Genomic DNA, 56159 nt, shown 5'->3' with positions numbered 1-56159 from the left:
CGAGAGGTTCGCTCCATGACGCCATACATCCCAGCCGAGGTGCGCAGCACTCCCGCCCAGCAGATCTCCACCCCGACGGCCGCCGTGGACGCCTGCGTCACCGAGGCGAAGGCGGCCTTCACCACCGGCCGCACCCGGTCACTGGACTGGCGCCGCGCTCAGCTGCAGGGCATCCTGCGGCTGCTGGAAGAGCAGGCACCGGTGATCCATGCGGCCATGGCGGCGGACCTGGGGAAGAACGACGTCGACGCTCACCTCACCGAGGTCCTTTCGGTGAAGTCCGAGGTCAAGCAGGCGTTGAAGCACCTTGAACGGTGGACACGGGATCGCAGCACCTCGGTCCCGTTCATCGTGGGCAGCGCTCGGGCGCATGTGCAGCGCCAGCCGCTGGGCACCGTGCTGATCATCGGGCCCTGGAACTACCCGTTCCACCTGCTCCTGATGCCGCTGATCGGCGCACTGGCGGCAGGGAACTCCGTGGTGCTCAAGCCCAGCGAGCTGGCACCGACAGTCTCGGCGACCGTGGCGGAGCTGATTCCGCAGTACCTCGACGCCGAGGCGGTGCAGGTCATCGAGGGCGGAGTCGAGGAGACCACCCGATTGCTGGAGCACCCCTTCGACCACATCTTCTACACCGGCAACGGCACGGTGGCCGCGATCGTGATGGCCGCCGCGGCCAAGCACCTGACCCCGGTGACGCTGGAGCTCGGCGGCAAGTCCCCGGTGTGGATCGACTCTTCGGCCGATCTCACCGCCGCTGCCGAGGCGCTGGTGTGGGGCAAGTTCAGCAACTGCGGCCAGACCTGCGTCGCCCCGGACTACCTGCTGACCACCCCGGAGCTCGCCGAGCCGCTGGCTCAGGAGATCGCCCGGGTCACCCGCCGCGCCTTCGGCAAGGAACCGGCCAGCGCCGAGAACTACGGCCGGATCATCAATGAGCGTCATGCCCAGCGCCTCGCCGGGCTGCTGGACTCCGGACGGGCGATCATCGGCGGCACCGCGGAGGCCTCAGACCGCTACGTCGCACCCACGGTGCTGCTCGACGTCGAACCCGACTCCGCGGTGATGCAGGAGGAGATCTTCGGTCCGATCCTGCCGATCCTCACGGTGGCCGATCACCAGAGCGCCATCGAGTTCATCAATGCACGACCGAAGCCGCTGGCACTCTACGTCTTCACCGAGCGGGACGAGGTGCGCGAGGACTTTCTCGCGCAGACCTCATCCGGTGGCATCACCTTCAACACCGTGATGACGCAGCTTGCGGTGTCCACCCTGCCCTTCGGTGGAGTCGGCGCCAGCGGCATGGGCCGCTACCACGGGGAGTACAGCGTGGCGACCTTCAGCCACGAGCGCGGGGTGCTGCGCAAGCTGCCCGGCTTCGACCCGACCCGGCTGGCGAAGGCCCCGATCTCCTGGGGCATGCGCAAGATCCTGCTCAAGGGCTGAGGCCGGGGCCCGGCGCGCGGCGCCGGCGACCCGCCGTCGACCTTGGCCACCGAGGGCTCAGGCGTGGCGGTAGGTCGGCAGCACCGCGTTGGAAGGCACGATGACCTTGCCCAGCGGCATCAGCGAGACCGGGATCAGCTTCAGGTTCGCGATGCCCAGCGGGATCCCGATGATGCTGACGAACATCGGGATCGCGGTGAGCACGTGGCCGATGGCGATCCAGATCCCTGCCACCAGGACCCAGATCACGTTGCCGATCGTGGTCAACGGCCCCGCACCTCGAGGGCTGCGGTCCACGATCGTGCGGCCAAAGGGCCACAGTGCGTAGACCCCGATTCGGAAGGACGCGATGCCGAAGGGGATCGTGATGATCAGCAGACAGCAGACGATCCCGGCGAGGAAGTAGCCCAGGGCCAGCCACAGGCCGCCGAAGAGAAGCCAGATGACATTGAGAATCGTGGAGATCATAGAGTTCATCTCTCTATTCAATAGCATCCGACGGAACACTCAGAAGGGCAGCTGGACTGGTCCTCTCAAGATCCCGAGGAACGGCACCGAGTCAGGCGCGAGGGTTCTTGCGCCCGCGCAGCACAGCGGTCGCGATCGCGGCGAGCAGTCCGACCACGACGATGCCACCGACGACGACCGCCCAGACCGGCAGACCGGAATCCTGCTGCGTGTCAGCAGCGGTGTCCCCTGCGACCGGCTCCTCCGCCTCATCAGTGTCAGCGGCGCTGGAATCGGGGGTGGAGTCGGCGTCCTCGTCCTCTGCCGGCGCGGCAGATTCGGTCTCGGTCTCAGCCTCCGCTTCAGTCTCCTCCGGATCTGGAGCCTCAGCAGTGGATTCCGGAGAGGCTCCCGGGGTGGGCTCCGCCTCGGATTCAGCGACTTCGAAGCCGAAGGACTGCTCCTCGGCGTGCCCATCGGAGTAGACCACCCGATAGGCCACCGTGTAGTCCCCTCCGGGAAGCTCTTCAGCGAGCTCGGTGGACAGGGTCGCGCCCTCGACCTCGGTCTCGCCCTCCCAGTTCTCACCGCCCTCATCGGTGACCACGATGACATTGGTGATGGAGTCCCCGGTGGTCAGGCCGCCGCCGGAGAACTCCAGAGTGATCTCTTCGGGGCTCTCCTGAAGCACCGCGTCTGCCTCAGGGGAGGAGGCGATGAGTGAATCGTGGGCCCAGGCGGGGGCGGCCATAGTGGTGACCGCCAGGCCGAGGGCGGCCGTGGCGGAGAGCGCGGTGATGCGACCGGCGCGCTGGCGACCGGTCGTGGCGTTGCGGGCTGTGGGTACGCAGGATGACATGAGTTCGGTGCTTTCCGTCGTGAAGTGACTGGTCCCCGGCGTCGTGCCGTGGGGACCACAGGGTGGTCTCAGCTCACGAGGACCGGCGGACCGCGCAGTGTCTGCGCGCCGCCTCCGAGCCAGAGGTCCTGCAGGATGACGGTGGTGAAGGAGTTGTGCGCGCAGATGGCGCGAGGCCCGGTCTGCGCGATCGGGTGCAGGAACAGCAGGAAGATCGGGCGAAGCAGCAGCAGGGCGCTGAGTGCCTGCAGGATCAGTTCGCCGCGGCGGAACACCGCGAAGGTGAAGAGTGCCGCCAGGGCGTGGGCGAGGAGCATCGGCGCGTCGGGCAGCACCTGGGCGGTCGTGCTGGAGTCCGCCACCGCAGTGATGGTGAGGCTGTGATCGTGCGCCGCATGTCCGGTCTGGGCTGCAGCCTCTGCTGCTGGGCCGCTGGGCTCTGCGGCGCCATCGGAAGCGCCGGCGGCCGGGAAAAGAGCGAAGAGCCCGTGCAGCACCGCCTGGCTGAACACGACGGCGGCGCCGAGCCTGACGCGGCTCAGCCGGACCGCCACGAGGGAGGCGCAGACGGGCAGGCTCACCGCGAGCGCGAGGGTCAGCACGATCCAGTGCGGCATGTGATGCCCGGCGGCGGTGTGGGAGACCGCTGCGGAGCCGATGGCCAGCGCGGCGGCCAGCAGGCCTCGGGTCAGCCGCGCGGGGCCGGCCACGCGGCGCGGCGAAGGGTCGAAGTCCGCGGCATTGACCACAGAAGACCCCTTCCCTCGGCTGATGCGGGTGAGTCTACTACAGGGCGTAGAAACGCCGTGGGGTGGGTCGATGCTTGCTGGGGGCCTCCCCCATCCATTGTGCAATTCGTGCAGGTTCTCGGCCCGGATCCGCGCGCAGTGGCGTTCATATTGCACACTCGATAGCGGGGTGGCGGACCGAGGGGCCACGTCAGGGTCGAACATAATGGCGCCATGAAGATCCCTCCAGAAGCGGCAGCGGCCCGCCATTCCTGGCCGGCACGCCTGCGTCGCACGGCGGCATGGTCGGGGTTCGTCGTCCTGGGCACGGCCGGGTCCTGGTTCGGGACCCTCGCCCTGCTGCCCTGGCACTTGGGCTACACCTATGACCCGGCAACCGGGGTGGAACACGGCCCGCCGGTGCCCTGGCAGTTCCTGGTCTGCGGCGTCCTGCTCCTTGGGATCGCGGTGGTGACATCCTGGAACCGGTACTGGCCCACGGTGCTGCTGCTGCCGCCGTCGCTGACTCTGGCGTGGAGCGTGACCGCCAGCAACGAAGACATCACCGGCCTCTGGCTCGTGGGGGCGGGCTTCATGGCCATCGGCAGCGTCATGGGGACGCTCGTGGTCTTGGGCATCACGAGATTCGCCAGGCCGGAGCACGCGCTGCCGAAGTCTCCCTTCGACGGTGGCGCCAGCGTGTCGGGCCTCGACTGACGAGGTCTCGAACATACTGACGCGATGACGACTGCTTCGCCGCCGGGACCCACTGGGCGGCGCCACTCATGGCGAAGCCCGCGCTTCCTGGCCTGGGCGGTCTTCGTGATCCTCGGTTCCGCCGGCGCCTGGTTCGCGTGGATGGGATGGGACCAGGAGTATCAGGTGGACCCGGTGACCGGGCTGGCGTCCGGCCCCTATGAGGCCTGGCAGGTGATCGGCTGCGGCATCACGCTGCTGGCCGTCGCGGTGCCGGCCTCCTGGGGGCGGCACTGGAAGGCGGCGCTGCTGCTGCCGCCGTCGTTCACCCTGGCCTGGAGCGTGACCGCCGCCGCGGAGGACATGACCGGGCTCTGGATGGTCGGCGCAGTCATGGTGCTCATCGGCAGCAGCCTGGGAACGGCAGCGATCCTCGGCGTCACCGGCGCAGTGGAGAGCGTCCTCCGGCGGATCCGGAGACCCGGAGCTCCGCGCGCGGTGGACCCAGATCACCTCTGAGACATCGAGTGTGCAATTCGTGCAGGTTTCTCCTCGGAATCCGGGCGTTGCGGCGCTCAAATTGCACAATGGATGGCCGGCGGATGGGCGGACCGGGGCGACCCGGCGGATGGGCGGGCTGGGGCGACCCGGCGGATGGGCGGGGCGGGCGAGAGAGGGGCGCGGGACCAGCCCTCCGGCTCACCGGTCCAGCGTCGTGGCCAGCGGCTTCTCCTCCACGAAGAGCAGCATCACGGTGGCGATCAGCGCCAGCGGCACCATCCAGAGGAACAAGGGCACCAGCGCCTCGTTATAGGACTCCACGACCACCGTGTAGATCGAATCCGGCAGCCCGCGCACCAGCTCCGGGGTCAGCGAGTTCGCGCCGACTCCTCCGGCGGCGTCGGCGGGCAGCCGATCGGTGAGCATCTCGGTGAGTCGGGTCGCGAAGAGCGAGCCGATCACGGCCGAGCCCAGCGTGGCCCCGACCTGGCGGAAATAGTTCTGCCCCGCCGTCGCGGTCCCCACGTGACGCAGCGCGAAGGAGTTCTGCGCGACCAGGGTCAGCAGCTGCATGGTGCAGCCCAGGCCCAGGCCGAGCACCCCGAGGTAGAGGCACTCCAGGATCACCGGAGAGTCGGCGCTGACCGTGGAGAGCAGTCCCAGGCCCAGCGCGGTGATCACGCTGCCGATCACCATGGTCTTCTTGTATCGTCCGGACTTGCTCACCCGGCGCCCGACGATGATCGAGGCCACCAGCAGAGTGCCCATCATCGGGATCATCAGCATGCCTGCCTGAGCCGGGCTGTAGCCGGTGACCATCTGCAGGTAGGTGGGCATGTAGCCCAGCGCCCCGAACATCGCCACGCCGGTGATCAGCCCGGCGATCATGGTCAGCACGAAGTTGCGGTTCCGGAAGAGCATCAGCGGCAGGATCGGCTCCGGGGTCCGGGACTCGATCCAGGTGAAGAGCAGGCCCGAGACGAGGAGCGCGGCGAGCAGACCGAGGATCATCGGGGAGGTCCAGGCGTATTCGCCGCCGCCCCAGGTCGCCACCAGCACGACGGCGGTGGTCGCCACACCCAGCAGCGCCATCCCCCAGACATCGATGCGACCGCGGGCCTCGGGCTCGCGCGGCGGCAGCTTCAGCAGCCACACGATCCCGATCAGCGCCAGGATGCCCAGCGGCACGTTCATCCACAGCGTCCAGCGCCAGCCGGGGCCATCGGTGAGCCAGCCGCCCAGCAGCGGTCCGGCGACCGAGGAGAACGCGAAGACCCCGCCCATGACTCCCATGTAGCGGCCGCGCTCGCGCGCCGGCACGACGTCGGCGATGGTCGCCTGGGACAGGATCATCAGTCCACCACCACCGATGCCTTGGATCACGCGGGCCCCGACCAGCTGGGCCATGTTGTCCGCGGCGCCGCCGAGCGCGGAGCCGATGACAAAGGCGATGATCGCGAAGATGAACAGCGGCTTGCGCCCGAACATGTCCCCGAGCTTGCCGTAGACCGGCATCATCACGGTCGAGGCGAGGATGAAGGCGGTGATCACCCAAGCCATGTGCTCCACCCCGTCGAGCTCGCCGACGATGGTCGGCAGCGCGGTGGCCAGCACCGTCTGGCCCAGGGAGGCCATCAGCATCGCGAGGATCAGGGCGCTGAAGATCCATCTCAGGTGCCCGGTCTCCGGCTCGGGCGGGGTGCCTGCGTTCGCGGCACTGCCACCGGAGGTGTCAGCACCGGCTGCGGCCTCCCCCTCCGACGGCGGAATGGCCTTGGGCGGCGAAGCGGTCTCTGGGTTGGTCATCGGGTGGTCTCCACGACTTTTCTGAACAGGGCGATGGTCTCGCCGATGAAGGGATCGAGGCTCTCCGCGCCGGACTCGTGATACCGCGAGAAGGCGAACTTGGTGATGCCCCCGGCCAGCGCCAGCAGTGCCTCGAACGCGTGGGCGCCCGCACCTTCGGGCAGCTGCATCCCGCCCTGGTCCGCCTCGGCATGGACCGCGGAGTACACCAGCCGCTCCACCTGCGCGAGCAGCTCGGCCAGACGGGCGCGCAGCTGCGGGTGCTCTGCGATGATCGCGCGGCGCTGGGCCGCGGTCTCCTCCGGCAGACAGGTCCGCACCACCGCGACGAAGAGCTGCACCACACGGGTGAGCTCGTCCTCGGTGGAGGCATGGAAGCGTTCGACGACGACCGGGTCCAGCTCCGCAGCGCGCGTCCCCAGCACGGCGTCCTCCTTCACCGGGAAATAGTTGAAGAAGGTCCTGCGAGAGACTCCCGCCCGGGTGGCGATCTCATCCACGGTGACTGCCCCGGGGCCATCGGCGGAGGCCAGGGCGAAGGCGGCCTGGTGGATCGCGTTCCAGGTGTCACGGTGATTGCGTCGACGCAGCGTCAAATTTTCTTGCACCAGTGCATCTTATGCATCGGTACACATTTGCACAAGTGCACATACGCCCCTGTACGCATCCGGGCGCATGCGCAGGTCACCCCTCGGGCTGACGTGACCCGCGCGGTTCTGCGAAATACTGGAGCAATGCTTGAATCACTCACACTTGCCACAGAGCTCGCCTCCACCGGGGAGGACAACTGGGTCCTCGGCCTGCAGGAGTGGACCCAGGGCATGCCACCGGCGCTTCAGTGGCTTGGGGTCATCCTGGTCTCCGCCATTCCTTTTGTGGAGTCCTTCTTCGGCGCCCCGATCGGGATCCTGGCCGGGATGCACCCGGCCGTGGCGATCCTCGCCGCCGTCATCGGCAACATGCTCTCGCTGATCCTGGTCGTCTACGTGGCCCACTGGGTGCGCACCGCGATCCTGCACAAGCGACCGCAGCAGATGGACCCGGAGAAGTCTTCCAAGCGCGAGAAGGTCAGGAGGATCTTCGATCGCTTCGGCGTGCCGGGGGTCTCGATCCTGGGACCGCTCGCACTGCCCAGCCAGTTCACCGCCCCGCTGATGGTCTCCTTCGGGGCTTCACGGCACGCAGTCATGGCCTGGATGCTGGTCTCGGTGATCCTCTGGGGCGCCGGGTTCGGCCTGCTCGCGATCTGGGGACTCACCTTCCTCGGCTAGCCGGACCAGACCAGCAGGACTCAGCGCTGCTCGGCGTCCTTGGGGTAGCGCTGCAGCTCGCGGGACCCCTGAGTGAGATTCTTCAGGTCCACGCTGTCATCGAAGTTCGCCCCGATGGCGCCGGCGAAGGTGCCCAGCGACGCCGAGAGCCAGGCGATCTCCACATAGTTCATGAACCGGGTGCCCTCCCCCAGGATCTCGGCCATGAACCCCGGCTCGATCAGCAGCAGCCCGACCACCAGGATCGAGCTGAAGAGCACCAGGTAGAGCGCGGTGACGCTGGTCAGCAGGCTCACCACGGTGGAGATGTTGTACATCGCCGCTTCTCGGGCGCCTCCGACGGCGGCGGATCGGTCCCAGAGCCGATTGCTGATGATCAGCCAGGCGCTGACGATGCTCACGGCGGCCACCGAGACGATGGCCAGGCGCCAGTGCGGCAGGAAGTTCGCCATCTCCCAGATCGTGGTGAAGAAGACGCCGAAGGCGCCGGTGGCGGCCGCGGCGGCGAAGACGCCGGAGAGTTTGGGCAGGGACCAGAGCGGCTCGTTGGCCGCGACCATTCCCAGGGTCATCCACAACCGGCCGGGGAAGAGCATCCCCGGGGAGATGAAGAAGGTGTCGTCGCCCTTCTGCTCCTCGACATGCGCGTAGTACCCGCCGTATTGACGCGCGGCGTCCACGGACTCGTTCAGCAGGGCGGTGACGACTCGGTACAGCTCACGGCGCAGCGAGTGCATGATGAAGGTCGGTCCCAGCGCGGGCAGCGAGATGATCGCCAGTCGCTCCGAGAAGTGCAGCTCCGCGGTCTTGGGCCGCTCCCCGGCCATGCGGGGGATCTCGGTGACGATCACCGTCATATCGGCCTCGGATTCCCGGGCCCAGCGCTTGGCCACCACCAGGTCCAGGGTGGCGTCCTCGCGCAGCGGGAGCAGCACCTGCTCCTGGGTGACCTCGGCCCCGCGCGCCCAGCCGGAGTTGCGGCCGCGCTCGGGCCGCTGGAGCATCTTGCGCACCAGCAGCGAGGTTCGTCCCGGATCGGAGTAGACCACGATGCTGCCGTCGCGGACCGGCAGGTCTGTCTCGGAGTACTGATCGACCTGTCCCTGGTTCTGGGTGTCCTGCTGCCCTGGGGCCGTTCCGGTGCCGGGTTCTTCCTGCGCATCCTCATGCGTCTCCTGCGCTGCCATGGAACCACAGTACCGTCCCGTTCCGAGGTGGTGTCCGGACCCTCAGTGGGCCGGGACACCACCTCGGAACGCGCTCAGGACTCGCTGAGCATGTCCAGCACCAGGGGCTTGACCTGGGTGCCGTAGAGCTCCACGGCGCTCATCATGTGCTCGTGGGCCAGGCTGGCGTTGCCGTACTTCATGCCGAAGCGGCTGTTGCCCAGCAGCTTCTGGGTCCGTGCGATCTTCCTGGCCACCGTCTCGGGAGAGCCCACATACAGGGCTCCCTGGTGGACCTCCTGCTCGAACTGCGCCCGGGAAGGGTGGCCGTTGCCCCAGCCGCGCTCGCGGCCGAGCTTCGCCATCGACTCGGCCCAGGACGGGTAGAAGACGTCCAGCGCCTCCGCGTCGGTGGGTGCCACGAATCCGTGGGAGTGCACCGCGATCCGGCGGTTGCCGCTGTGACCAAACTCATCGAGCGCCTTCTGGTAGAGCTGGGCCAGCGGCCTGAAGCGCTCCGGGGCTCCACCGATGATCGCCAGCTCCAGGCCGAGCCCGTGGCGGGCGGCTCGGACCACCGAATTGGGGGTGCCGCCCACGGCGATCCAGGTGGGCAGACCATGTTCGTGATCGGTCTTGGGGTAGATCTCCTGGTTCTTCAGCGAGCCACGGGTCTTGCCCTGCCAGCTGATCGGGCCCTCGGAGCGCAGCCGGTTGAACAGCTCGACCTTCTCCTCGAAGAGCTGCTCGTAGTCGGAGAGGTCGTAGCCGAAGAGCGGGTAGGACTCGATGAACGAGCCGCGGCCCAGGGAGACCTCGGCGCGACCGTTGGTGAGCCCGTCGATGGTGGCGAAGCGCTGGTAGACGCGGACCGGGTCATCGGAGGAGAGCACGGTGACCGCGGAGGTGAGCTTGATCCGCTCCGTGGCCGCGCCGATCGCGGAGAGCACCACATCGGGTGCCGAGATCGCGTAGTCGGGACGGTGATGCTCGCCGATGCCTATCACATCGACCCCCGAGGCGTCGGCCATCTTGGCCTCCGCCAGGACATTGCGCAGCACCTGGGGCTGCGGCACGTCCCGCTCGCCGTCGAGGGTCTTGGTGACGTCCCCGAAGGTGTGCAGGCCGAGTTCGAACTGGTCGCTGTGGCGCTCTGTGCTGATGGTCATGGCTGGTGCAACACCGATGACTCCCACTCCATTCCTCAAAATTTGAAGGACTTAGAGATTTCCTCGCCTCCGCCTTCCCGCTCAGCGCATCCGCGCGGCAGCCCGGCGCACCGCCGCGCTCAGCCGGTCCATCGCGGAGGTGGTGCTGGACCAGTGCTGCCAGTGCAACGTGGTCTCCTGCAGCCCGATCTCCTCGACGACCGCCAGATCACGGTGAGTCCCTTCCTTCACCCCGGGCGGCATCATCGACTCAGGGATCATGCCCCAGCCCAGCCCGTAGCCCACGGCCGCGTTATAGGCCTCCACCGAGGGGACCATATGCGTCGTCGGAGTCCCGGTGACGCCCAGCCGGCGCAGTCCGGTGCGCTGGAGCGAGTCGCGGATGCCGTACTCCACCAGCGGGACCCGATGCCAGTCCACCGTCCCGGAGGCCGACCGGTGCCGGTCCAGCAGCTCAGTGCTGGCCACCGGCCAGTAGCGCATGACGCCCAGCACGGTGGAGCGGCACCCGGAGACCGGTGCGGGATTCTCGGCCACCGCCGCCGACACGGTGCCGTTGCGCAGCAGCTCATGGGTGTGCTCCTGGTCCTCCGCGTAGAAGTGCAGCTCCACGTCATCCCAGGTGGCGGCCTCCTGCAGCACCCGCAGGAACCAGCTGGCCAGGGAGTCTGCGTTCACGGCCACCGAAAGGGTCACCGTCGGGGCCGGCTCCCCGGGAATCCGGTGGAAACCCAGGCTGCGCCGCGCCTCGTCTTCGAGCATCACGGTCTGCCGAGCGATGCGCAGCAGCTCCGCCCCGGACTCCGTGGGCACCACCGGAACAGTGCGGGTGACGAGCACGTGGCCCACCTCCCGCTCCAGCGCCTTGATCCGCTGGGAGAAGGCGGAGCCGGAGATCTGCAGCAGTGCGGCGGCGGCATCGAAGGTCCCCTCATCCACCGCCGCGACGAAGGCCCGCAGGTGATCAGTGTTCATGCCCTCAGGCTACCCTCCTAATATGAAGTGTTGCTTCAGATAGTGAAGGATCATGAGCTGGTGCGGATGGTGCCGCGAGGCCCAGGATGGAGTCATGACCATCCTGCTCACCGGACTCCTGACCTGCCTGGCCCTCATCGTCGCGATCGGCCCGCAGAGCGCCTGGCTGCTGCGCCAGGGCCTGCGCCGCGACCGCGTGCTGCTGGCGGTGGCCTGTTGCGTCTTTGGCGACATCGCGCTGATCGCGCTGGGCACCGCCGGCGTCGGCGCGGTGCTCGATCATGCGCCCTGGCTGATGGAGGTGCTGCGCTGGCTGGGCGTGTCCTATCTGACCTGGTTCGCCTACCGCTCCTTCCGCTCCGCCCGCCACGCCGGGCAGGCGCTGAAGCCCGGAGTTCACGTCGAACTCTCCAGCCAGGACGACGACGCGCCCTCCCCCTCCGGCTCGGGCGGCACCGCCCTGAAGCAGGCGCAGCAGGTCCAGGTCACTCGGATCTCCTCGATCGCCGCCACCGGGCTCAGCGTGAGCATCCTGAATCCGCACGCCTGGGTGGACACGATGGTGGTGCTGGGCACCATGGCCAACACCTTCGGGGATCAGCGCTGGCTCTTCGCGGCCGGCGCAGTGATCGCCTCGATCCTCTGGTTCAGCTCGCTGGCCCTGGGCGGCGCGGTGCTCTCCAAGTGGCTGAACCGGCCACGCACCTGGCAGGTGCTCGACATCTTCGTCGGCGCCATCATGCTGGTGGTCGCCGGGCTGCTGGCGTTCAGCGGCTTCTGACCCCGGCGGCGCCGGGCTCAGCGCCGCGCAGGGCGCAGTGCCGGCGCCAGGCTCAGCGCAGCTCAGGGCTCAGTGCCGGCGCAGCACCGATTGGGCGGCGTGGAACCCGGCCATGCCGTGGGCTCCACCTCCCGGTGGCGTGGCGGCAGAACAGAGGTAGACCTCCGGGTACTGGGCCCCGTCGAGCAGCCCGTGCGGGACGCCCTCGGGGGTGCCCGGCGCCGCATCCCCGGCCCGCGGCACCCGGTAGGGATCTGCGCGCGGCGCTGGGCGGGCCAGGAACTGGCGCAGCGTCGGGGCGCCGGCGCTGATCGAACCACCCACCAGGTTGGGGTTCCACTCCTGCAGGGCCGCGGGGCTCCACACCTTCCGGGCCTGGACGGAGCCGCCGAATCCAGGGGCCTGGGACTCGATCTCGGCTTCGATCATCGTCGCCGTGCGGGCCGAGGCAGGCTCGCCGAGCCCGCCGGGGACATGTGCGTAGGCCCAGGCCACGGTGCGCTCATCCGGGGTCCGGGAGGGATCCGCCACACTGGGCTGGGTCAGCAGCACATAGGGCCGCCCGGGCAGGGTGCCGCGCACCGCTGCGGCCTCCGCGTTCGCCATCTGCCGCGCTCCGCCGCCGAGGTGGATCGTCCCGGCCCGGCCCATCGACCGATGCCGCCACGGGATCGGACCTTCCAACAGATAGTCGACCTTCACGATGCCGGTGCCGTAGTTCCACCGACGCAGCGCCCGCGAGTATCCGCGCGGCAGTCGCAGCCCGCCGAAGCTGCGCAGCTGCGCCGGGGTCAGATCCAGCAGCACCGCGTCAGGGGCGTGGCTCGTGACACCGGTGCTCCCGGGTTCACGCAGATCATCCAGCCCGGTGATCCTGCGGCCGGTGAGCACCCTGCCGCCATGGGATTCCAGCTCCGCCACCAGCGCGCGGACCACCGCACCGGAGCCGCCCCGGGCCACCGGCCAGCCGTTGACCTGCGCGGCGGCACCCAGCAGCAGCCCGAATGCCGAGGTCAAGGGGCGGCGAAGATCCGTGGTCGCATGCGCGGCCAGTCCGGCGAAGAGCGCCTTCGCCGGGTCCTGGGCGAAGATCTGCTGCAACCAGGTCGAAGGCCAGGCCCCGCGGACCCCGATCTGCGCCAGGGACTGCAGTCGTCGCGCGGCGGTGTCGGACTGCAGATTGGACCACGGCGCGGTGATCGGGGTCATTCCGGCGCGCAGCACCTGGTCCCAGTCCCTCGCCACCGGCCCGAAGACCCGGGTCCAGGCCGCACCGTCGGGACCCAGCCCCTCGGCGGTGGCGCGCACCGAGGAGTGCAGCAGGGCCGGTGCGGCGTCGTCGTCGAGCCCATGGGCCGCGGGGATCGGAGCGTGCAGGTACTCCAGGCCATGCCGGGCCAGTCCGGGGACCGGTGGCGGACCGAAGGGGAACACGCTGGCTCCCAGGTCGCTGATCACGCCCTCCCCACCGGGCACCGCACCTCCCGGGCCGCTCGAACCGAGCTCCCCGGCGAACAGCTGCGCCGAGCGCATCGCCCCACCGGGGGCGTCGGCCGCCTCGTAGACGGTGACCTCCCAGCCGGCCTGGGCCAGCAGGCAGGCGGCGGTCAGTCCATTGGGACCGGACCCTACGACGGCGGCTCGCATCATGAGAGGGGACCTTTCAATTGGGCGACCAGGGCGGCGATGTTGCGGATGAACACGACCATCCAGGAGAACAGCACGGCGGCGCCGATGAGCTCCAGGGACGTCAGGTTGTAATAGCCGATGGGCTCCCACAGCGCCGCGGCGCCTGCCACGGCCGCGGCGGCCAGGTAGCTGATCAGGTAGAAGGTGCGCGGGAACCCGGGCAGCAGGAACGGCATCCCGATCAGCAGGATCAGGAAGGACAGACCGAAGCCGGCGGTGAAGAGCACGTGGATGTCATGGTGCAGGCTGATCGGCACCAGCCCGACCCCGGCGAGACAGACGCCCATGCTGATCATCACCGCCCGGATCATGCCGATCCGCGGCCTGGAGACGCGGCGGCTGAACCCGGCGCTGATCCGCGCGACCAGGGGCAGGCTGCCGTCGCCGCGCCGTCGTCCCGCCTGCCGCTGTTCCAGCGCCTCATCGCGAGTGCCGGTGATGTGATCGGACCAGATCTCCAGATCCCGGGTGATGAACGCGGTCAGGGTGGTGATGATCGTTCCGGAGACCACCAACGTGGTGTTGAAGGTCCAGAAGGAGGTCAGCCCGGCCTGGCCGGTGCCCAGTTCGGAGAACATCACGTGCCACCAGAACGGGTTCTCGGCAAAGATCATCGAGACCAGCACCCCGGAGGCGGTGAACAGCGCCAGCAGCGTGGAGAGGGTGAACGCATTGATCCGCGCCCCGGAGTTGAAGCTGAAATAGCCGGAGGTCCCGCCGACGATGGCCAGCAGCACCGCGCCGGCGATATGGTCCACGGTCAGCCCGATGAACGCCTCCTGGAAGACCCGGAAGAGGCCCAGCGCAACCATCACGGCGATCGAGGCATGCACCACCAGCAGCGCCAGGGTGTCCATCACCTGACGGATGCGTGGTCGCTGACCCAGCCAGATGTTCGCCAACCGGGTGTTCAGCGAGAAGCCCAGCAGGAAGGCGAGCCCCGCAGTGACCCCGCCGACGATGGAGCCGAAGACCTGGATGGATCCGTCTCCGGCCAGCGGGGGCCGGTGGTCGGTGAAGACGAGGAATCCCAGTCCCAGCCCGATGAGCGCACCACCGATGGCGCACCAGATCGCGCGGGACTCGATGAGCACCTGAAGCCGGGCCTGGGTCTCGGCCTGGGATCGGGTGGTCTCGGCAGGATGGGAGGCCTCCTCCACCGCGGCCTGCGCCGCGAGCCGGCGGGCCATGCCATGGGTGGAGGGGGATCTGGTCACCACCTAAGCCTTGCCGCAGGGGGGTCTTCTTGCAAGCTGGCGCGGTGAACTCCCAGCGAGCGGACCCTCCGCCTCGGGACGCGCGGCCTAGACTTGGCGCCCATGAGCACACCGAGACCTGCCGTTGACGGACCTCGAGAGGCCCCGCGCCCTCCTCAGCGAGTGGACCTGGGCGAGCACGTGGTGGCCTTGCGCGCCGAGGTCGCCGCCCCGGCACAGGAGATCTTCGCACTGGTCGCCGATCCGCATCGGCACCATGAGCTCGACGGGTCTGGCACTGTGCAGAACCAGGCCACCGGACCGCACAGGCTGAGCACCGGGGACCGGTTCAGCGTCCGGATGCGCGTCTTCGGCATCCCCTATCGACTGCGGCTGCGGGTGTCGATCGCACAGCCGCCGACCGCGCAGCGGCCCGGGGTGCTGGAGTGGGTCCAGCCCACGGGGCACCGTTGGCGCTGGGAGATGACCGCCTCGGAGCCCGGTGTCGACCGCACCGTGGTCACCGAGTCCTACGACGCGCGCGCTCAGTTCCGACCCATACGAGCGGTCCTGACGGCCTCGAGGGTCTACTCCCGCAACGGCCGCGGGATCGAAGCCTCGCTCTCCAGGCTGCAGCGACGGTTCACCCCTGACGCTTGAGCAGCCTCTCGGACCTGAGATCTGCGCCCGTGATGGACTAGCATTAGCCGCACACCAGCGCCCGCCGCCGCGAGGCCGCGGATTTCGGACGGGTGCTATGACCTCGGGAGAGGAGATGCATGTTCGATGTAGATACTGACCGAACCCTCGTAGCGGCAGCCGATCTGGTCAACACCAGTGCGGGACTGCGCAGCGCCACGCCAGGACTGGACCAGCTCACGACGGTGACGCAGCTCAAGGAGTATCTCAGTGCGCGAGCTCCAGACATGCGCTGGCCGCCGTCTGGTGCTGATCGCGCGCAGTTGGAGAAGGTGCAGGACCTGCGGGAAAAGGTTCAGCGGATCTGGAGCGCGGCTCCGATCGAGTCCGACGCCCCGGTCCGGGTGCTCAACGAGCTTCTGCACGGAGTGGGGCTCCGGGTCGCTCGCGGTTCAGACGGGGACTACCGGGCTGAACCGGTGCCGGCCTCGAAGGATCTCGCAGATGTCATGACAGCCAGCGTGGCCACCGCCATCCAGCACCTGGTGGTGCGCGATGAGACGGCACGGATGCGCACCTGCAAGGGCGAAGGCTGTGATGCGGTCATCATCGACCTCACACGCAATCGCTCGCGACTGTTCTGCGACTTCGGCAACTGCGCCAACCGCGCTCATGTACGCGCCTACCGGGCTCGTCAGGCGGCGCAGCGCAGGACCTTCTCCAGCGCACCCGAGGCGCATGTCGCCGCAGGAACCTCGACGCGGCACCACATGGACGCTCCCACGGACACGTTGGAGAGTCCGCGACTGGTCAAGCCTAGCGCGGCCGAGAAGGCGGCACAGATCGAAGTGCCCACCTCTCAGTCCGCCGTCGCGGCCAAGGAGTTCAGGGACCGGATGCGCGATGAGCTGATGGAGAAGCGCCAGAAGAAATCGGCCAAGAAGCTGAAGAAGGAGAAGAAGGCCAAGAAATAACCGCTGGACCGAGGGCCGTCACGGAAAACAGGAGGCTGTGACGTACTTATCGGTCAGGACGGGAGAACCCGGGTCGGCTGAGGTTGGTGCTGCTGCACCAGATTCAGCCGGTCCGGGTTCTGCATATCGGGGCGCCGCATGTCGGGATTCTGCACGTCCGCATTCTGCACGGCCGCATTGTGCACGTCGGGATTCTGCACGTCCGCGTGCAGCCAGTTCGGGCTCAGTCGCGGTCGTTGCGGCGCCCGTAGGTGGGCTCGTCGTCGCCCTCAGGCTCCCCGGCCTCGCGCCGCGCCTTGGCCGCTTCATCGGCCTTCTTGCGGCGTGCCGCTTCGCGGCGCGTCGCCACCTGCTGGCGGTAGAGCTCTTCGGAGTTCCGATTCACGCCCGAGCCCTCGGCGAGCTCCTCCGGGTTCTCCCGCGAAGCCAGGTGCAGCATCGAGATCACCAGCAGCGTCGCGATGAAGCCGATCCCGAACGCGATCAGCCCCAGATCCAGCCGTGCCGGGTTGTCGGTGCCGCCGGAGGCGGTGATCAGCGTCACGAAGCCCGCCACGAATCCCATGGCGAAGGAGAAGATCAGCGGAGCCTTGACCGTCTCGAGCAGAGAACGGCGCCCCTTATCGTCTTCAGCCACTGGGAGTTCCTCGTTCCTGAGCATCGATGTGTGGTCTGTGCCGGCCCGCGCCTGCGGCGCGGGGCCCTCGGATCAATTCTACGTGCTGTAGTAGAACGGTGCTGATTCGGCGACTCAACGAGTCGAGGCACGTCCCCGCTTGGCGTCGTGGAGCAGCCCGGAACCGCTGATCAACAGCACCACCGCCATGATGACCACGCCCATGCCCGCGACTCCGAGAATCCCATGCGGGTCCAGCTGGAGCCCGATCGCGAGACCGATCGCGGTGAGCAGGCCCACGGCGCCCAGGATGATCTGGTCCCGAGCCGGCACGAAGTCATGCCGGGCCCGGAAGCCTCCGACGAGCTCGGCTGCCCCCATGGCGGCGAATCCGATGGCCGCCACCACGGCTGCCGCGGCGGCGGTGTCCACGAAGATCACCGCCACTCCTGAGAGCACCCACGCCGCGGCGCCCATGGCCAGCGGGCCGCGCAGAGTGAGCGGCACCGCCTCGACCTTGGCGTAGTCCCAGACGGCCGTGGCGCCGAGCACGAAGTACCCGGCGATCGAGAACTTCAGCAGGGTGACGGTCTCTCCCTGCCAGAAGATCGCGACCACGGCGAAGGCGACGGTGATGACCGCGCGCAGCCAGACCGGGCGGGTCAGCTCTTCGGCGGTGGTGGCGGGGGTCTTCTTCACAGGCACGCAGCAGAGTCTACCGCTGCGCCCCGGAGGACCGACCCCACCAGGGGCCCGCCCCGGCGGCTCACCGGTGTTCGCCGGGGATCATCCAGCGTTCCCCGTAGGCGCGGACCCCGAGCGTGACCCCGCGGGCGCCCATGAAGACCACCGCGAACCCGGACCAGAGCCACACGATCGCCTCGGCTCCGGTGAACCCGGCGCCGGCGATCCACCAGAGCAGCGGCAGGTACACCGCAAGGTTGACCAGGCCGGCGACGGCGAGATAGCGCACGTCCCCGGCGCCCATGAGCACCCCGTCGAGCACGAACACGAAGCCGGCGAGCGGCTGAGCCACCGCCATCACGAGCAGCGCGGCGGTGATCCCGGCGGCGACCCGCTCATTCGGGGTGAACAGCACCGGGGCGAACGGGGCGGCCAGCGCGATCAGCCCGCCGGTGATCACGCCGAATCCCAGGCCCCAGCGGATCATCGTGCGGGTCATCGCCTTGGCCGCCGTCACCCGGGAGGCGCCGAGCTCCTTGCCGATCAGCGCCTGCGCCGCGATGGCCAGGGCATCGAGCACGAAGGCCAGGGTGGAGAAGATGGTGAAGGCCACCTGGTGCGCCGCGAGGGTGTGGGCCCCCAGGTCGGTGGCGACCAGGACCGTGGCCACGATGGCGGCGCGCAGCGAGACCGTGCGCAGCATCATCCAGGACCCCACGCTGGCCGCCTGGCGCAGCGCGATCGGGTCCACCCCCAGGGGAACTCCGGCGGCGCGCATCCGGGGCAGGAGCATCACCAGGTAGGTGATCGCCATCCCCCACTGGGCGATCGAGGTGCCGAGGGCGGCGCCGGCGGTGCCCAGCCCCAGCGGGTGCACCAGGATCAGGTTCAGCACGATGTTCGCGCCGAAGCCCACGGCGGCCACGACCAGCGGGGTCTTGGTGTCCTGGAGTCCGCGCAGCATCCCGACGGCGGCGAAGACCAGCAGGATCGCCGGGACCCCTGGCAGCGACCAGAGCAGGTAGTTCCAGGCGTGGACCTGCACCTCTCCGGAGCTGCCCATGGCCAGCAGCAGCTGCTCACCGAAGGCCAGTCCGGCGAAGGCCAGCACCGCTCCGAGCATCACCGCGAGCCAGAGCCCGTCGCGGCCCGCGGCGAGCGCCCGGGAGAGCCGACCGGCGCCGACGAAGCGCGCCACCGCCGGTGTGGTCGAGTACGCCAGGAAGATCATCAGCCCGGTGACGGTGTGCATCACGGTGATGCCCAGCGCCGCACCCGCGAGCTCCTCCACACCGAGCCGTCCGATGATCGCGGTGTCCGCCAGCAGGAACAGCGGCTCGGCCACCAGCGCCCCGAGGGCGGGGACCGCCAGGGCCAGGATCTGCCGACCCAGGGGGCGCGGATCGCGCGCGGGCGCAGACTCAGATTCAGGGGTCGAGGGCATCAGGGGTGCTGCTGGTTCACTTGCCGCCGGTCAGCGCCAGGGTGGTCTCGGTGAGCACCCGCAGCACCGCACCGGTGTGCGCGACCAGGCCGCCGACGTCGTCGATCCCGCTGTCCTCGAGGAACTGCTCGAGCTGGGGCTGGACGAAGTAGGCCATCACCAGGGCCATGACGTTGTTGAAGGCATGCAGCAGCCAGGCATAGATCAGCGAGCGCCCGGTGAGGATGTAGGCCAGGGTGAACACCGAGCCCATCACCACGTAGGGCACCACCGAGATCACGGTCAGATCCGTGGGGGCGCTGGGGTCGGCCAGCATCAGCACCAGGGCCGGGATGAAGTGCAGCAGCGGGAACGTGATCACCGAGATGACCCCGCAGATCCAGATGTTGATATACCGGGAGAGCTTGCCGATGAGCAGGTGGCGGAAGAAGTATTCCTCCACATAGGGGCCCAGCAGCCCCATCACCAGCACCGCGGCCAGAAACGGCACGAAGGCCAGCATCGACTCGATCGCGAGCTGGTTCTCCGAGGTCTCCGGCTCCCCGCCCAGGCTCAGCACCACCAGCGCGGTGAGGATCAGCGTGCCCACCCAGGCCACGGGCACCAGCAGCAGCTTCAGCCACCACAGATGACCGAAGGCGCGCACCGAGCGCCACAGGGCCTTTGCGGAGAGCGCGAGCGCGATGACCACCATCACGCCGTAGCCGATGACGTTGATCAGGAACAGCGCCTGCTGCTCCTGCTGCTCGACCCCGGAGCCCAGCATCGTGGAGAACGGCGGGACCAGGGCCAGCAGGCTCACCCCGCCGACCAGCATGACGACCACGTAGGCCAGCACCGCGATGAGATCTCCCCAGACGAACCGGCCGGGCTCCGAGTCGCGCTGCCGCTTGCGCGGCGGGTACGACGCCGGCGGCCACCCGCCCTGGCCCGGCTGACCGGGCTGCTGCGGCGGGCCAGGCTGCGGCGGCTGGCCGTAGGGGTACGCGGGCTGGGCGTGCTCCTGCGGGGGCTGGCCGTAGAGGCCGGCCCCGGGGCCGTAGACATCGGGCGCCGGGTAGCGCGGGTCGTGGCCATAGGGGTTCTGCGGAGGCTGAGTCATCGCGTACCAGCTTAGTTCCGTGAAGTGACAGGGTCAGTTCTGCGAGGTGATCGGGCTCGGCGTCAACAGGGTGGCGTTGCGCAGGTCACGCAGCTTGCGCGCCTGAGCCGCCACCGCATGGTCCTCATCGGTGATCGGCTCCCAGGGTGCGATCGGCCGGGCGGACCCGGTGCCGTCCGGGGCGACCATCACCGGAAGCCCATAGGCCACCACCTCGGGGTGTTTCACCCGGCGGTCCCCGGCGCGGACCCGGACCAGCACGTGCATGGACTTGGAGCCGGTGAGCACCAGCCGGGCATCGACCTCCACCAGGTCCCCCACGGTCACCGGGCGGTAGAACCGGACCCCTCCGGTGAGCACGGCGGCGACCTCATGGCCGCTGTAGCGCTCGGCGCAGATCTCAGCGGTCTTATCGATCCACTTCATCACCGCGCCGCCACGGATCTTCCCATCGGGGTAGCGCTCATCGGTGTCGGCCAGGAAGCGCAGGGTCAGCGCCTCGGAGCTGCCCATGCCCTCAGGCAGCGACTGGATGGTCTCCTCCATCTGCCGGCGGTAGACCATCCGCTGGGAGGCATCGAGGTCTCGTCGCCGCTCCAGCTCGGTCTGCGGCTCGAACCCGGCGGCGGCGGCGGGCTCCCCGTCGTCGCCCACGGCCACGTAGATCATGAAGCACTCGGTGCAGACCACCCAGCCCTCCTCCTTGCGGATCAGCACCCGGGTCTGAATGTGCACCGAGGTGCGCCCGGTGTGGACCACCCGGGCCTGCACCGTGACCGGCGTCTCGCGCGGGACCGGCACGGTGAAGTGCATATTGCCCACATAGGAGGTCACGCAGTCGGTCCGGGTCCAGGAGGCGGCGCAGGCGTAGGCGGTCTTATCGATCCAGTCCACCACCGTGCCGGCGGCCACATAGGAGTCCGGAGAGGGGCCCGCCACCTCTCGAAAAGTCAGTTCGATGCTGCTTCGCCGCGCCATGCCCATGACGCTAGCACCCCCGCGCAGGAGACCTGCGCCATAGGTCGTAACAGGACGGGTGTATATCGTTAACCCAAGAGACCTAGGATGGGGCACCGTATCCAGACGGAGCAGCACCCGTTCCTGGGCAGCCATCCGACCTTAGAACCATCTCAGCGTGAGGCAGATATGCACCCCTTTGAGAATCCGTTCCGACACAGCGCTGAAGCCAAGCGCCATGCGCTGCGTCATTTCCGTGCCGTGATCTTCGATATGGACGGGGTCGTCACCGACACCGCCGGGGTGCACACGCGCGCATGGAAGGAACTCTTCGACACTGCCCTGCCGGAGATCGCCGGCTCCCCGCAGCCGGAGTTCACCGAAGAGGACTACCTGAACTTCGTCGACGGCCGGCCCCGGGAGGACGGGGTGCGCTCGCTGCTGAAGGCGCGCGGCCTCGACCTGCCCGAGGGCAGGCCGGATGACGCCCCCAACTCGCTGACCGTCAATGGGCTCGCCGCGCGCAAGCAGGGCTATTTCGAGTCCGTGCTCGCCCGGGACGGCGTGGAGGTCTTCCACACCACCGTGGAGCTGATCGAACAGCTGCGCAAGGACGGGATCCCCACCGCCCTGGTGACCTCCTCGCGCAACGGCCGCGAGGTGCTCACCATCGCGGGGCTGCTCGACGCGTTCACCGTGATCGTCGACGGCTCCGACGCGCTGGAGCTGGGCCTGCCCGGCAAGCCGAACCCGCATATGTTCCTCCACGCCGCCGAGCTGCTGCGCGTGGAGCCCCAGGACACGATCGTGATCGAGGATGCGGCCTCAGGGGTCCAGGCCGGACGCGCCGGAGACTTCGGGATGGTCGTGGGACTCAACCGCGGCCAGGACCCGGCCCGGCTGAAGGAGGCCGGCGCCGACGTCGTGGTCACCGATCTCGCCGTGATGAACCTCTCCACCCGCACCACCCGCCCCTACGACTCGGACTGGGTGCTCTCCTACGACGGGTTCGATCCGAAGCTGGAGCCCACCCGCGAGGTGCTGATGGCCATGGCCAACGGCTACTGGGGCACCCGCGGGCACTACCCGGGCACCGCGGCCGATGCCACGCACTACCCGGGCAGCTACATCGCCGGCGTGTTCAACCGGCTCAAGACCGACCTGATGGGCAAGACCGTCGAGACCGAGCACATGGTCAACGTGCCGGACTGGACCTTCCTGCAGGTGACCCCGGATGCCGGCACCCCGCTGCTGCCGGGCTCGCCCGAGCTGATCCACTACCACCAGGAACTCGACATGCGCCGCGGCGTGGTCACCCGGATCGCCCGCTATCAGGACCTCCATGGGCGCCGGACCAAGGTCACCGTGCGCCAGTTCCAGTCCCTGGCCGGGGTGCAGATCGCCGCGCTGGAGATGAAGATCGAGGCCGAGAACTGGTCCGGCAACGTCAATGTGCGCTCGATGATCGATGGCCGGGTGGCCAACCGCAACGTCGACGCCGACCGCGAGCTCGCCGGCAACCACCTGGACCCGGTGCAGTCCCGGGAGGTCGACGGTGAGACGGTGCTGCTGGAGACCCAGACCAACCAGTCCGAGGTCCGCATCGCCCTGGCGACCCGCACCTCGGTGACCACCTCCGGGACCAGCAACCCGATGCGGCGCGCCATCCACGAAGGCGAACTGGTCGCCGGCCACGACATCTCCCTGGCGCTGCAATCCGGGAAGCCGGTGATCCTGGAGAAGATCGCGGCGGTCTCGAACTCCCACGACCAGGCCATCTCCACGGTCTGGCACAACGCGGTCAAGAAGGTCCAGCGGGCCTCCAGCTTCCGCACCATGCTGACCTACCACGAGGAGATGTGGGGCGTGCTCTGGCACCGCTTCGCGGTCTCCATCGGGGACAACGCCTCCCGCCAGCAGATGGCGCTGAACCTGCACACCTTCCACGTGCTGCAGACCGCGTTCGGCGCCCGCCATGACCTGGATGCGACGCTTCCGGCGCGCGGACTCACCGGAGAGGGCTACCGTGGGCATCTCTTCTGGGACGAGATGTTCATGTACCCGATGCTCACGCTGCGCCGTCCCGAGCTGACCCGCGGGCTGCTGCTCTACCGCTACCGGCGGCTCAGCGAGGCCCGCTCGATGGCCCGCAGCGAGGGCTACGACGGCGCGATGTTCCCCTGGCAGGCTGGCTCCGACGGCCGCGAGGAGACCCCCACCGAGCTGTGGAACCCGCGCTCCGGGATGTGGATGCCGGACAACTCCCACCGTCAGCGCCACGTCTCGCTGGCCATCGCCTACTCGGTGCTGCAGTACTTCGAGACCACGCAGGACTACACCTTCCTGGCCGACTACGGGGCCGAGATCCTGGTGGAGATCTCCCGGTTCTTCGTCTCGATGACCACCTACGACGCCGAGGCCGACCGGTTCAGCATCGACGGCGTGATGGGCCCGGACGAGTACCACGACGGCACCGCCGAGGCCCCCGGTACGGGCCTGCGCGACAACGCGTACACCAACGTGCTGACCTCCTGGATGCTGCGCCACACCTCCCGGCTGGTGCGCGACCTCGACGGCCGTGATGACCCGCTCTCGGAGTGGCTCGACATCTTCGAAGACGAGCTGGACCACTGGGAGCACATCGCCAAGCGGCTGCACGTGCCCTTCCACGAGGACAACGTGATCAGCCAGTTCGAGGGCTACGAGGCGCTGGAGGAGTTCGACTGGGAGGGCTACCGGGCGAAGTACGGCAACATCGGCCGGCTCGACCTGATCCTGCAGGCCGAGGGCGACTCGACCAACCGGTACAAGCTCTCCAAGCAGGCCGACGTGTTGATGCTGTGCTACATCTTCTCCGCCGACGAGCTCGTCGAGACCCTGGACCATATGGGCTACACGCTCTCCATGGAGGACTTCGGCCGCACGGTCGAGTACTACCTGGCCCGGTCCTCCCACGGCTCCACGCTCTCCCGGCTGGTCCACGGCTGGGTCGCGGCCCGGTTCGACCGCTCCGGCTCCTGGAACCTGTTCAAGGAGGCACTCGAGGCTGACCTCGCCGACACCCAGGGCGGGACCACCCGCGAGGGCGTGCACCTGGGCGCGATGGCCGGCACCGTGGACATGGTGCTGCGCTGCTACGGCGGCGTGGAGACCCGCTCCGACGCGCTGTGGCTGCACCCGCTGCTGCCCGACGAGCTGCCCTCGCTGACCTTCCGGATGCGCTACCGCAACCAGCCCATCGTGGTCTCGATCAACCACGATGAGGTCGAGCTGAAGCTCTCCGAGGGTTCGGCGGAACCGATCGACGTCAACGTCGAGGGCACCCCGAAGACCATGGCTCCGGGCGAGACCTGGACGGTGAAGCTGGCCCACTCGGCCCGCGTGCATCAGCGCCAGCCCGCCGAGGTCTGAGCCGCGACGGCCCGCCCGGGCTGCGGTCTGGCCGGCTGGGGACACCAGAACAGCAGGAACGACGACGGCCCGCCCGGCTTCCCCGGGTGGGCCGTCGGTTTCACAGATGGCGTCGGGGCCCGGTTGAACGGGCGGGATCTCCCTGCCGTACCCCTTCCGGAAACCAGGAATTCCCGTAGGGTGTGGACAGGGTCTACTACGTCTGTTCAGCTGTTCGAAAGCTGTCTCCGCCCGATTCCACACCACGTGCAGAAACATGCTTCAGCAGGGTGCACGGACCGGGAATCCTCAGGTGTCACACCATTGAGCGGGAGGGTTCCCCATGTCGCAGAGTCCAGCCGAGCACCCCGGCGCAGCCGCCGTCGCCCCCACGCCGGGGCGCGCAGAACCTGCAGACGGGGTCGCGGACGGCGCTGCCGGCCAGGGCGCCGAGCTGCCACCGGAGGGGGTCTTCCCCGCATCGTTGGAGGGTGAGGCCATGGACCTCCCGACCCGGGCCGAACGCCGGCGTCTCGCCGAAGCCGGCCGGCCCTTCATCTCGGTGGCGCCGGAGAAGCCACAGGGCGGCCTGCGCCGGTTCCTGTATACGGCCAGCGGTGGGGTGATCAACATCGGCCCCAGCCAGAAGGAGCTGCAGGAGCAGGAGCTGATCGAGCGGATCGCCCGGCCGCTGCAGGGCAGCCACAACACCGCGGTGCTCTCACTCAAGGGCGGCATCGGGAAGACCTCCACCACGGTGGGGATCGGCATGGCGCTGGCCCGGCACCGTGGTGACATTCCCTGCGCGATCGACGCCAACCCGGACTCCGGGGACCTGGTGGAGCGGGCCCTGGGTGAGCGGGCCACCCAGGCGCACCAGCCGCCGAGCATCACCGATCTGCTCGAGAGGCTCGATCAGGTCGACTCGCTGACCGCGCTGCAGGGCTATCTGCAGCAGGCCGGACGGCTGCACGTGCTCGCCGGCGAGCAGGACCCGGCCCTCTCGGACAGCCTCACCGCCGAGGAGTGGCGCCGGATCCACGCGGAGTTCGCCAAGTACTACCCGGTGATCGTCACCGACTGCGGCACCGGGGTCACCCACAACGCCATGAAGGGGATCCTGCACACCGCAGACAACATCGTGATCGCCGCCGGCTTCGCGGTCTCCGGCGCCCAGCGTGCGCTGCAGACGCTGAACTGGCTGGCCAACCACGGCTATGAGCGCCTGGCCCGGGAATCCATCGTGGTGATCACCGATAAGGAGCGCGTCTCGGACCGGGTGGACAAGGAAGCCATCCAGGAGAGCCTGCGCGGCTCCTGCGGCAGGCTGGTGGTGGTGCCCTTCGACCGGGCCGTGGTGGACGGGGACCGGATCAACCTGGACATGCTCCAGGAGGAGACCCGCCGGGCGTATATGACCATCGCGGCGGCCATGGTGGACGGATACCGATAGCTCAGCGGTCCACCCGCAGCACGACGACGGCGGCCGCCCGCCTCTGCTGAGGTGAACGGCCGCCGTCGTCGTGCACGGGGTGGATGGGGCGTCTCAGCCGAAGAGCCCGACCAGGGCGAAGTAGAAGACCGAGGGGCCGAGCAGGCAGCCCAGTCCGGTGTAGAAGGTCGCGGTCATCGCGCCGTAGGGCACCAGGCGCTTGTCCGTGGCGGCCAGTCCCCCGGCCACGCCCGAGGTGGTGCCCATCAGTCCCCCGTAGGCCATGGCCGACTTCGGGTTGTTCAATCCGATGAACGGCGCGATCAGCGGGGTGCAGACCATCACCACCACCGCCTTGATCAGGCCGGCGGCCACCGAGAGCGCGATCACCTCGGAGCTGGCGCCGATGGCGGTGCCGGTGACCGGTCCCACGATGTAGGTCGCGGCGCCGGCTCCGATGGTGGCCATCGACTCCGGGTCGGTGTAGCCGAATGCGGCGGCCACGGCGGCGCCGACGATGAAGGAGACCACGATGCCGGCCAGCAGGGCCAGCACCCCTGCAGCGCCGGACTTCTTGATCTCCTGGAGGTCCACGCCGTAGGCGGTGGCGACGATGGCGAAGTCGCGCAGCATGGCTCCGCCCATCAGGCCCAGGCCGCTGAAGATCGCGATATCGGCGAGCCCGGATTCTCCACCGGTCTGGATGCCGCCGAAGTAGGCCAGCACCAGACCGAGCATGATCGCGATCGCGGAGCCCTGGAGGCGTCCTCGGGTCAGCGTCTTGGAGAGCCAGCCTGAGATCATCATCAGGCCACCGACCACCACGAAGGCGAAGAGCAGGCCGTTGCGTTCAAGCACATCAGCGATGATGTCCATCTCAGGCCTCCGCCTTCTCTGCCTCGGTCATCGCGGGCAGCGGTTCAGACTGTCCTCCGATGCGTGAGATCACCGGCACCAGGGCGGCGCCCGCGGCGAGCGCCCCCAGGCCGGCGATCGCGGCCATCGGTCCGCCGCCGATCGCTTCGGCGACGTTCTGCGTGGACGCCATGGCGATCACGATCGGGATGTACAGCGCGGACCAGAACAGCACGCCCTGTTCGGTGGGCTTCGGGAACAGGCCTCGCTTGCGCAGCCGGTCGGTGGCCACGACCAGCAGGATCATGGCGAAGCCGACCCCGCCGACGTTCGCGTCGACTCCTACGGCGACCCCGAGGACATCACCGATCAGCATTCCCACGAGCATGCACAGCGCCAGCGCTGCGACTCCATAGAGAACCATCGTCTACTCCTGACTTGCGGTTGAAGTGTCTTGAGCCAGCATTCAGCGGCTGAAGAGTTCTGTGTACTGCTTGCGCAGCTCGGCCTTCTGCACCTTGCCCATCACGTTGCGCGGCAGCGCCTCGACGAAGCGGACGGCGCGGGGCTGCTTGAAGCGGGCCAGCTCACCGGCGAGCGCCTGCAGGATCGTGGTCTCGTCCGGGGCGCCGTCGCCCGCGGGGACCACCACGGCGACCAGTCCTTCGCCCAGGTCCGGGTGCGGCACCCCGATCACGGCGGACTCGGAGACCCCGGGGTGATCATCGATGAGTCCCTCGACCTCCTTGGGGTAGATGTTGAAGCCTCCGGAGATCACCAGGTCCTTGTCGCGGCCCACGATGCTCAGGTAGCCCTGCTCATCGATCACCCCGAGGTCCCCGGTGACGAAGAACCCGTCCTCGCGGAACTCCTCGGCGGTCTTCTCCGGCATGTTCCAGTACCCGGCGAACACGTTGCCGCCGCGGACCTCGATGATGCCGACCTCACCCTGGGGCAGCGTCGCCTGGGTCTCCCGGTCCACGATCCGCACCTCGACGCCGGGCAGCGGGTGCCCCACGGTGCCAGGCCGGCGCGGGCCGCCGCGGTAGGGGTTCGAGGTGTTCATCCCGGTCTCGGTCATCCCATAGCGCTCCAGGATGACGTGCCCGGTGCGGGCCTCGAAGGCCTCGTGGTCGCTGGCCAGCAGCGGGGCCGAGCCGGAGACGAAGAGCCGGATTCCGGTGCAGGCCTCGGCGCTGAGCCGCTCGGAGCCGAGCAGCCGGGTGTAGAAGGTGGGCACCCCCATCAGCACCGTCGCACCCGCGGCGGAGTCCTGCATCGCGTCGAGCACCGCGTCGGGGTCGAACTTGGGCAACCAGATCATCGAACCGCCGGAGACCAGGGTCATGTTGACCGCCACGAAGAGTCCGTGGATGTGGAAGATCGGCAGTGCGTGGATCAACACGTCCTCGGAGGTGTACTCCCAGGACTGGATCAGCGAGGCGCAGTTCGCGGCGAGGTTGCCCTGGGTCAGCACGGCACCCTTGGAGCGGCCGGTGGTCCCGGAGGTGTAGAGGATCGCGCCGGGATCTGAGGCGCGCAGCGGGGCGATCTCGGTGTGTTCCTGCTCGGCGGCGAGCAGCGTGCCCTCCCCCATCGTGCCGAGGGTCTCCACGACGATCCCGTCCTTGCCGCGCGCCACGTGCGCCGCGGCCTGGCTCGGGTCACAGACCAGCACCCGTGGGGCGGCGTCGGACATGAAGTAATCCATCTCGGCGCCTGTGTAGGCGGTGTTCAGCGGCAGGTACACCCCACCGACCTGCAGGGTCGCCAGATACAGCGCGATGGCCTCCGGGGACTTCTCCACCTGGGCGGCCACCCGGTCACCGGGGAGGACGCCGTCGCCGATCAGCTTCGCGGCGATCCGCCGCGAGGTGTGCAGCACCTGCCCGTAGCGCAGGGTGCGCCCGCCGGAGAGGTGGAACAGCGGCTTCTCCGGGTGCGTCTGTGCCTGCTGGATGAAGCCCTGGTAGATGCCCTCGACGTGGTTCTCCACTGGTGCGGTTCCCTTCTCGCTGCGGATGTCTGTTGTGCTGTGAGTGTCTGCTGTGCTGTCTGGAAGCAGGCCCGTGACCTGGTCCCCTGCAGCGATGGTTCCGTGCCGGACGTAGTTCTCGTGGCGCTGCTCTACCAGGGACGGGTCATAGCGGTAGGTGATCATCGCCCCGTAGGACTGGTCCCACATGTAGTCCGCGCTGCTGGCCGGCCAGTGCAGCTGCCAGGCGGTGGCGCCGTTGCCCAGGTGGAATCGGGCCACCGGGTCCAGTGGCTGCCCGTCCGCCCGACGTTCGAGAGCGATGTAGCGGGCGAGCGCGGCGCAGAGCCGGCCATGCAGCGTCTGCGCCCCGGGCCGTCCTGCGTCGGCCGATCCGGCGAGCTCTGCGGGCCCGTGAAGGTCTGCAGGCCCGTGAAGTTCAGCAAGGTCCAGCTGCAGCGCGGTGAGCTCCGGGGAGCTCGCGGTGCGGGCCTGCTCGCGCAGCCAGCCTCGGAACCCCGGGATCGGGGAGAGCGTGACGAAGTGTTCGAGATGCGGCAGCTCGGTGGAGACCTGGTCGATGACCTGCTTGATCAGCAGGCTGCCGAAGGAGATCCCGGCCAGGCCGTCTAGGGAGTTGTTGATCGAATACAGCACCGCGGTGTCAGCCTTGGCCGGGGCGAGCGCCTCGGTCGGGCTCAGCAGAGGCTCCACCGCCCCGGGGATCCCCTTGACCAGCGCCACTTCGACGAAGATCAGCGGGAGGTCCCCGGTGGCGGGGTGGAAGAACGCGTAGCAGGTGCGGTCCTTCGGCCGGAGCCGGCGCTTGAGATCATTCAGGTCCCGCATCGGGTGGACCTTCTCGTAGCGCAGCAGGTGGTTCTTCATCTCCCGGGGCGCGTCCCAGCCGAGCTGTTCCATGCGCAGGAATCCGCGGTTGAACCAGGAGCTCAGGAGGTGCCGGAAGTCGCGGTCCAGCGGTGCCAGATCTTCTCGGTCGCGCAGGATCCGGCGCAGATCAGCGCGCATGTTGACCAGGTGCAGCGTGCCGTCCGGGGCGTGGTTGAGCCGGCGCAGCAGCGCCTGGCGCCGAGGTTCGCTGGCCTCGAAGAGATCCGCCAGATCGGCCTGGGCCTCGCTGGAGTCCCAGGCCGCGTAGGCGCGGCGCAGCGCCTCCGGTTCCACGGAGTAGGCCTGCAACAGATGCGTGAAGAACTCGGTCCGGGCGTCGTCGTCGAGCCCCCGGTAGGTGGCCAGGGCCCGCTCGGCCACGGCCCGTATGGACGCCTCCCCGAGGTCCCCCATCAGCACGGCGCAGGCCGCGGTGAGCTGATCCAGCGGTGCCGGGGCCGCGGTGCCGGCATCGGACTCGGACTCGGACCTGTGCCCGCCGAGGCCGCGCAGCAGATCGGCCAGGAGCCCGCCCTGAGTGCTCGCCATGATCCCTCCCTACGTGTATATCAGTGCCTGTGATGTATATAACAGGAACTATAGAGCAAGAACGTGATCCAGGCCACACCTTGCCGCTGGCGATATGCTCGTCACAGGAGGTGCCATGGTCAGAGTCCCGGAATCCCAGCGCGTGCGCGATGCGCTGGAGAACGCCATCGTCGACGGGCAGTACGGTCCCGGCGAGCGGCTGGACCCTGCCAAGCTGCAGCAGGAGTTCGGCTGCTCGCGCACCCCGGTGCGCGAGGCGCTGCAGGCCCTGGAGCGTTCTGGGCTGGTGCGCATCCGCCCCAAGCAGGGCACCTATGTCACCGAGCTGAGCCTGCCCGAGCTGGCCGAGCGCTTCGAGCTGATGGCCGAGCTGGAGGGCATGGCGGCCCGACTGGCCTCACGGCGCATCGAGCGTGAGCCCCTGGCCGAACTCGGCAAGGCGCTGAAGGAATGCGAACGATTCGAGGCCCTGGGCGACGCCGACGGCTACTACTACGCCAATGCCTGGTTCCACGGGATCATCTATGACTCCTGCGGCAACGGGTACCTGCGCCAGCAGGCCCACCACCTGCGCCGCGTGCTGCAGCCCTACCGACGACTCCAGCTCCGCGCCCCGGACCGGATGCGCCGTTCCCTGGCCGAGCACCTCGCGATCGTGAATGCGATCAGCACCGGTGACGGCGAGACCGCGGAGAACACCGCCCGGGACCATGTCCTGGTGCAGGTCAAGGAGTTCAGCCAGCTCGTGCGGACCTGGACCCGACTGCGTGAAGCCCGTGCCGACCAGCAGCAGACCCAGCTCCACTGAAAGGAACCAGATGTCACCGGAGCGAAGCCCCGAGTTCATCGAAGCCATCTCCCGCGGGCTGTCCGTCATCAAGGCATTCACCCCGGAGTACCCCGCAGGCCTGACCCTGAGCCAGGTGGCCAAGGCCACCGACCTGGCGCGTCCGACCGCGCGGCGAATCCTGATGACGCTTCAAGAGTTGGACTACGTGCGCTCCGACGACGGGCTCTTCTCGCTCACCCCCCGCGTGATGGAGCTGGGCATGGCCTATGTGAGCTCGCTGGGGCTCTGGGACGTGGCGAAGCCGCACCTGGAGTCGCTGGTGACCCACACCCATGAATCGGCCTCGATGTCCCAGCTGGACGGCCCCGACATCGTCTACGTGGCCCGTGTCGCGGTGCCCAAGCTGATCGGCCTGCGGGTGGACATCGGTACCCGCTTCCCGGCGCCGCCGACCTCCCAGGGCAAGGTGCTGCTGGCCGATATGGAGCGCCGGGAGATCCTGCAGCGGCTCTCCGACCCGTCACGCTCCTCGGTGGTCCCGGTGGTGCAGTGGGACCAGAAGTCCTTCCTCGAGGAGCTCGACCGGGTGCAGCGGCAGGGCTACGCTCTGGCCGATGAGGAGCTGGCCCGGGGCATCCGGTCCATCGCCGTGCCGGTCCGGGATGCCTACGGCCGGGTGCTGGCCTCGATGAACACCACGGTCCACGCGGCGGAGACCAGCGTGGAGACGCTGCTGAGCAAGCACCTGCCCCCGCTGCGCGAGGCCGCCGCTGCGGTCACCGCGGACTGGACCCGCTGGCAGTCGCTGCCCCGCCACACCCGCGAGCGCGACTCCGCAGACCTCGGGCGCCTCCCGCTGCTGGCCTCACCGCAGGAGTGAGCCTGGCCCGATCCGCAGTGGTGCCCGGCTCAGGGCCGGCGGCTCACATCGCCACCGAGGGGTAGTCCCTTCCGGTCCAGTGGCCCAGCTTCCGCACCATCTCGGTCTGGAACGCCAGCGGCCCCTTCGCGGCGGCGTACTCCTCGTCGAAGAGCGCGATGAACAGGGTCAGGTTCAGGAAGAAATGGGCGCCATGCTCGAAGAGCCACACGTAGTCGTGGGTGGCCAGCGCCTCGCGCTCCTGATGCGTGAACTCCAGCCAGCTGGTCTGCTCGACCGGATTCAGCCAGCGCCCGATCTCCTTCTCCCAGCGGACCACGGTGGCCCGGGGGTCCTCGCGATAGCGGGCCACCCATTCGGGGTCCCGATCGATGGTGAAGAGAAACTTGTTGACGTAGTACTTGCTCATGCCTGCTCCTGATTCACGCGGAACTTCTCCCAGGCCGGGTCGGTGGCGTAGATCGGACCGGTGCTGGCCCGCGCGGTCGCCGCGGCCCGGGCAGCCGCGTCGAGCTGACCCCTGGTCTTGTTCGGGTACCAGGTCATGTACATCTCCCGGGTGTGGAACAGATCCAGGTGATCGACGTAGTCGGCGTGGACCCCGGGGCCGGCGATGCCCATCATCAGCAGCAGGTCCATGAATCCGTGGGTGGCGTTGCCGGCCCCGGCCATTGACTCGTGGGTGACATTGGTCAGGATCGCGTCGATGTTGCCGGTGGAGAGCCATTCGATCGCGTCGGCGTCGAAGAGCGGATCGGGTCCGTGCTCGCCGAACTGGCGGGGTCCGCCGAGCTCCAGCGAGAGGTGTCCGGTGCCGATGGCGGCGACCTTCTTATCGCTGGGGAAGCTGTCGATGATCTCCCGGATGGCCCGTCCCACCTGGTAGAACCGGCGCGGGGAGGGCAGCGGGGGCACGAAGATGTTCGTGTAGATCGGCACGATCGGCAGGTCCGCCTCGGGACGGACCGTGATGATCGGGCAGATGATCGAGTGATCGATCTTCAGCTCGTGACTGACCGCGAAGTCGAAGTCCTTGCCCAGCAGCTCTTCGTGCATATAGCGGGAGAGCTCGATGTCCCCGGCGAGGGTGTACTTCGGGATCCCGAACTCGCGCTCCTCGTTGTAGAAGGTCGCGTCGTATCTCTCCTGCTTGCCGATCAGGAACTGCGGATAGTTGTCCAGCCAGAGCTGGTGGAAGTGATCCGCCCCGACCATGACCAGGATGTCGGGCTCCGCGGCGGTGAGCGTCTCGCGGTAGGCCTCGACCTTGCGCTGCCAGTCCGCGGCATAGGGCGGTCGCTGGTCTTCCGGGGAGGTGGTGGCCTTGTAGTAGAACGGGTGGTGGGTGCTCGCCAGCACCGCGGTCAGCTCTGCCATGTTCAGTTCCCCTTCGACTCGCCGGCGTCCTCGCCGGTCGGCGGGACGAACCTGGCGTTGCGGTCCACATGCATATAGATGTCGTTCGCGATCGGGTTCCGCCGCTCTTCGGCGATCTGCCCCAGCAGCCCGGCGGTGCGGGCGAGCAGCGCGAAGCCGCGCAGGAAGTCCACCGGAAGCCCCAGGTCAGCAAGGGCCGCACCGCAGACCCCGGCGCCGTTGAGTGGAAGCTTCTTGCCCAGCACCTCCTCGCTGACCCGGCCCATGGCCTCGAAGAGGCGCAGGTGCTCGCCGCGGGTCCCGCCCTCCTCAGCGATCTGGATCAGCCGTGGGGTGCGCGGGTCACCCTGTTTGTGCACCGGATGGCCCAGGCCGGGAACGATCTGCTTCGCGGCCCGTGCCCGGGTGATCGCCTCACGCGCCAGGGCGTCGTAGTCCGCCTCGGTGCTGCGCTCGCCGTCGTCGGCCTCGAGCACCTGGTGCAGGAACTTCCCGGTGTCCTCGGTGACCCCGAGGAAGCGGGAGCCGCCGCCGAGCAGTCCGGCGGCGATGGCGCCCTGGATGGACTCCGGGGCCGAGAGGTAGGTCAGCCGGGCGGCGATGGCCGTGGGGGTGAAGCCGTGATCGGCCAGCGCGACCAGCACCGCCTCGAAGGTCCGCAGCTCACCGGGGGTGGGCCGGCGGGTGGCGGTCATCCAGAAGGCCAGCTCGGCGAATCCGACCTTGCCCATCAGATCCTCCGAGAGGGACTGCCCCATCAGGCTGATCTCCTCGGTGGTGGAGGTTCCCAGCGAGGTGGGGTAGCTCGGTGTCTGATCCTCGTGTGCTGGGGTGCTCATCATCGGGTCCTCTCGGCGGGGCCCTGCCCGCTGCGCGTGGGCGCCGGCTGCTTCAGCCAGGCCTTGATCTCCTCGGTGTGCTCCCCCAGCTCCGGCGGGGCCAGGTCATAGCGCGGGGTCATGGTGTTGAAGCTCAGCGGGTGCCGGACCCCGGGGACGGCGCTGTCTCCCGTGCCCACCTGCACCACCGGCCGCAGGCCCAGCGCCTCGGCGTATTCGACCCCCTGCTTGATGGTGTTGATCGGTCCGCAGGGCACCCCGACGTCGTTGAGCTTCTCAAAGAGCTCCTGGGCGGTGTGCTTGGCCAGCTCGGCCTCCAGGATCGGGCGCAGCTCGTCACGGCGGTCGGTGCGGTCTCCGACCTCGGCGAAACGCTCGTCCTGGGCGATCTCTGGGATCCCCAGCACCGTGCAGAGCCTGCTGAACTGGGTGTTGTTGCCGGCCGCGATGATCACGTCGTCGTCGGCGGTGGGCATGGCCTCATAGGGGTAGAGCGAGGGGTGGGCGTTGCCCATCCGCATCGGGGTGGTGCCGCCGCCCACGTAGGCGTGAGTCTGGTTCACCAGCCCGGACATGGCCGAGGCCATCAGGGACGCCTCGACGTGGGCGCCCTCGCCGGTGCGGTCGCGCTGGCGCAGCGCGGCGAGGATGCCGATGGTCGAATGCAGCCCGGCCATCACATCGAAGACGCTGATCCCAGCACGGTAGGGCGGGCCGTCCGGTGAGCCGGTGAGGCTCATCAGCCCGGACATGGCTTGGACGATCAGGTCATAGCCGGGGTACTTCGCCCCCTCACCCTCGGTGCCGAAGCCGGTGATCGAGGAGTAGATGACCTGCGGGTTGGCCTTGGCCACCGAGTCGTAGTCCAGGCCGAACTTCTTGAGTCCGCCGGGCTTGAAGTTCTCGATCACGACGTCGGCGCGCTGCGCCAGGGCCTGGGCGGCGGCGAGGTCCTCGGTGTCCTTGAAGTCCAGCACGATCGACTTCTTATTGCGATTGATCGAGGCGTAGTAGGTGGAGACCCCGTCCGGACGCCGGGGCGGGACCCAGGTCCGGGTGTCGTCTCCACCGGTGCCCTCGACCTTGATCACCTCGGCGCCGAGGTCCGCGAGCAGCATGGTGGCGTAGGGACCGGCGAGCACCCGGGAGAAGTCCGCGATCAGGATTCCCTCCAGCGGCAGGCTCCCGCCTGACTGCCCGGCCCGATGCGCCTGCTCGGCCTGTGCGCCGGCATCGCTTCCGGGCCGGGCACCTCCGGCGCCGGTCTCCTCTGGATGGTGCTGGCTCATCTCGGAGTTCTCCTTCTGCGAGTCCCACACAGGCCACGTCACGCCCGAATGCGTCGTCATACGGACACTCGTCCGCTTATCTCGTGACCAGTTTCACACCGCATGCGCGCGGCCGTCAACCCCAGGCCCACCTGGCCGGAAGTCCCTAGAATGAACCCCTCGCGATCAACCTCGACAGGTAAACGGACCCTTGTCCACTGTGCGAACGGCCGCTATCGTGAGCACCATCACAGAGATCTTCAATGGAGGCCGACATGAGTTCTGAAGCCGCATCCAATGGCACCGGCGCGCCCGTCCTGTTCAAGAACGGGATCGTGCTGACCATGGACAAGCAGCACAGCGTCTTGACCAGGGGCGACGTCCTGGTCCTGGGTGACACCATCGCGGCCATCGGCCCGGATCTCCAGGCACCCGAGCACGCCCAGGTGATCGACGCCGAGGGCGGGATGATCACTCCAGGCTTCATCGACACGCACCGGCACATGTGGCAGACCGCCATGCGGGGCTACGGCGCGGACTGGACGCTGACCCAGTACTTCGTCTGGAACTACCTCGAACACGGCAAGAGGTTCCGCCCCGAGGACATCTACGCCGGTAACCTGCTCTCCGCGGTGGAGGCCATCGACTCCGGGGTCACCACCTCGGTGGACTGGTCTCACGGACTCTCCACCGTGGACCACGCCGATGCGGCCGTGGACGCGCTCCAAGAGGTCGCCGGCCGCTTCGTCTTCGCCTATGGCAACATCCACGCAGGACCCTGGGAATGGTCCGCCTCGCGTGAGTTCCGCGACTTCGTGGACCGCCGGATCCCGCGCTCGGGCGGCCAGCTCGGCGATGACATGCTCGGCTTCCAGATGGCCTTCGACGTCACCGGCGACCCGGAGTTCCCGGAGCAGAAGGCCTTCGAGGTCGCCCGAGACCTGGGCGTAGGCGTCACCACCCACGCCGGGGTCTGGGGCGCGACCAACGACGACGGCATCCGACTCATGCACGAGCACGGATTCATGAACGAGAAGACCGTCTACGTCCACGCCGCGACGCTGAACCAGGACTCCTATCAGCGCATCGCCGCCACCGGAGGTTCGGCCTCGGTCTCGGCGGAGTCCGAGTCCAGCTGCGGGCAGGGCTATCCCTCGTCCTGGCAGCTGCGCAGGCACGGGATCCCGGTCTCACTCTCGGTGGACACCTCGGTCTGGTGGAGCGCAGATCCGTTCGCAGCGATGCGTTCCACGCTCAGCTCGGACAGGGCGCGCGAGCACTTCGAGCATCACGCCACCGGAGAGACCTGCACCAACCTGGGCCTGCGCGCCGACCAGGTGGTCGGCTGGGCCACCCATGGCGGCGCCGAGGCGCTCGGGATGGAGAAGTCCATCGGCTCCCTGGAGGTCGGCAAGAAGGCCGACATCGTGCTGATCAAGAACGACGACTCCCCGGCGATGTTCCCGATCCTGAACCCGCACGGCCACGTGGTCTTTCAGGCTCAGCGCGGGGATGTGCACACCGTGATGGTCAACGGCCGGATCGTGAAGCATCAGCACAAGCTGGTGGACGTGGACCTGGCCAAGGTGCGCCGCACCGTGGAGGCGACGGTGGATCACATCGCCTCCGAGCTGGGACAGGCTGAGTGGGAGGCCGGCATGAGCCCCGACGTCCCGGAGACCAAGATCCTGGACAACCCGTACACCTACACCGAATACCGCACCGAGAAGACCCACACCGCCCAGGGCAGAGGCCCGGAGGCCTGAGCCGGCGGTGCGGCGGGCTGCGGTGGCGGTGGCGGTGCGGCCCGCCGTGCGGTGTTGCCAGCCGTGCGGTGTTGCCAGCCGTGCGGTGTTGCCAGCCGTGCGGTGCTGCCGGCCCGCGGGTCAGCGGGCGCCGGCGGCGCGGCGGACCACCAGAGCAAAGGGCGTCGCCCCCGCCAGCGCCGCGAGCACCACCAGGATGCCCACCCAGGCGGCGGGCTCCTGGACCAGCGTGGCCCACGCGGCTCCGTTCAGCGCGGCGTCCAGCGAATAGGCTCCGGCCCCGGTGAATCCCAGCACGGCGGCGGCCGCGGCCAGCACGTAGGGGTACTCCCCGCCTCCCGCGACGTTCCAGAAGTTCCCGGAGTTCAGCTGCAGGGTCACCCCGGCCACCAGCATGGTCGCGGTCGCGAGCAGCGCCCCGACCGGAGTGAGCAGTCCCAGCAGCAGCAGGCCGCCGGCGATGAGCTCGGAGAGGCCCGCCGCCAGGACCATTCCGCGGCCCGGATGCAGGCCCAGGGAGGCGAAGATCTCCCCCTGGCGGCGCAGCCCGTTGCCGCCGAACCAGCCGGTGAGCTTCTGGGCGGCATGGGTGAAGAGGATCAGCGCCAGCACCAGGCGCAACAGCAGCAGACCGATGTCCATGATCACCTTTCATCATGCGGACGCGTGTCCGATGGAGTCCAGTGTCACCCTGGCGGCTTCCCGCGTCAAGGATTTCAGCACCGGCTGACCGCTCTGGCGTAGCATGAGGTGCCTCACACGAGATGACCGGTTCATGCGGGAAAGGGGAACACCGTCTCAAGCTCAGCCGGGCAGGACCCTCCTCCGCAGGATCCGCGACCACAGCACCAGCGACCACGGGATCCCAGCTCCTCTGGGGCCAGGGTCGGCGAGTCGGCGAGCCTGTGGAAGCGATTCAACGCCGGGCTCCATGAGTTCTACGTCGCCCCCTATCGCCGGGTCTTCGCCCGCGCCAAGCGCGACGAGGAGGACCTGTTCATGATGCTGGTGCTCTCCGAGGCGCTGGGCCTGCCGAACCCCGCCTCCGGGATGACCCTGGAGCTGCTGCCCGAGATGCTCGACCGGATGCATGAATGGCACACCCGTCAGGGGCTGGAGCGCTCCCCGATGGACGGACTCGGCTGCTGCTGAAAGGACTCGGTACCGATGCTGCTGGACCTGATTGAACGACGCCGGGTGCTGTTCCTCGGCGGCAAGGGCGGGGTGGGCAAGACGGCCACCGCCTCGGCCGTGGCGCTGCACCAGGCGGCCGCCGGCCGACGGGTGCTGCTGGTCTCCACCGACCCCGCGCACAACCTGGGCCACCTGTGGGACCAGACCGTGGGCGATGACCCGGTGGAGCTCTACCGCAGCGAGTGCTCCGGCGGAGTCCTGCGCGGCATCGAGATCGACCCGCAGCGCACCATCGATGAACATCTCGCCGAGGTCGGAGCCAACCTGCGCGATTTCATGCCCGAGCACCTCCACCCCCAGGTCGCCGCGCACCTGAAGCTCTCCGCCCAGTCACCGGGCACCCATGAGTCAGCCATCCTGGAACGGATCGCGGTGCTGATCGAATACGGCCTGGACTCCCACGACCTGATCGTGTTCGACACCGCGCCCTCCGGGCATACCGCCCGGCTGATGGCGCTTCCGGAGATCATGTCCACCTGGATGTCGGGGCTGCTGACCCGGCGCAGCAAGGCCGAGCGCTTCGGGGCCGCGGTGCGGGTCCTCGACGGTGAGGACGACCCCGCCAAGACCTCTCCGAGCAACCGCGACCAGCGGATCCGTCAGGTGCTGACCCGGCGGAAGGCGCGGTTTGAGATGATGCGCGAGGTCCTCTCCGACCCGAAGACCTGCAGCTTCGTGATCGTCCTGACCCCCGAGCGGCTGCCGGTCCTGGAATCGGTGGCGCTCTGCGCCCAGCTGCGCGAGGCCGGCGTGGAGGTCGGTGGGCTGGTGGTCAATCGGCTCTCCCCCACCGACGCCGGGGAGTACCTGGCGCAGCGCCGAGCCCAGGAGCAGCGGCACCTTGATTCCCTGACCGAGCTGATGCCCGGGGTGCCGGTGGACAGGCTGCCGCTGCTCTCCGGGGACCTGGTGGGCCCGGCGGCGATCCAGCGGTTGGCGCACGAGCTGCGCTGAGCCCGCCGAGGCACCAGGAACCCGCGGGCTCAGGCCCGGGCGCGCCGGGTGAGGTACTCGCGGATCCGGGCGGCTGCGTCCTCGGTGATGTGATGCTCTTCGTCGCGGTACACGCTCAGCGTGGTCACTCCGGCCAGACCCTCGAACGCCGCGGCGGTGTCCTTGACCCGGTGCAGCGGCACCCAGGGGTCCTCGTCGGCGCAGAACAGCTCCACCGCGAGTCCGCTGAGCCCAGGGTCGGGCGCCGGAGCGAAGCTGCGCGGCCTCGGGCCCAGGTAGCCGCCGGTGTGCAGCAGGGCGCCGTCGACCCCGGGCTGTGAGACCAGCAGGTGCTCGGCCAGCAGGCACGCACCCTGGGAGAAGCCGAAGACGACCACCGGGGCGCCTCCGGCGTCGCGCGCCTGGAGCAGCTGGGAGAGCTGGTCCTGTATCACCCCCAGCGCCTGGTCCAGCTGCGGCTGGTTGGCCTCCAGCTGTTCCATGAACTTCCCCGGATACCAGGAGTGGTCGGCTGCGGCGGGCAGCCACCAGCAGACCCCCTCCAGCTCCAGGCGTGCGGCGAGGTCGATGAAGAACTGGGGACTCTGGGTGCGACCGTGGACCCCGTACACCACGATGCGGGCGTCCTCGGCGGCGACACCGTGGTGCACCAGAGCAAGCTGGTCATGGGTGGGCACGGCGGATCAGTCGTCCACGCTCAGCGGTTCGAGCTGGGACATGATGTGCTCGCGCTCGTGCTCGAACTGCGGAGGCAGCATGAATTTCTGGCCGAGCTCTTCGGGGGACTCGTCGCAGTCCCAGCCGCCGTCGGCGTGGGTCACCGCGAGCTCGAACAGCGCCCCGCCGGGGGTGCGCACATAGTGGGATTTGAAGTAGGTGCGGTCCTTCAGCTCGGAGATGTCGGTGTAGCCGGCACCCTCGATCTCGAACTTCGAGGCCTCCTGGTTCTCCAGGGTGTCGAAGTTCCAGGCGAAGTGGTGGTAGGTGCCCGCGGCGAAGCGCCAGGTGCCCTGGTCATCGGTGCGGTTGCCGCGCAGCTGGACCCAGTTGCCGAACTCATCGGAGCCGACCTTGAACCGAGCCACGTCGCCGGCTTCGGCGATCTCCCCGCCGAGGAAGAACACGTCCTTGGCGAAGTCGACCATCCGGTCCTGGTCGTAGACGTGGATGCCCATCCCGTAGATCCCATGCACCGCGTGCTCCGGCGGTACCCCATGACCGGGGTGTCCCACCCGGGTGTCCCCGTGCACGCCCACCAGCACGTACTCGAGTCCGCAGGGGTGGTTGAACGCCAGGCGTCGTTCGCCGAAGAGCTCCGACTGCTGATGCTCGATCTGCATCGAGCCCAGTCGCTGCGCCCAGAAGTCCAGTGAGCCGGCAGGCACCGCGAGCATCACCTCGCGGGCCTGGTTGGTGCCCCGGGTGCCGAAGCGGCCCTGCTGCGCCCAGGGGAACGTGGTGACCACGGCGGAGGGATCACCGTTGGCGTTGGAATAGTAGAGGTGATAGATCGGGATGGAGCCGTCGTAGAGCACGGTCTTCTTGATGAACCGCATGCCCAAGACCTTGGTGTGGAAGTCCACGTCCTCCTGGGCCTTGCCCACGGAGAGCGTCACGTGGTGGGAGCCGAGCAGATACGTCATGATGGTGCCCTTCTATAGAAGTGACTGCTGCGATCTGTGACTGAAGAGATCTGTGGCGGGGTCACCGCCGGCCCATGCGGCGCGGATCAGCTGAGCGGCGTCCTCGAGGGTCATCTCGCGCGGGTTGCTGGCCGGGACGACGCCGAGGATCAGCTCTGCGGCGCGCTCGAGGTCCGCCTCCTTGAGTCCGTGGTCGCGCAGCGCGTGCGGGGCTCCGATCTGGGCGCGCAGCCCGGTGAGCCCCTCGAGCGGGTCTGCGGCTCCCAGCGCCGCCGCGATGCGCTCCCCGGCCTCCGGGGCTGACCCCAGATTGAAGGCGAGCACATGGGGCAGCATCACGGCGTGGGTCTGCGCGTGCGGCAGGCCGAAGGATCCGCCCAGCACATGGCAGATCTTGTGGTGCAGACCCGAGCCGGCCGAGGCGAAGGCCGTGGCGGCGAGATAGGCGCCGTACTGCAGCTGCTGGCTCGCTTCGAGGCTGCGGCTCGGGGCCGCGGCGGACTGTGCCATCCCCCGGCTCAGGGCCCGGATGGCTTCCTCCGCCGCCAGGCGGTTCAGCGGATCCGCATGGGGAGCCCAGAAGGAGTCGATGCAGTGGGCCAGCGCATTCATCCCCGAGGCGCTGGCCAGCTCGGCCGGAAGGTCACGCACCAGCTCGGCGTCGTAGACCACGGTTCTCGGCAGGACCACGTCGTCGGCTCCGGTGGCCTTGGCACCGGCCTCGGTGACGCCCCAGACATTGGTCGCCTCCGAGCCCGCGTAGGTGGTGGGCACCGCCAGGATCGGGACCCGGGTCTTCAGGGCGACGGCCTTGCCGAGCCCGATGGCGGAGCCCCCGCCCACGCACAGGATCAGATCCGCCTCGGCCTGGGTCGCGGCATCACAGGCCAGCTCCACCTCTTCCACCGGGACGTGCTGCCGGGCGCCGTCGAGCCGGTGGGCGATGCGCAGCGTGGCATGGAGCTCATCGGCCGCGCGCTGCGCACTGCCGGAGGCGATCAGCAGGATCTGTTGGGCGCCGAGACGCTTCGTCTCGCCGCGCACATCGGTGGTCAGGTTTCCGGCGCCGAAGCAGACCCGCTGACCCAGGGTCTGGTGGCTGAAGCTCATGGTCATAGGGACCTCTCCTCTCGCGGCGGAGTCGGGACTGCCGACGCTGCAAGGGCGCCGCAAGATTCGGACAGCTGTCCGAGGGCCATTATGTGGTGGAGGCCATATTCACTGTCAAGGGTTCGGCGGTTGAGAGCACCGCTGGTTCCGGGCGTCGGTGCTGGTCAGCGTCGACCTCTCGGGGGTTCAGCCGGCCCGGCGGAACGCGGTCTCGATCTGTTCCAGCGTGCGCTCCTTGGTCTCCGGGACTTTCTTCCAGGTGAAGAGGAAGGCAGTGAAGCAGATCAGGGAGAACCCGGCGAAGATCCAGCCCACGCCGAAGGCGGCGAGTGCGGTCGGGAACAGCAGCGAGACCAGACCGTTGGCCAGCCAGTGCGCCGTGGTGACCACGCCCATCGCGGCGGCCCGGACACCCAGCGGGAAGATCTCTCCGAGCACCACCCAGACCAGAGCCCCCCAGCTGACCTGGAACATGAAGATGAACACGGCCAGGCAGGACAGGGTGGCGATGCCCAGCGCACCGAGCCCCTCGGGGGCCGGCATGGCCAGGTTCACCACGGCGAGCACCGCGAGCGCCAGCGAGGTGCCCAGGGCACCGATCAGCAGCATCGGGCGCCGTCCCCAGCGGTCGGTGTAGCGGATCGCGATCCAGACCGCGGCGATGTTCAGCGCCCCGATGATCAGGTTGGAGCCGATCGCTCCCTCATCGGAGAAGCCGACGTTCTGCAAGGTGGTGGGCGCGTAGTAGAGCACCGCATTGATGCCCATGACCTGTTGGTAGACCCCGAGCCCGAAGCCCACCCCGAGGATCGAGAGCACCCAGGGCCGACGCAGCGCGCGCAGACCGGTGACGCCCTCGCGCTGTTCCACCTCGTGGACCTCGTGGATCTCACCGAGCTCCCGGCGGGCCTCCTCGGGGGTCCGGTCGCGCAGCAGCATCGCCTCGGCCTCGGCCTCCCGGCCGCGGTGGACCAGCCAGCGCGGGGTCTCACGCACCACGGTGAGCCCCAGCGCGAAGAGCACCGAGGGGATCACCGAGAGGCCCAGCATCCAGCGCCAGGACTCCACCGGGGCGAAGGCCACCCCGACCACGAACCCGAGGAACTGCCCGATCACGATCGCCATCACATAGGAGGCGGTGACCCTGCCACGGATCCGCGCCGGAGCGATCTCGGAGAGATACACCGGGAGCACGACGGCGGCCAGGCCGGTGCCGAGCCCGACCACCAGCCGGGCGGCGAAGAGCACCTCGGCGTTGGGCGCGAAGGCCATCCCCAGCGGAGCGACCAGGAACAGCGCGGCGGTGATCAGCAGCACCGCCCGCCGGCCATAGCGGTCGGAGAGCCCGCCGCCCAGGCAGGCCCCGATGGCGGCGCCGATCATCAGCCCGGTGACGATCCCACCTTCGGCCCAGCTGCTCAGCTCGAAGTCCCGACGCAGGTACACCAGCGCCGCAGAGATCACTCCGGTGTCATAGCCCCAGTTCAGCCCACCAAGGGCGCCGAAGAGGTAGATCAGGGTGGAGCCGCGGCGTCGTTGCGTGGCCGTGGGTGCTGCTGTGCTCATGGTGTTCCGCTCTCCTGCTGCTCCAGTTCCCAGACGCTGACCTGCGCAGGCAACGAAGGACAGACTAGTCCGTGCCGCCACCGGTGGCAGAATATCGAGCATGCGCATCACCGAGGGGACCCTGGATCATCCGGCCGTGCGGGCGCTCATCGTCGAGCACCTGCAGGACATGCACGCCACCTCGCCGCCGGAGAGCATCCACGCGCTGGACCTCGAGGCGCTGGCCGGACCCGGGATGGCGTTCTTCAGCGCCTGGTTCGAGCCCGCCGAGGTGTTGGCCGGATGCGCGGCGCTCAAGGAGCTGGACCCTGAGCACGGGGAGATCAAGACCATGCGCACCTCGGCCGCCGCGCGCGGGCAGGGTGTGGCGGCCCGGATGCTGGCCCATCTGCTGGCGGTGGCGAGTGCTCGCGGCTACACCAGGCTGAGTCTGGAGACCGGGGTGGAGGATTACTTCGCCGCGGCGCGCAGGCTCTATGCGCGGCATGGGTTCACGCAGTGCCCGCCGTTCGGGCGCTACACCCCGGATCCGAACAGCGTGTTCATGACCCGGGTACTGGGCTGATCAGCCCAGCTCCGCGGCGATGGTCTCCTTCAGGATCTCGCTGGTGCCGCCGAAGATCGTGAGCAGGCGCACCGCGAGGTAGGCCTGGGCCACCGGGTAGTCCAGGATGTAGCCATAGCCGCCGTGGAGCTGCAGGCAGGCGTCCACCGAGGCCTTCGCCCGTTCGCTGGCGAAGAGCTTCGCCTTCGACGCGGCCACCAGGTCCAGCTCCCCGGCGTTGAAGCCGTCTACGGCCGCCGCGACGTAGCGCTGCGTGGCCTCCAGCCCCACCTGCAGCTCAGCGAGCTGGAACCGGGTGTTCTGATATTCGCTCACCGAGTGACCGAAGGTCTGCCGCTGCGCCACGTAGCTCAGCGTCTGGCGCAGCACCTCGGCGGTGATCGCCGCGGCAGAGGTGGCGATCCCGAGCCGGCCCTGCGGCAGGATCGCCTTGGCGTAGTCCAGGCCGCGGCCCTGCTCCCCGATCAGGTTCGCGTGAGGGATCTGCACCCCGGCGAAGAACAGCTCGGCGGTGTCGGAGGCCTTCAGGCCCATCTTCTCCAGCTGCCGGCCGGGCTGATAGCCGGGGTTGTCCTGCTTCTCGACCAGGAAGAGGCTGAAGGAGCTCTCGGTGCCGCGCTGGCGCACGTCGGAGCCGTCGGTCCGGGCCAGCACCAGGGCGCCGTCGCCGGAGATGCCGTTGCCGATGAAGGTCTTCTGCCCGTCGAGGGTCCAGCCGCCGTCGTCGTTCCTGACCGCCTTGGTGCGCACCGCGCGCAGGTCCGAGCCGGCGCCGGGCTCGGTGAACGCGACCGAGGAGACGAAGGAGCCGTCCATGAAGCGGGGCAGCCAGGCCGCCTGCTGCTCGGCAGAGCCGAACTTCAGCAGCGCCGGGAGCACCCAGTCGTCATGGAGGTGGAGGGCCAGGGAGACCGCGAGCGCGTCGGCGCGGGCCAGCTCCTCGTCGAGGATCATCCGGAACCGGTAGTCCCCCAGCCCCATGCCCCCATGCTCCTCGCCCACGGCGAGGCCGAGCAGCCCGTTCTCGGCGGCGGCGAGCCACAGCGAGCGGTCCATCATGTGCGCAGACTCCCACGCCTGGTAGTGCGGGGTGACCTCGCGGGCGACGAACTCGCGCACCACCTCGCGGAACTCCTCGTGGATCTCCTCATAGAAACCGGCAAACATCGTGAGTGGGTCACCTTTCGGGCGGTGCGGGGAGCCTGCGCTGGGGCGCAGGCGAGCGAGCGGCGCTGGGTCCGCGTGGCGTGCGGCGCTGGGTCCGCGTGGCGTGCGGCGCTGGGTCCGCGTGGAGTGCGGCTCAGACGACCTTGCCGATGGACTCGAAGCGGGTGAGGATGCGCTGGACCTGGGTGATCACCGGCATGTCGATCATCTCACCGCGGAAGCTGAACGCGCCGGCCAGGTCCGGGTCGGCACGATGTCCGGCGCCGGGTGCCAGGCCTGCGGCGTTCTCGAAGGCGGCGATGACCCCCTTGGCCCATTCCAGATCGCTGGCGGTGGGCGTGTAGGCCTGCCGGATCGGGTCGATCTGCTTGGGGTGGATGCACGCCTTGCCGATGAACCCGGAGGCGCAGGCGTCCTCGGTCTCCACCGCCAGCCGCTGCAGGTCCGGGACCCGGGTGAAGACCGCGTCGATGATCGGCACGCCCACGGCGCCGGCGGTGAGCAGCAGCCGGTTGCGGGTGAACCGGATGATCTCACGCTGCGAGCCGTCGTTGTTGCGTGAGGTGGTGCCGCCGATGCCGGCGATGAGATCCTCGGTCCCCCAGATCAGCGCCACGGTGGCCGGGTGCTGCGCCAGGGCGAGGTCATTGAGCACCCCCACCGGGGTCTCGATCTGCGGGATCAGCCCGACGCCGGGCAGGGCGGCGGCCACCTGGTCCAGGATCTCGGTCCGTTCGGCCTTGGCCACGACGACATAGCTGATCTCGGTGCCCGAGAGCGCGCGCAGGTCCGCCTCCAGCTCGCCCGAGCCCGGAGCGTTGACCCGCACCAGGGTCCGCCTCGGGTCCATGGACCGGTCGCCCCAGTTCAGCGCCTGCACCATATTGTTCCGGGCGATGTCCTTCTCTCCCGAGATCACCGCGTCCTCAAGGTCGATGATCACCGCATCCGCGGCGCCGGCGGCCTTGGCGAAGAGCTCCGGCCGGCTGGCCGGGCAGAAGATCAGGGCGGGGCCCAGCGCGAAGCGGGCCGTGGGGTGAGGCATGTGTCTCCTCCGAGAGTGGTCGGCGTGGTGAGCGGGGTGGTGTCGATGCGCAGGGTCACCCCTTGCGGCGGCGCAGCTCCTCGATCATCTGCGGAATGACCTCGTGCAGGTCCCCCACCACGCCGAAGTCGGCGATCTCGAAGACCGGAGCGTCCTCGTCCTTGTTGATCGCCACGATGGTGCCGGCGGTCTGCATGCCCGCGCGCTGCTGGATCGCGCCGGAGATCCCGGCGGAGATGTAGAGCTGCGGGGAGACGGTGACCCCGGTCTGGCCCACCTGGGCGGCGTGTTCGATCCAGCCGGCGTCGGTGGCCGCCCGGGAGGCGCCCAGTCCGGCGCCGAGCTCATCGGCGAGGTCCTCCAGCGGGGTGAAGTCTCCGTCGACGCCGCGACCGCCGGCGACGACCACGCGCGCCTCCGCCAGGGCTGGACGGGCGGAGACCTTCAGGGCGGTGCGTTCGAGGACCTCGACGCCCCCCTCGGAGGGGCGCACCGGCAGCACGGTGCCGTCGGGCTGGTCCCCGGCGTCCAGGAGCGCGTCGACCCGCTGCGGGTCGAGGCTGTTGGGCTTGAAGGTCGCGACCAGCGGCCGGCCCGGGGCCGGGATCAGCTGCGAGGTCGTCGTATAGGACCCGGCCAGCTCCGACTTGGTGGCGACGAGTTCACCGTTGAGCCCCGCGACCCCGCAGATGATCCCGGTGTCCAGGCGCACGGCGAGCCGGGCCAGGGCGTCGGTGATGTCCGCGGTGGAGGAGCCCAGGATGACCTCTGCCTCGCATTCCGCGACGGCGGTCTCGAGCAGGTCCACGACGGCGACCTCGGGAGCGGGCAGGCTGGTCTCGGCGAGATAGACCTCACCGAGGCCGGCGAGGGCCAGCGCCGGGGTGGGGTCGCCCTGGTAGGCGCCGACGGCGACATGGACCTCGCCCAGCGACTGGGCCTGCGCGATCAGCTCGCGCTGGGTCGGGCTCAGCGCCTCGCCGAGCACATCGAAGAAGACCAGGACATTGCTCACAGCAGACGCTCCTTCGCGAGGAATTCGACGACCTTCAGACCGGCGTCCCCTTCATCGGTGATGATCTCTCCGGCGGTGCGCGGCGGACGCGCGGTGGTGCTCAGCACCCGGACCTTCGCGGTGACCTCTTCGGGGCGCAGCCCGATATCGGCGAGGCTGAGCCGGGTCAGCGGCTTCTTCTTCGCGGCCATGATGGCCTTGAAGTTGGGGTAGCGCGGGTCGTTGGCCTGATCGGTGACCGAGACGACGGCGGGCATCGCCACCGCGACCTTCTGCGACTCGGTGCCTCCGGAGCGGGTGACCACGAGACGGTCCGGCGTCAGCTCCAGGCCGGTGGCGTAGGTGACCACGTGGGCGCCGAGGCGCTCGGCCAGCTGGGCGGGGATCGCCCCGGATTCACCCTCTTCAGAGGCCATGCCGGTGAGCACCAGGTACTCGGGCTCACCGGAGTCGAACTCTCCGGCGCCAGCCACGGCCTCCACGGCGGCCCTCAGCGCCACCGAGCTGGCCCAGATGTCCGCCCCGATCAGGGCCTCATCGGTGAGCTGGTAGGCGTCGTCGGCGCCGATCTGCAGGGCCTTCTTCGCGGCGGTGCTGGCTCCGGCGGGGCCCATGGTCAGCGCGGTGACCCGCACCTCCCGGTCCGCCGCGGCCTCACGCAGCTGCAGGGCGGCCTCCAGCGGGTACTCGTCGAGTTCGCTGAGCACGCCCTCGGCGCGGTCGATGCGCCCCTCGGCGTTGTACCGGCGCTCCAGCTGGGCATCGGGGACCCACTTGACCAGGGTGATGATGTGCAGGGGTGCATTCGCCATGCGGTGCTCCCGCCTCACTCTCGAGATGTATGGAGAAACAGACCTTTTCCATGGTCGCATGAAACGCCGCGCCTGGCAGGGTCGTGAAGCACTGCGACACCGGTCCCAGGCCCGGCCGGGGCGGTGGACATCGGCATGTTCCGCTATATGATCACACTGTTCAGGAGCAGATCCTGGTGCCGTCCCGTCCCGCGCAGCGGACGCCTCACACTGGAGACGAATGCCATGGGGACCTCCCAGCATTGGCGGACCATCACCACGGTCCTGACCACCACCGTTCTGGCCGCCACTCTGATCGGCGCCTCCGCGCCACCCCCAGAGCCTAGGACGACGCCGCTCACCCATTCCGTGATCAGCGCCTCAGCGCCCGCCGGCTCAGCCGGCGTCGATCTCACCACGAGCCGCGCCGCACTGAAGACCCTGCGCGCTCCCACCCCGACGATCTCCGGCGCCGCCGCCGTGGGCGCGAAGCTCACCGCGAAGCCGGGCACCTGGACCAGCGGGACCGCTCGCAGCTACCGGTGGTCCGCCGACGGAAAGGCGATCAGCGGCGCCACGCGCAGCACCTTCACCCCGAGCACCGCACAGCAGGGCAAGCGGATCACCGTGCAGGTGACGGGGAAACGCTCCGGCTACGCCACCGCCTCGAAGACCTCGGCGGCCACGCTGAAGGTGGCGCGGTCCTCCACCCCGAAGATCACCGGCTCGGCGACGACCGGGAAGACCCTCTCGGCCAGCGTCGGGACCTGGACATCCTCGACATCGTTCTCCTACCAGTGGCGCGCCAACGGCACCTCGATCAAGGGCGCGACCAGCCGGACCTATAAGGTCGCCAACGCCCATAAGGGCAAGCGGATCTCGGTGGTGGTGACCGGCAAGAAGTCCGGACACACCACGCTGACCCGCAGCTCGGCATCGACCGCTGCGGTGAAGTCGCCGGCCCCGGTGAAGAAGCCGACCAGCGTGAAGATCACGTCCTCGACCTTCAACTGCCCGAAGGGCTACCCGGTCAAGGGCAACGCCAACTCCGGGATCTACCACGTGCCCAACGGGGCGTACTACAAGGCGACCAAGCCCGAAGAGTGCTTCGCCACCACGGCCGGCGCCCGGAACGCGGGCTACCGCGCGTCCAAGCGCTGAGCCGCCCCGCCTTCCTGGGTGGTTGAGTAATCCGGTCGGAACGTCACCGCCGGATTACTCAACCACCCAGGTAAACGGAGGTCAGCGGGCGCGGGGGACCAGGCGTTCCAGCTGGGTCACGTGCTTAGGTGTCAGCTCTGCGAGGTTCGGGACCTCCAGCAGCTTCATCGTGCGCTCCACCTGATCGGCCAGGATCTCGATCGTCCGATCCACCCCGGCCCGGCCGCCGGCCATGAGCCCATAGAGATACGCCCGCCCGATCAGGGTGAACTTCGCGCCCAGCGCGATCGAGGCCACGATGTCGGCTCCGTTCATGATCCCGGTGTCGATGGTGACCTCGAGGTCCTCCCCGACCTCACGGACCACCTCGGGCAGCAGGTGGAACGGCACCGGCGCGCGGTCCAGCTGCCGGCCGCCGTGGTTGGAGAGCACGATCCCGTCCACTCCGAGGCTGGCGAGCTTCTTCGCGTCCTCGACGTTCTGCACCCCCTTGACCACCAGCTTCCCGGGGAACAGTCCCCGGATGATCTTCAGGTCCTCGAAGCTGATCGAGGGATCCATCGCCTTGTCCAGCATCTCCCCCACCGTGCCTCCGGTGGAGGTCAGTGAGGCGAACTCCAGCGGCGGGGTGGTCAGGAAGTCATACCACCACCAGGGCCGCGGGATCGCGTTGAGAACGGTGCCCAGGCTCAGCTGCGGCGGGATCGAGAACCCGTTGCGCTTATCCCGCAGCCGGGCCCCGGCCACCGGGGTGTCCACGGTGAAGAACAACGTGTCGAACCCTGCCTTGCCGGCCCGCTCGGTGAGGTCATAGGAGATCTCGCGGTCCTTCATCACATAGAGCTGGAACCAGTTGCGTCCGGCCGGATTCGCCTCCTTGACCGCCTCGATGCTGGTGGTCCCCAGCGTGGAGAGCGTGAACGGGATCCCGGCGGCCCCGGCCGCGGTGGCCCCGGCGATCTCTCCCTCGGTCTGCATCAGCCGGGTGAACCCGGTCGGGGCGATCCCGAAGGGCAGCGCGGAGCGTCCGCCGAAGATCTCACACGAGGTGTCGACCTCCGAGACGTCGCGCAGGATCGAGGGGTTGAACTCGATGTCCTGGAACGCCTCCCGGGCCCGGGTCAGCGAGAACTCACCCTCCGCGGCGCCGTCGGTGTAGTCGAACGCGGCCTTGGGGGTGCGCCGCTTGGCGATCTTATGCAGGTCCTCGATGGTCAGCGCCGCGGCCAGCCTGCGGCGGGAGGCGTTGAAGTCGAACTTCTTGAACTTCATCAGCGGCGCGATGTCGCGCGGCTTGGGCAGTTGACGCTGAACCATGGGTTGCTCCTAGACCGGTCGCTTCGAGAACCGTGGACGGTACGTGATGGGGCATACAGTGCCGTCAGGCTGACCATATACCCCATCACCACCCGGGTCGGGTCAGGCCACCTTCAGCTGCACCACGGCCCAGGACAGGGCCGGCAGGCTCATCTGCACCGCCGCCCCGTGCCCGGAGTCCTCCAGCCGGACGCCGTTCAACGGCACCAGTCCCACGGCCTCCTGGCGCTCCAGGTCATTGGCGGTGTGCCGGTCACCGCCCTCGGGGATGGTGAGCACCTCCGCGCGCAGCACCTCGCTGGCGGTGAAACCGCGCAGGTCCAGGGAGACCTCGGCAGCCTCCTCCAACCCGCGGTTCGCGACGAACAGGCTCAGCGCCCCGGTCTCGGCGTCGTAGGTGGCGGCGGCGTCGATGATGTCCACGTCGCCGTGCCGCGTGGTGGGCTGCTGATCCGCGTCCACGACCAGGCGCAGGATCTCGCCGGTGGCCAGCTCCGCGATCCGCGCGAAGGGCCAGAAGATGGTCTGCCGCCAGGCCGGCCCGTTCTCCTCGGACCGGATCGGAGCGATCACGTTGACCAGCTGAGCCTGGTTCGCGATCCGCACCCGGTCCCCGTGACGCAGCAGCGAGTGCATCAGGGTGCCGACGACGACGGCGTCCGTGACCGAGTACCGGTCTTCGATGAGCCGCGGATGGGACTTCCACTCCTTGGCCACCTGTTCCGGCTGGTCCTCGGTATCGACGCCCTGCTGGTACCAGACGTTCCACTCGTCGAAGGAGATATCGATCTGCTTGGTGTGCTTCCCGGCCGCCTTCACCGCGTCGATGGTCGCGACCACCCCGTCGATGAAGCCGTCCATGTTCACCGCCTCGGCCAGGAACGAGGCGGCGTCGCCGTCGTGCTCCTGGTAGTAGGCATGCATCGAGATGTAGTCGACCTCGTCATAGGTGTGGCTGAGCACGGTCTGCTCCCAGGTGCCGAAGGTCGGCATCTGCTTGCCCGAGGAGCCCACGGCGACCAGCTCGATGTCGGGGTCCACCAGCTTCATCGCCTTCGCGGCCTCCTGGGCGAGCCGGCCATATTCCTCGGCGGTCTTGTGCCCGATCTGCCAGGGGCCGTCGAGCTCGTTGCCCAGGCACCACAGCTTGATGCCGAAGGGCTCCTCGCTGGTGCCTGCGGCAGCGGCGTGCTCGCGGCGGAGATCCGACCAGTAGGTGCCGGAGGGGTGATTGGCGTATTCCACCAGCGCCCGGGCCTCGTCCACGCCGCGGGTGCCCAGGTTGATCGCCTCCATCACCTCCATGTCCGCGCGCTTGGCCCATTCGACGAACTCGTGCAGGCCGAAGGCGTTGGTCTCGATGGTGTGCCAGGCGCCGTCGATCCGCACCGGTCGGTCCTCCCGCGGGCCGACCCCGTCCTCCCAGTTGTAGCCCGAGACGAAGTTGCCTCCGGGGTAGCGCACGACCGTGGCGCCGAGCTCCTTGGCCAGGGCCATCACATCCTTGCGGAATCCCTGGTCATCGGCCTCCGGGTGGCCGGGCTCGTAGATTCCGGTGTAGACGCAGCGGCCCATATGCTCCACGAAGGAGCCGAAGAGTCGCGGAGGAACATCGGCGATGGTGAAGTCACGGTCGACGATGATGCGGGCGTGGGACATGGTGCTCCTTGAAATCGGGGTGTGCGCTGCGTGGGCGCCTGCTGGAACTGCGCTGCCGCTTCTGGACAGCTCTGTCGGGACTGCTCGGGCTGGATGATCGGTCACTGGCCGCCGAAGCCGGTGGTCGCCACCCCCTTGACGATCTGGCGCTGGTAGAACAGGAACACGATCACCAGGGGCAGCGCGGCGAGCACCGCCTGCGCCATGACCTGGGAGTACTGCACGCCGTAGGCGCTGAGCACGGTCTGCAGCCCGACCGGCAGCGTCATCAGGGTGGTGTCGTTGATGATCAGGAAGGGCCATAGGAAGTTGTTCCAGGCCTGGATGAACACGAAGATCGACACCGCGCCGAGGATCGGGCGCGAGAGCGGGAGCACCACGGAGAAGAACACCCGCAGCCGGCCCGCGCCGTCGACCCGGGCCGCGTCTTCGAGCTCCACCGGCACCGCGTCGAAGAACTTCTTCAGGATGAACACGATCGGCGCCATCACGACCTGCGGGAGGATCAGCCCCCAGTAGGTGTCGACCATGTTGAAGGTCAGCATCTGGTAGTAGAGCGGAATGATCAGCGCCTGGGACGGCACGATGATCGAGGCGATGACCGCGAGAAAGATCCAGCGACTGCCTTTGAAGTCGAGCCGGGAGAAGGCATAGGCGGCCAGCGCGGAGATCGCCACGGTGATGGCGGTGATCACCGCGGAGGTCCAGAGGCTGTTGAGCGCCCAGATGTAGACGTTGCCCTGGGAGAGAATCGCCTCGAAGGCCTGGGTGGTGAAGCCGCTGGGGCCGATCAGGTCGAGGCCTCCGGAGGCGGCGTCGGTCTCGGTCTTGAAGGAGGTCACCAGCGCCCAGAAGACTGGGAGCAGCCAGAGCACCGCCATGCTCACCAGGGCGGCGAAGGCGAGGATCCGGAGCAGCCCGAAGCGCTTCTCCCCCGGCATCCGGTTGGTCCGTCTCACCTGGGTGACATCGGCCCCAGGGGCATCGATCTCGTTGAGGGTCGTCGTGGCGCTCATGAGTCTTCCTTCCGGCGGCGGAGCACGATCATCTGCGTGATGCCCACGAGGAGGATGAGCACGAAGAAGATGTAGGAGATGGCGGAGGCGTAGCCGAAGCGGTAGCCGACGAACCCAGCCTCGAAGATGTACTGCACGATCGGTCGCGAGCTCTCCGAGGAGTTGCCGTCCATCATCTGGTAGGCCTGGTCGAAGAGCTTCAGCGAGGCCAGCATCTGCAGGATCAGGATGACTCCGGTGACCGGCCCCAGCTGCGGCAGCGTGATCGAGAACAGCTGCCGCCAGGGTCCGGCCCCGTCGACGGCCGCAGCCTCATACTGCAGGGTCGGGATGTTCTGCAGCGCCGCGAGGTAGAGCAGGAAGTTGAAGCCCACGGTCCACCAGATGGTGGCGATGGCGATCGAGATCAGGTCGACGTTCGCGGTCTGCAGCCAGGCGATCGGCTCGAGGCCGACGGCGCTGAGGATCTCGTTGGCCGCGCCGATCTCGGGGTTGAAGATCCAGACCCAGATCTGGGAGATCACGGTGGAGGCGAGCAGGAAGGGCATGAAGAAGGAGAGCCGCCACAGCCACTGGCCGGGAAGCCCGGTGTTCACCAACAGGGCCATGATCAGCGCGAAGAGCACCAGTGGCACCGTGGTGATCACGGTGAACCACACGGTGTTGCCGATCGAGCGCCACATCACGGCGTCGGAGAGCGCCTCGGAGTAGTTCTGCAGGCCGATGAAGCTTCCGCCGGTGCCGGTCAGGGACTGATCCGTCAGGGACAGATAGATTCCGTGGATCAGCGGCCAGATCACGAAGAGCACGAAGGCCACCATGAACGGCGCCAGGAAGGCCCACGCGGCCAGCTGGCCGCGGCGCCTGGCCTGACGCTGTGTGGGCGGGGCGGGGCGCGGTCCGGATCGAGTCTCTCCGGGCGTCACCTCCGGGTCGGGTCCGACCGCGCTGCGGTCTGCCATCACATCTGTCATGACCGTTCTCCCTGGGGATCGGCGGGATTGGGCTGGGCGAGCATGGTGTTGACGTAGCTGCGGAAGCCTTCCGCGGCCTCGGCGTAGCCGCTGCCCGAGACCACCGCACCGCCGACGATCTGGCCGAACTGTTGGACGAAGTTGGATCCGGATCCGGTGAACCAGGCCACCGGGTCATAGACCAGGTAGTCCGCGGCCTCGGCGTATTCCGCCTGGGGTGTGAGCTCGGCGTACGCCGGGTCCTCCACGATGGGCAGGTAGGCCGGAATATGGCCGGCGGCCGCCCAGGTGAGCGAGGACTTCAGCAGGTCCGCGACCACCGTGTAGGTGTCGTTGCGGGCCTGCTCGTCGGGTTCGCTCTGGTGTGGGAGCACGAAGGAGTGCGAGTCCGCGTAGACCGCGTCCCCGCCGAAGAGCGGTGGGATCATGGTGGCCCCGACCGGCACTCCGGCGTCCTGCATCGCCGGCAGCTCCCAGACGCCGGTGAAATGGATGCCGGAGCGCTGTGCGGCGAACTCGGCGATCGCCACATCGATGGTGCCGCGCTGGGCGGCGATCTCGCCGTCGGCCAGGGAGTGCATGAACTCCAGCACCGCGGCGAAGGCCTCGGGATCCATCTCCACCTGGCCCCCCGGCGGGAAGGTCATCTGGGCGCCGTGCTGGCAGTAGAGCGTGTAGAACAGCCGCCACATCTGCTGGCCGTCGCCGATGAAGCCATAGGACAGGCCGTGGGTCCCGGTGACCCCGGCGATCTCGCGGCACATCTCGCGGAACTCCTCGGGATCGCTGGGGCGCAGCAGCTGACCGTCGGAGTCCAGCGCCCCGGCCTGCTCGCAGATCTCGGTGTTGTACAGCGCGATGAACGGATGCGCGTCGAGGGCGACGCTGTAGAGCTCCCCGTCGACCACCGAGGAGTTCCAGACCGGTTCGCTGAAGGTGGACTCGTCCACGCCGAGCTCGCGGAACCGGTTCAGGTCCCAGGGGTCCAGCAGACCGCCGGGGACGTAGCCGGGCACGCGGGAGGAGTGCATCACCGCGAGCTCGGGGGCGCGGCCTCCGGCGCCGGCCATGGAGAGCTTCGTGTAGTACGGCGCACCCCAGGCGAGCACCGTGGGGCGCACGTGGAATTCAGGGTGGGCGGAGTTCACCCCGTCGATCAGTCCCTGCAGGGCGATCCCGTCGCCCCCGCTGAGCAGGTGCCAGAACTGCAGGGTCCGCGCGGCGCCGGTCTGGCCCGGGGAGCAGCCCGAGAGCGCTGCAAGGCCTGCCGCGGCGAGGCCCCCGGCTAGGACGCTTCGACGGTTGACGCGTAGTTCGGTCATGACTCACCACTCCGGACGTGCGCGGGCTCAAGCTCCGCAATCGAGATCGGCTGTCTTTTACATCGATGTAAAGACTGGGCCCATCCTACACAGATGTGGCACGGGTCACACTAGATCGGTGAGTTTTTTCCTGAGAAGCCGGCGGGAGGGCCCTGGGTGCTGGCGCGCGCCAGCAGCTCATAGGGGATCTCCTGTGCGCGCGGCGGCAGCCCGCGGTCCCGCATTCGGGAGGTCAGCAGGTCCAGCGCCGCGTTGGCGTAGGCCTGGTGGTCGAAGGCGATCGTGGTCAGCGGGGTGCCGGCGAAGCTTGCGTGCTCGACGTCGTCGAAACCGCAGACCAGCACGTCTTCGGGCAGCCGGCCCCCCCAGCTGCGCAGCTCATGCATGGCGCCGAGCGCGATGGAGTCCGTGAAGGCCAGGACCGCATCGAACTCCACTCCCCGCTCCAGGACCTCTCGCATCCCCGCCGCGCCGCCGGCGATGGTCCACTCCGGGACCTCGA

At 68.7% G+C, this 56159-nt stretch carries 53 protein-coding genes (1 of these 53 cut by a window edge); 16 read left to right on the top strand and 37 right to left on the bottom strand.

Annotated elements, in window-relative coordinates:
* Positions 1-15 precede the first annotated feature (15 nt).
* Entirely contained in the window at positions 16-1446 is a 1431-nt protein-coding gene (locus I2487_RS13720; protein ID WP_207170132.1) for an aldehyde dehydrogenase family protein, read from the top strand.
* 57 nt (positions 1447-1503) lie between these two features.
* Here I2487_RS13720 and I2487_RS13715 read toward each other — a convergent pair whose 3' ends face one another.
* From I2487_RS13715 to I2487_RS13705, 3 genes are all read right to left on the bottom strand, one after another.
* Positions 1504-1911: a YccF domain-containing protein gene (locus tag I2487_RS13715; protein ID WP_207170191.1), complete on the bottom strand. Its 408-nt coding sequence runs from the start codon at positions 1909-1911 to the stop codon at positions 1504-1506.
* A gap of 94 nt (positions 1912-2005) precedes the next feature.
* On the bottom strand, positions 2006-2752 hold the full coding sequence (locus I2487_RS13710) for a copper resistance CopC family protein (protein ID WP_207170133.1): 747 nt from the start codon (positions 2750-2752) through the stop codon (positions 2006-2008).
* Between the two features lie 68 nt (positions 2753-2820).
* The gene (locus I2487_RS13705; protein WP_207170134.1) at positions 2821-3501 is read right to left on the bottom strand and encodes a hypothetical protein; all 681 of its coding nucleotides are present in this window, start codon (positions 3499-3501) and stop codon (positions 2821-2823) included.
* Between the two features lie 213 nt (positions 3502-3714).
* Between I2487_RS13705 and I2487_RS13700 the strand changes: the two genes are divergently transcribed.
* Together I2487_RS13700 and I2487_RS13695 are read left to right on the top strand one after the other, a co-directional pair.
* The gene (locus I2487_RS13700) at positions 3715-4197 is read left to right on the top strand and encodes a hypothetical protein (protein ID WP_207170135.1); all 483 of its coding nucleotides are present in this window, start codon (positions 3715-3717) and stop codon (positions 4195-4197) included.
* A 24-nt stretch (positions 4198-4221) separates the two neighbouring features.
* Entirely contained in the window at positions 4222-4695 is a 474-nt protein-coding gene (locus I2487_RS13695) for a hypothetical protein (RefSeq protein WP_207170136.1), read from the top strand.
* Between the two features lie 180 nt (positions 4696-4875).
* On the opposite strand, the gene I2487_RS13690 is transcribed toward I2487_RS13695, so the two are convergent.
* Together I2487_RS13690 and I2487_RS15590 are read right to left on the bottom strand one after the other, a co-directional pair.
* Entirely contained in the window at positions 4876-6483 is a 1608-nt protein-coding gene (locus I2487_RS13690) for an MDR family MFS transporter (RefSeq protein ID WP_207170137.1), read from the bottom strand.
* Positions 6480-7091 carry a TetR family transcriptional regulator gene (locus I2487_RS15590; protein ID WP_345941440.1) on the bottom strand — a complete coding sequence of 204 codons (612 nt, stop codon included), beginning with the start codon at positions 7089-7091 and terminating at the stop codon, positions 6480-6482. The genes I2487_RS13690 and I2487_RS15590 overlap by 4 nt, the downstream gene beginning before the upstream one ends.
* A 126-nt stretch (positions 7092-7217) precedes the next feature.
* Between I2487_RS15590 and I2487_RS13680 the strand changes: the two genes are divergently transcribed.
* A complete protein-coding gene (locus I2487_RS13680) occupies positions 7218-7754 on the top strand; it encodes a small multi-drug export protein (RefSeq protein ID WP_255546415.1) in 537 nt (178 codons plus the stop codon).
* Between the two features lie 20 nt (positions 7755-7774).
* Here I2487_RS13680 and I2487_RS13675 read toward each other — a convergent pair whose 3' ends face one another.
* The 3 genes from I2487_RS13675 to I2487_RS13665 form a co-directional block, all read right to left on the bottom strand.
* Complete coding sequence (locus I2487_RS13675; RefSeq protein WP_207170138.1) at positions 7775-8941, bottom strand: hypothetical protein; 1167 nt, start codon at positions 8939-8941, stop codon at positions 7775-7777.
* Between the two features lie 74 nt (positions 8942-9015).
* Positions 9016-10089, bottom strand: coding sequence for an LLM class flavin-dependent oxidoreductase (locus tag I2487_RS13670; RefSeq protein ID WP_207170139.1), 1074 nt, complete (start codon positions 10087-10089; stop codon positions 9016-9018).
* An 81-nt stretch (positions 10090-10170) separates the two neighbouring features.
* Positions 10171-11064: an ArgP/LysG family DNA-binding transcriptional regulator gene (locus I2487_RS13665; protein WP_207170140.1), complete on the bottom strand. Its 894-nt coding sequence runs from the start codon at positions 11062-11064 to the stop codon at positions 10171-10173.
* A gap of 94 nt (positions 11065-11158) precedes the next feature.
* Here I2487_RS13665 and I2487_RS13660 point away from each other — a divergent pair, with 94 nt between their 5' ends.
* Complete coding sequence (locus tag I2487_RS13660) at positions 11159-11845, top strand: LysE/ArgO family amino acid transporter (RefSeq protein ID WP_207170141.1); 687 nt, start codon at positions 11159-11161, stop codon at positions 11843-11845.
* Positions 11846-11914: 69 nt separating this feature from the next.
* On the opposite strand, the gene I2487_RS13655 is transcribed toward I2487_RS13660, so the two are convergent.
* On the bottom strand, positions 11915-13495 hold the full coding sequence (locus I2487_RS13655; RefSeq protein ID WP_207170142.1) for a phytoene desaturase family protein: 1581 nt from the start codon (positions 13493-13495) through the stop codon (positions 11915-11917).
* Positions 13492-14751 carry a hypothetical protein gene (locus I2487_RS13650; protein ID WP_207170143.1) on the bottom strand — a complete coding sequence of 420 codons (1260 nt, stop codon included), beginning with the start codon at positions 14749-14751 and terminating at the stop codon, positions 13492-13494. The genes I2487_RS13655 and I2487_RS13650 overlap by 4 nt, the downstream gene beginning before the upstream one ends.
* 102 nt (positions 14752-14853) lie before the next feature.
* On the opposite strand from I2487_RS13650, the gene I2487_RS13645 reads away from it, so the two are divergent.
* The gene (locus I2487_RS13645) at positions 14854-15390 is read left to right on the top strand and encodes an SRPBCC family protein (RefSeq protein ID WP_207170144.1); all 537 of its coding nucleotides are present in this window, start codon (positions 14854-14856) and stop codon (positions 15388-15390) included.
* Between the two features lie 119 nt (positions 15391-15509).
* Positions 15510-16343 carry a CGNR zinc finger domain-containing protein gene (locus tag I2487_RS13640; RefSeq protein WP_207170145.1) on the top strand — a complete coding sequence of 278 codons (834 nt, stop codon included), beginning with the start codon at positions 15510-15512 and terminating at the stop codon, positions 16341-16343.
* A 223-nt stretch (positions 16344-16566) separates the two neighbouring features.
* On the opposite strand, the gene I2487_RS13635 is transcribed toward I2487_RS13640, so the two are convergent.
* The 5 genes from I2487_RS13635 to I2487_RS13615 all read right to left on the bottom strand — a co-directional run bounded on the left by I2487_RS13635 (position 16567) and on the right by I2487_RS13615 (position 21167).
* Positions 16567-16980 (bottom strand): hypothetical protein, encoded by a 414-nt coding sequence (locus tag I2487_RS13635; RefSeq protein WP_207170146.1) that lies wholly within the window; start codon positions 16978-16980, stop codon positions 16567-16569.
* 114 nt (positions 16981-17094) lie between these two features.
* Complete coding sequence (locus tag I2487_RS13630; RefSeq protein ID WP_207170147.1) at positions 17095-17664, bottom strand: hypothetical protein; 570 nt, start codon at positions 17662-17664, stop codon at positions 17095-17097.
* Positions 17665-17725: 61 nt separating this feature from the next.
* Positions 17726-19087 carry an MATE family efflux transporter gene (locus I2487_RS13625; protein ID WP_207170148.1) on the bottom strand — a complete coding sequence of 454 codons (1362 nt, stop codon included), beginning with the start codon at positions 19085-19087 and terminating at the stop codon, positions 17726-17728.
* Between the two features lie 16 nt (positions 19088-19103).
* Positions 19104-20189 (bottom strand): CPBP family intramembrane glutamic endopeptidase, encoded by a 1086-nt coding sequence (locus tag I2487_RS13620; protein WP_207170149.1) that lies wholly within the window; start codon positions 20187-20189, stop codon positions 19104-19106.
* Between the two features lie 33 nt (positions 20190-20222).
* A complete protein-coding gene (locus tag I2487_RS13615) occupies positions 20223-21167 on the bottom strand; it encodes an acyl-CoA thioesterase (protein WP_207170150.1) in 945 nt (314 codons plus the stop codon).
* Between the two features lie 87 nt (positions 21168-21254).
* Between I2487_RS13615 and I2487_RS13610 the strand changes: the two genes are divergently transcribed.
* Positions 21255-24557, top strand: a complete 3303-nt coding sequence (locus I2487_RS13610; protein ID WP_255546413.1) for a beta-phosphoglucomutase family hydrolase — start codon at positions 21255-21257, stop codon at positions 24555-24557.
* Positions 24558-24879: 322 nt separating this feature from the next.
* Entirely contained in the window at positions 24880-25989 is a 1110-nt protein-coding gene (locus I2487_RS13605) for a MinD/ParA family ATP-binding protein (protein ID WP_255546412.1), read from the top strand.
* Positions 25990-26082: 93 nt separating this feature from the next.
* On the opposite strand, the gene madM is transcribed toward I2487_RS13605, so the two are convergent.
* Genes madM through I2487_RS13590 form a run of 3 tightly spaced genes read right to left on the bottom strand, consistent with a single transcriptional unit; the run spans position 26083 to position 30238 of the window.
* Positions 26083-26844 (bottom strand): malonate transporter subunit MadM, encoded by a 762-nt coding sequence (gene madM, locus I2487_RS13600; protein WP_207170151.1) that lies wholly within the window; start codon positions 26842-26844, stop codon positions 26083-26085.
* Between the two features lies 1 nt (position 26845).
* Positions 26846-27247 (bottom strand): malonate transporter subunit MadL, encoded by a 402-nt coding sequence (gene madL / locus I2487_RS13595; RefSeq protein ID WP_207170152.1) that lies wholly within the window; start codon positions 27245-27247, stop codon positions 26846-26848.
* Between the two features lie 42 nt (positions 27248-27289).
* Complete coding sequence (locus tag I2487_RS13590) at positions 27290-30238, bottom strand: malonyl-CoA decarboxylase domain-containing protein (RefSeq protein WP_207170153.1); 2949 nt, start codon at positions 30236-30238, stop codon at positions 27290-27292.
* Between the two features lie 115 nt (positions 30239-30353).
* On the opposite strand from I2487_RS13590, the gene I2487_RS13585 reads away from it, so the two are divergent.
* Positions 30354-31046: a GntR family transcriptional regulator gene (locus I2487_RS13585; protein WP_207170154.1), complete on the top strand. Its 693-nt coding sequence runs from the start codon at positions 30354-30356 to the stop codon at positions 31044-31046.
* 10 nt (positions 31047-31056) lie between these two features.
* Complete coding sequence (locus I2487_RS13580; RefSeq protein ID WP_207170155.1) at positions 31057-31908, top strand: IclR family transcriptional regulator domain-containing protein; 852 nt, start codon at positions 31057-31059, stop codon at positions 31906-31908.
* A gap of 43 nt (positions 31909-31951) precedes the next feature.
* Here I2487_RS13580 and I2487_RS13575 read toward each other — a convergent pair whose 3' ends face one another.
* The 4 genes from I2487_RS13575 to I2487_RS13560 are packed head-to-tail and all read right to left on the bottom strand — an operon-like array spanning position 31952 to position 35413.
* Complete coding sequence (locus I2487_RS13575; protein WP_207170156.1) at positions 31952-32317, bottom strand: hypothetical protein; 366 nt, start codon at positions 32315-32317, stop codon at positions 31952-31954.
* Positions 32314-33285 (bottom strand): DODA-type extradiol aromatic ring-opening family dioxygenase, encoded by a 972-nt coding sequence (locus I2487_RS13570; RefSeq protein ID WP_207170157.1) that lies wholly within the window; start codon positions 33283-33285, stop codon positions 32314-32316. The genes I2487_RS13575 and I2487_RS13570 overlap by 4 nt, the downstream gene beginning before the upstream one ends.
* A 2-nt stretch (positions 33286-33287) precedes the next feature.
* Positions 33288-34124, bottom strand: a complete 837-nt coding sequence (locus I2487_RS13565) for a citryl-CoA lyase (protein WP_207170158.1) — start codon at positions 34122-34124, stop codon at positions 33288-33290.
* Positions 34124-35413 (bottom strand): CaiB/BaiF CoA transferase family protein, encoded by a 1290-nt coding sequence (locus I2487_RS13560; protein ID WP_207170159.1) that lies wholly within the window; start codon positions 35411-35413, stop codon positions 34124-34126. The genes I2487_RS13565 and I2487_RS13560 overlap by 1 nt, the downstream gene beginning before the upstream one ends.
* Positions 35414-35667: 254 nt before the next feature.
* On the opposite strand from I2487_RS13560, the gene I2487_RS13555 reads away from it, so the two are divergent.
* Positions 35668-37158: an amidohydrolase family protein gene (locus I2487_RS13555; RefSeq protein WP_207170160.1), complete on the top strand. Its 1491-nt coding sequence runs from the start codon at positions 35668-35670 to the stop codon at positions 37156-37158.
* Positions 37159-37278: 120 nt separating this feature from the next.
* Here the strand turns inward: I2487_RS13555 and I2487_RS13550 are convergent, their stop codons facing one another.
* Entirely contained in the window at positions 37279-37800 is a 522-nt protein-coding gene (locus I2487_RS13550) for a DoxX family protein (RefSeq protein WP_207170161.1), read from the bottom strand.
* Between the two features lie 261 nt (positions 37801-38061).
* On the opposite strand from I2487_RS13550, the gene I2487_RS13545 reads away from it, so the two are divergent.
* Together I2487_RS13545 and I2487_RS13540 are read left to right on the top strand one after the other, a co-directional pair.
* Positions 38062-38310, top strand: coding sequence for a cory-CC-star protein (locus tag I2487_RS13545; protein WP_036475954.1), 249 nt, complete (start codon positions 38062-38064; stop codon positions 38308-38310).
* Positions 38311-38325: 15 nt separating this feature from the next.
* The gene (locus I2487_RS13540) at positions 38326-39306 is read left to right on the top strand and encodes an ArsA family ATPase (RefSeq protein ID WP_207170162.1); all 981 of its coding nucleotides are present in this window, start codon (positions 38326-38328) and stop codon (positions 39304-39306) included.
* A gap of 29 nt (positions 39307-39335) precedes the next feature.
* On the opposite strand, the gene I2487_RS13535 is transcribed toward I2487_RS13540, so the two are convergent.
* The 4 genes from I2487_RS13535 to I2487_RS13520 form a co-directional block, all read right to left on the bottom strand.
* Positions 39336-39983 carry a PE-PPE domain-containing protein gene (locus tag I2487_RS13535; protein WP_207170163.1) on the bottom strand — a complete coding sequence of 216 codons (648 nt, stop codon included), beginning with the start codon at positions 39981-39983 and terminating at the stop codon, positions 39336-39338.
* Positions 39984-39989: 6 nt separating this feature from the next.
* Positions 39990-40949 carry a VOC family protein gene (locus I2487_RS13530; RefSeq protein WP_207170164.1) on the bottom strand — a complete coding sequence of 320 codons (960 nt, stop codon included), beginning with the start codon at positions 40947-40949 and terminating at the stop codon, positions 39990-39992.
* Between the two features lie 12 nt (positions 40950-40961).
* Positions 40962-42059 carry a maleylacetate reductase gene (locus I2487_RS13525; RefSeq protein ID WP_345941439.1) on the bottom strand — a complete coding sequence of 366 codons (1098 nt, stop codon included), beginning with the start codon at positions 42057-42059 and terminating at the stop codon, positions 40962-40964.
* Positions 42060-42245: 186 nt separating this feature from the next.
* The gene (locus I2487_RS13520) at positions 42246-43625 is read right to left on the bottom strand and encodes a sugar porter family MFS transporter (RefSeq protein ID WP_207170166.1); all 1380 of its coding nucleotides are present in this window, start codon (positions 43623-43625) and stop codon (positions 42246-42248) included.
* Between the two features lie 100 nt (positions 43626-43725).
* On the opposite strand from I2487_RS13520, the gene I2487_RS13515 reads away from it, so the two are divergent.
* Positions 43726-44190 carry a GNAT family N-acetyltransferase gene (locus I2487_RS13515; protein WP_207170167.1) on the top strand — a complete coding sequence of 155 codons (465 nt, stop codon included), beginning with the start codon at positions 43726-43728 and terminating at the stop codon, positions 44188-44190.
* Here I2487_RS13515 and I2487_RS13510 read toward each other — a convergent pair whose 3' ends face one another.
* The 4 genes from I2487_RS13510 to I2487_RS13495 form a co-directional block, all read right to left on the bottom strand.
* Positions 44191-45357 carry an acyl-CoA dehydrogenase family protein gene (locus tag I2487_RS13510; RefSeq protein WP_207170168.1) on the bottom strand — a complete coding sequence of 389 codons (1167 nt, stop codon included), beginning with the start codon at positions 45355-45357 and terminating at the stop codon, positions 44191-44193. It lies immediately after the preceding gene.
* Between the two features lie 133 nt (positions 45358-45490).
* Complete coding sequence (locus I2487_RS13505; protein ID WP_207170169.1) at positions 45491-46402, bottom strand: HpcH/HpaI aldolase/citrate lyase family protein; 912 nt, start codon at positions 46400-46402, stop codon at positions 45491-45493.
* Positions 46403-46457: 55 nt separating this feature from the next.
* The gene (locus I2487_RS13500; protein ID WP_207170170.1) at positions 46458-47417 is read right to left on the bottom strand and encodes an FAD-binding protein; all 960 of its coding nucleotides are present in this window, start codon (positions 47415-47417) and stop codon (positions 46458-46460) included.
* Positions 47414-48229, bottom strand: a complete 816-nt coding sequence (locus I2487_RS13495; RefSeq protein WP_255546408.1) for an electron transfer flavoprotein subunit beta/FixA family protein — start codon at positions 48227-48229, stop codon at positions 47414-47416. Before I2487_RS13495 ends, I2487_RS13500 begins: the two co-directional genes overlap by 4 nt.
* Positions 48230-48454: 225 nt before the next feature.
* Between I2487_RS13495 and I2487_RS13490 the strand changes: the two genes are divergently transcribed.
* Positions 48455-49369 carry a sunset domain-containing protein gene (locus tag I2487_RS13490; RefSeq protein WP_207170171.1) on the top strand — a complete coding sequence of 305 codons (915 nt, stop codon included), beginning with the start codon at positions 48455-48457 and terminating at the stop codon, positions 49367-49369.
* Positions 49370-49450: 81 nt separating this feature from the next.
* On the opposite strand, the gene I2487_RS13485 is transcribed toward I2487_RS13490, so the two are convergent.
* From I2487_RS13485 to I2487_RS13460, 6 genes are all read right to left on the bottom strand, one after another.
* Positions 49451-50686 carry an alpha-hydroxy acid oxidase gene (locus I2487_RS13485; protein WP_207170172.1) on the bottom strand — a complete coding sequence of 412 codons (1236 nt, stop codon included), beginning with the start codon at positions 50684-50686 and terminating at the stop codon, positions 49451-49453.
* Between the two features lie 102 nt (positions 50687-50788).
* Positions 50789-52345 (bottom strand): arabinosylfuranosidase ArfA, encoded by a 1557-nt coding sequence (gene arfA, locus I2487_RS13480; protein ID WP_207170173.1) that lies wholly within the window; start codon positions 52343-52345, stop codon positions 50789-50791.
* Positions 52346-52446: 101 nt separating this feature from the next.
* The gene (locus tag I2487_RS13475; RefSeq protein ID WP_207170174.1) at positions 52447-53361 is read right to left on the bottom strand and encodes a carbohydrate ABC transporter permease; all 915 of its coding nucleotides are present in this window, start codon (positions 53359-53361) and stop codon (positions 52447-52449) included.
* A complete protein-coding gene (locus tag I2487_RS13470; protein ID WP_255546406.1) occupies positions 53358-54335 on the bottom strand; it encodes a carbohydrate ABC transporter permease in 978 nt (325 codons plus the stop codon). The genes I2487_RS13475 and I2487_RS13470 overlap by 4 nt, the downstream gene beginning before the upstream one ends.
* On the bottom strand, positions 54332-55657 hold the full coding sequence (locus I2487_RS13465; RefSeq protein WP_207170175.1) for an extracellular solute-binding protein: 1326 nt from the start codon (positions 55655-55657) through the stop codon (positions 54332-54334). Before I2487_RS13465 ends, I2487_RS13470 begins: the two co-directional genes overlap by 4 nt.
* A gap of 110 nt (positions 55658-55767) precedes the next feature.
* Positions 55768-56159: the end of a LacI family DNA-binding transcriptional regulator gene (locus I2487_RS13460; RefSeq protein ID WP_207170176.1), read on the bottom strand. The gene runs 670 nt beyond the window's last position; only the last 392 of its 1062 coding nucleotides appear in the window; its start codon lies off the right edge, out of view; its stop codon occupies positions 55768-55770.

Origin of the sequence: Nesterenkonia sp. E16_10, assembly GCF_017347085.1 — a bacterium.
GTDB lineage: Bacteria > Actinomycetota > Actinomycetes > Actinomycetales > Micrococcaceae > Nesterenkonia.
This window is presented reverse-complemented; position numbering and strand designations above follow the sequence as displayed.

Coding starts and splice junctions, on each gene's coding strand:
- I2487_RS13720 (WP_207170132.1), top strand. CDS start 16: ATGACGCCATACATCCCAGCCGAGGTGCGCAGCACTCCCGCCCAGCAG.
- I2487_RS13710 (WP_207170133.1), bottom strand. CDS start 2,752: ATGTCATCCTGCGTACCCACAGCCCGCAACGCCACGACCGGTCGCCAG.
- I2487_RS13700 (WP_207170135.1), top strand. CDS start 3,715: ATGAAGATCCCTCCAGAAGCGGCAGCGGCCCGCCATTCCTGGCCGGCA.
- I2487_RS13695 (WP_207170136.1), top strand. CDS start 4,222: ATGACGACTGCTTCGCCGCCGGGACCCACTGGGCGGCGCCACTCATGG.
- I2487_RS13690 (WP_207170137.1), bottom strand. CDS start 6,483: ATGACCAACCCAGAGACCGCTTCGCCGCCCAAGGCCATTCCGCCGTCG.
- I2487_RS13680 (WP_255546415.1), top strand. CDS start 7,218: ATGCTTGAATCACTCACACTTGCCACAGAGCTCGCCTCCACCGGGGAG.
- I2487_RS13675 (WP_207170138.1), bottom strand. CDS start 8,941: ATGGCAGCGCAGGAGACGCATGAGGATGCGCAGGAAGAACCCGGCACC.
- I2487_RS13670 (WP_207170139.1), bottom strand. CDS start 10,089: ATGACCATCAGCACAGAGCGCCACAGCGACCAGTTCGAACTCGGCCTG.
- I2487_RS13665 (WP_207170140.1), bottom strand. CDS start 11,064: ATGAACACTGATCACCTGCGGGCCTTCGTCGCGGCGGTGGATGAGGGG.
- I2487_RS13660 (WP_207170141.1), top strand. CDS start 11,159: ATGACCATCCTGCTCACCGGACTCCTGACCTGCCTGGCCCTCATCGTC.
- I2487_RS13655 (WP_207170142.1), bottom strand. CDS start 13,495: ATGATGCGAGCCGCCGTCGTAGGGTCCGGTCCCAATGGACTGACCGCC.
- I2487_RS13645 (WP_207170144.1), top strand. CDS start 14,854: ATGAGCACACCGAGACCTGCCGTTGACGGACCTCGAGAGGCCCCGCGC.
- I2487_RS13640 (WP_207170145.1), top strand. CDS start 15,510: ATGTTCGATGTAGATACTGACCGAACCCTCGTAGCGGCAGCCGATCTG.
- I2487_RS13625 (WP_207170148.1), bottom strand. CDS start 19,087: ATGCCCTCGACCCCTGAATCTGAGTCTGCGCCCGCGCGCGATCCGCGC.
- I2487_RS13620 (WP_207170149.1), bottom strand. CDS start 20,189: ATGACTCAGCCTCCGCAGAACCCCTATGGCCACGACCCGCGCTACCCG.
- I2487_RS13615 (WP_207170150.1), bottom strand. CDS start 21,167: ATGGCGCGGCGAAGCAGCATCGAACTGACTTTTCGAGAGGTGGCGGGC.
- I2487_RS13610 (WP_255546413.1), top strand. CDS start 21,255: ATGGGGCACCGTATCCAGACGGAGCAGCACCCGTTCCTGGGCAGCCAT.
- I2487_RS13605 (WP_255546412.1), top strand. CDS start 24,880: ATGTCGCAGAGTCCAGCCGAGCACCCCGGCGCAGCCGCCGTCGCCCCC.
- madM (WP_207170151.1), bottom strand. CDS start 26,844: ATGGACATCATCGCTGATGTGCTTGAACGCAACGGCCTGCTCTTCGCC.
- madL (WP_207170152.1), bottom strand. CDS start 27,247: ATGGTTCTCTATGGAGTCGCAGCGCTGGCGCTGTGCATGCTCGTGGGA.
- I2487_RS13590 (WP_207170153.1), bottom strand. CDS start 30,238: ATGGCGAGCACTCAGGGCGGGCTCCTGGCCGATCTGCTGCGCGGCCTC.
- I2487_RS13585 (WP_207170154.1), top strand. CDS start 30,354: ATGGTCAGAGTCCCGGAATCCCAGCGCGTGCGCGATGCGCTGGAGAAC.
- I2487_RS13580 (WP_207170155.1), top strand. CDS start 31,057: ATGTCACCGGAGCGAAGCCCCGAGTTCATCGAAGCCATCTCCCGCGGG.
- I2487_RS13575 (WP_207170156.1), bottom strand. CDS start 32,317: ATGAGCAAGTACTACGTCAACAAGTTTCTCTTCACCATCGATCGGGAC.
- I2487_RS13570 (WP_207170157.1), bottom strand. CDS start 33,285: ATGGCAGAGCTGACCGCGGTGCTGGCGAGCACCCACCACCCGTTCTAC.
- I2487_RS13565 (WP_207170158.1), bottom strand. CDS start 34,124: ATGAGCACCCCAGCACACGAGGATCAGACACCGAGCTACCCCACCTCG.
- I2487_RS13560 (WP_207170159.1), bottom strand. CDS start 35,413: ATGAGCCAGCACCATCCAGAGGAGACCGGCGCCGGAGGTGCCCGGCCC.
- I2487_RS13555 (WP_207170160.1), top strand. CDS start 35,668: ATGAGTTCTGAAGCCGCATCCAATGGCACCGGCGCGCCCGTCCTGTTC.
- I2487_RS13550 (WP_207170161.1), bottom strand. CDS start 37,800: ATGGACATCGGTCTGCTGCTGTTGCGCCTGGTGCTGGCGCTGATCCTC.
- I2487_RS13540 (WP_207170162.1), top strand. CDS start 38,326: ATGCTGCTGGACCTGATTGAACGACGCCGGGTGCTGTTCCTCGGCGGC.
- I2487_RS13530 (WP_207170164.1), bottom strand. CDS start 40,949: ATGACGTATCTGCTCGGCTCCCACCACGTGACGCTCTCCGTGGGCAAG.
- I2487_RS13525 (WP_345941439.1), bottom strand. CDS start 42,059: ATGAGCTTCAGCCACCAGACCCTGGGTCAGCGGGTCTGCTTCGGCGCC.
- I2487_RS13520 (WP_207170166.1), bottom strand. CDS start 43,625: ATGAGCACAGCAGCACCCACGGCCACGCAACGACGCCGCGGCTCCACC.
- I2487_RS13515 (WP_207170167.1), top strand. CDS start 43,726: ATGCGCATCACCGAGGGGACCCTGGATCATCCGGCCGTGCGGGCGCTC.
- I2487_RS13510 (WP_207170168.1), bottom strand. CDS start 45,357: ATGTTTGCCGGTTTCTATGAGGAGATCCACGAGGAGTTCCGCGAGGTG.
- I2487_RS13505 (WP_207170169.1), bottom strand. CDS start 46,402: ATGCCTCACCCCACGGCCCGCTTCGCGCTGGGCCCCGCCCTGATCTTC.
- I2487_RS13495 (WP_255546408.1), bottom strand. CDS start 48,229: ATGGCGAATGCACCCCTGCACATCATCACCCTGGTCAAGTGGGTCCCC.
- I2487_RS13490 (WP_207170171.1), top strand. CDS start 48,455: ATGGGGACCTCCCAGCATTGGCGGACCATCACCACGGTCCTGACCACC.
- I2487_RS13485 (WP_207170172.1), bottom strand. CDS start 50,686: ATGGTTCAGCGTCAACTGCCCAAGCCGCGCGACATCGCGCCGCTGATG.
- arfA (WP_207170173.1), bottom strand. CDS start 52,345: ATGTCCCACGCCCGCATCATCGTCGACCGTGACTTCACCATCGCCGAT.
- I2487_RS13475 (WP_207170174.1), bottom strand. CDS start 53,361: ATGAGCGCCACGACGACCCTCAACGAGATCGATGCCCCTGGGGCCGAT.
- I2487_RS13470 (WP_255546406.1), bottom strand. CDS start 54,335: ATGACAGATGTGATGGCAGACCGCAGCGCGGTCGGACCCGACCCGGAG.
- I2487_RS13465 (WP_207170175.1), bottom strand. CDS start 55,657: ATGACCGAACTACGCGTCAACCGTCGAAGCGTCCTAGCCGGGGGCCTC.